Origin of the sequence: Cytobacillus oceanisediminis, from assembly GCF_022811925.1 — a bacterium.
Lineage (GTDB): Bacteria > Bacillota > Bacilli > Bacillales > Cytobacillaceae > Cytobacillus > Cytobacillus oceanisediminis_D.
Window position 1 is genome coordinate 2,640,417 of record NZ_CP065511.1, and the last position, 57,671, is coordinate 2,698,087.

Genomic DNA, 57,671 nt, shown 5'->3' on the forward strand with positions numbered 1-57,671 from the left:
ATTGTCAGGATTACTTCCACAGCAATATGCGGCTCTGATTTGCATCTGTATCAGGGGAATATGCCGCTGCCGGAAGGATATATTATTGGACATGAACCAATGGGGATTGTTGAGGAAGTCGGGCCTGAAGTAACCAAAGTAAAAAAAGGCGACAGAGTGGTCATTCCCTTTAATGTTTCCTGCGGAGAGTGTGTATACTGCAAGCAGGACCAAACAAGTCAATGTGACAATTCGAATCCGCATTATGATTCAGGAGGCTATTTTGGGTATACTGAAAAATTTGGGAATCATCCAGGAGGCCAGGCGGAATATTTAAGAGTCCCCTTTGGCAATTTCACTCCATTTCTTGTACCCGAATCATGCGAGCTTGAAGATGAATCACTGCTGTTTTTATCTGATGTCCTCCCTACTGCTTATTGGAGCGTCGTGAACGCAGGGGTTAAAAAAGGCGATACAGTCATTGTTCTGGGCTGCGGTCCTGTTGGATTAATGGCACAGAAATTTGCCTGGATGGAAGGTGCAGAACGTGTCATTGCCGTGGATTATCTTGATTATCGGATGAATCATGCCAAGGCATCAAATAAGGTCGAGGTATTTGAATTCACAAAGTATCCTGATATGGGAGAGCATTTAAAGGAAATCACCCATGGAGGCGCTGACGTTGTTATTGACTGTGTAGGAATGGATGGCAAAAAGTCACCTCTGGAATTCATTGAACAAAAGCTAAAGCTTCAAGGCGGTACGCTCGGGCCAATACAGATTGCAGCTAAAGCGGTCGGAAAAACAGGAACGGTTCAGCTTACAGGTGTTTATGGGGCTAACTATAACATGTTCCCGCTGGGTGCCTTCTTCGCCAGAAACATCAATTTGAAAATGGGACAGGCTCCTGTCATTCCATTCATGCCCATGCTGTATGAAAAAATTGTCAATGAAGAATTTGATCCGAAAGACATCATTACCCATAAAATTAATCTTGAAGACGCAAGTCATGGCTATAGAATTTTCAATAGCCATGAAGACAATTGCATAAAAGTAGTTTTAAAGCCCTAATACGTAAAAGCCTGCTGTCTTGCCAGCAGGCTTTTTTAATGAGCATGAGGGTATTACCTTCTGTAGTAATGGTACCTTCTTCTTGAACGTGAAGAATGACATTCATCACAGATTTGATATTCGTGTTCCCAGGGCAGTTTTTTGCCACATTTTCTGCATTTTCTTGAGAGCTCTTTAATATCGGTTTTCAGTCTTTCGTGAACATGGTCGCTGATTTCTTCCCTTAATCTTTCCCAGTATAACGCTTCTGTTCTCTGCTCAAGACGATACAGGAACAGCAAATGCAGGCCTATTGCTTTATAAGTCAACTCCAGCTCTTCCAGATTCCGGTTCTTGATTCGGGGCTCTGGAAGCTCCTCCCCATCAATAATGGCATACATGGTTTCTTCCCATTGCCGAACAAGATCATGTTCTTTTTTAGAGAATGGCAGATGGAGAAATCCATACAGGTCCATTAGGCCAAGCTTGGCTTCAATTTCTGTGCCCCGTATCCTTTCATAAAGGTCTCTCTCCTCTGTTAATGCCGCTTTTTTGGTTCCTCTGGGGCTCTCAAACTTATCCCAAAACTCAAAGAATGATCCGAGATCGCGGTAATACCTTTGGAATCTTTCAAATACTGTATTTGTTGGGGCTATGGCAAAGCTGTGGACCGGGGCATCCTCCATTTCAAGCAAGGCCTTCATTCTTTTGATATCTTTTGTAAAAGCAACTTTCCCAATGTTGTAAAGCCCTTTTCGCCCTGCCCTTCCTGCAATTTGCTTAACTTCCTGTGAAGTAAGGGTTCTCCTTTTCGTTCCGTCAAACTTATCATTTTCCAAAAAAACAATTCTCCGGATAGGCAGGTTGAGTCCCATCCCAATGGCATCAGTGGATACGATGACGGAAGTTTCACCTTTTATAAAACGCTGGACTTGTTTTTTTCTGGTTTCAGGTGGCATCGCTCCATAAATCATGCTTACTGAGTGCCCTTCCTGCTGAAGTCTTGAGGCTGTTTCAAGTACTCTCTTCCTTGAAAAACAGATGAGTGCATCGCCTTTTCGTACATGACCGAATTTGAATTCCTTTGCTTCGACTTCAAGAGGAATATCCCGGCTGTATTCATTCAGTTCAATATCTGCTTCGCCAAGAAGCTGGAGCATCATGCTTTTAGCGCTGCGGCTGCCAATGATATGGACTTCATTGGCATTTGCCTTGGTAATTGCTTTATACCAGGAGAAGCCTCTGTCTTTATCCGTGATCATTTGGGCTTCATCAATAACAATGACGTCATAATAGTCCTTTTCGTAGAACATTTCTACGGTGCTTGAAAGATGCTCAGAACCGGCAACTGCCTTCTCCTCTTCACCGGTTTTCAAAGAACAGGGTATACCTTCGCGGTTCAGTTTATCATATACTTCGAGAGCCAAAAGCCTTAAAGGTGCCAGATACATGCCGCTTTTGGCTGATTTCATTCCTTCAAGTGCATGATGTGTTTTCCCTGTATTGGTTTCACCAATATGAAGTACATACCTTTTGGCCCGTTCCACTGAGGGACTGTATTCCTGCCCGAATATATATTCGAGCATGCGTTCCTCTTCTTCTTTCTTCCGCTGCTGCTCAGCCAATTCTTCTGCTATTTTTCTCTCCCTGTCAGCAATGTCCTTCTCGAGCAGATCTTTATGGACTTCAGGGTCAAAGGGGATATCCGCAAGCCTCAGCAGATCTTCAATATATTCCTCCTGAATGCTTTCAAAAAAGCTTTCATCAAGATCCTGAAGAGTATGGGCAATTAACTTCTTCACCGACTTACCGGTCAGCGGTTTCTGATAAGCGTCTTCATATTCCTCGAATAAATGATGCGGAAGGTTCTGCAGGACTAGCGATTGCAGAGAATCGGACAGAAATCCCGATATATTGTTCTTATAGACATAGTAATAGGCTTCATATTCAAAATAGCCCTTGCCCCCATACAATGCTTTATGAATATTTCCTGTCAGCTCCTCAAAGAATTCACCCATTACAGTATAATCACCTGCATCAAAGCTTCCTGTCTCCTCAAGCTTTTCCTCAAGAGCAAAGGTATCCACTTTTTGATATCTTATCTTGTTTCTAAAATCGGAAACCAGCTGCTTTGAAGCCATATGTCTGACATGAAGATATAGAAGGCTATAATCTTTTTCAATAATTTCATCCATTTTCTTTTCAATATCTTCGCGGACTCGATACTTCTTTCGCTGAAGCCGCTCCTCTTCTGCTTTCTGCAGATAATGAGCCCGTGCATTCTCATAGCGCTCAGCCCAAGCTTCATTATTGCTTTCAAATATGTCATTAAGCCAGTCCAAACTGTTAAAAGGCTGATAATCCCTCATTTCAGTCCGGAATAGGTGATTGATTATTTTCCTGTCAACATTTTCTGTGTCGTACCCTTTTTCACTTAAATATTTCTTTTTTTCATGCTTGGATATTTTGGCAGTGATTTTATTCAGCCACACATTTACCCAGATTTGATCAATATAATGAAATCTTTCAGAAAGATATTCCTTATAGGAGGGCATCGATTCTTTGCTGCCCAGATAGCGGTCGGCATCCTCCAGGATTTTTATTTTTGTATGCTCAGCAGCATTATTGTAAATCTGTTCAAGCTGATTCATGGTCCGTTCCCCTTTAAACATCACCAAACCGTGATGTAATCATTATGACTTAGGTTATGTATGATATTGATAATTTAAGTAGTCTTCATTTTACCATCTTTTGAAAAAATATCATTGACATAAAACTTAAACCGACATATAATTTATCTAGAATTAAAATATCTTGAATTCAAAACAAATGAATTCGAACTATTGGAGGAGAAAAATATGGCTAATACAAAATGGGCAGTTGATCCTGCGCACAGCAGTGTGGATTTTTCTATCAAGCATATGATGATCGCAAACGTGAGAGGCAGCTTTAATAGCTTTGATGCAGAACTATCTGCAGATCCTGCAGATTTAACAACTGCTGATATTACATTCAATGTTTCACTTTCAAGTGTTGATACACGCAATGAAGATCGTGACAACCACCTGCGTTCTGCGGACTTCTTTGATGTTGAGAACCATCCTAAAATGACCTTTAAATCAACAAACATTGTAAGCAAGGGTGATGATGAATATGATGTTACCGGCGAACTTACTATTCATGGTGCAACAAAAACAGAAACCTTTACTGTGACATATGAAGGATCAGGTAAAGATCCATGGGGCAATGAAAAAGTCGGCTTTACTGCTGCTGGAGCAATCAAGCGAAGCGACTATGGCTTAACTTGGAATTCAGCCCTTGAAACAGGCGGAGTCCTTGTTGGAGATAAAGTGAAAATTGACCTGCAGATACAGGCAGCAAAAGCAGAATAAGGCCGAAAAAGGGCAGGTATACCGGCGAAACGGTATCCTGCCCTTTTCTTAATAGATAAGAATGTATAAATTCTGAAGTTAGATAACTGTCTAGCTCTAGGCGCCATCGGCTCTCGGGTCTAAGCATGTCTAGTTTCGGCTCCTAGTGACTTGAGGTTATAAGCCGATAAGCGGGCGCCTTCCGCTTTTCTATTCAGTTTATTGATCGGCTAATAACGTGGCAATTTTGTCTTCAATAACCTTACCTTGACCGCCATCAGTTAAGTTATTCAGAATAATAGAAAAGATAAGCTCTTCCCCGCTGGACGTCTTAACATATCCTGATAATGAACTGACTGTTGAGATGGAACCTGTTTTTGCTTTGACATTCCCGGCGGCATTGGAGTTTTTCATGCGATTTCTAAGAGTTCCTCCCACCATCCGGTCTGTATTGGCGGCAATCGGCAATGAGTTCAAATAGGAGCTGAACCATTCTTCGTCCTGGACTTCGAAAAGAAGTTTCGAGATTTCATTTGCCGGAATTAAGTTTACATGTGAGATTCCGGAACCGTCCCGGATCACGAGAGTTTCCTGATTCATTCCAAAAGCTTCTACTTGTTCTTCTAATACCTCAAGCCCTTTTTCCCAGCTGCCTTCTCCTTTGGAAACTTTGCCCATTTCCTTGATTAATGTTTCTGCGTGGCCATTATTGCTTAATTTCATAAATGGTATAAGCAAATCTTTGATAGGCATGGATTTATGCTCAGCAAATAGTTTTGCGCCTTCTGGGGCAGTGCCTGCTTCTGTTTTCCCTTTGATTTTAATGCCTTGTTCAGCGAGAGAACGCTTCAATAGATCCAATGCGTAGCCAGTAGGCTCCCATACAGCGATCCATTCCCTTGAACGGCTGCCTTCAACTGGAATTTCTCCTTCAATTGTAACTGTGTTCGTTCCGTGATCTCTTTCAATATGGATATCCTTCTTTTCGTCTTTAGAGACGGTTTTAGCCTTATTGACGATTTTTATGTAATCTGTTTCCGGCACCATTTTTACAATCGGTTCCTGCCCGGCTTTTTCTCCGGGATAAACCTCTACAATTACTGTGCCCGCGTCATAGTCCTCATTTGGGGAGGCAGTAAGTGCCGAGACTTGTCCGCCATAATACCATGATTCATCACTCCATGATAGATCGGTTGAATAGCGTACATCATCATACCACGTGTCGTCACCGATCAGGCTGCCATGAATAACATTGATGCCTGCTTCTTTTACTTTAACGGCAAATGAATCAAAATCCTTCTTTAAAAGGGTTGGGTCTCCTTTTCCCTTCAAGATCAAGTCACCTTGAAGTGTCTTTCCCTTTATTGAACCTGTGTGAAGAAGTTCTGTTGTGAACTGATAATTTTCTCCCAAAGTTTCAAGAGCCGCAGCTGCTGTTAGGAGCTTCATATTAGAAGCCGGTCTTAAACGTATATCCCCGATATGGTCGTATACAAGATCGCCTGTTTCTGCATTGCGGATACTGACTCCTGCAAGTCCTCCCTGAAGAATTGGGTCATTATTAAGCATTTGGTTTAACTGCTGTACAAGTTCACTGCCTTCTTCCGTTGCCTGGACATGAGGCGATTCGGGCTGAGCAAAAGGAACAAGTGCCAGCATAAATACCAGCAATAAACTGATATTTATTTTTACACTCTTTTTCATATGTATTAAGCCACCTTCCATTTTTGTTTCTTAACCTTTTCTTCTTAGAAAGGTGTGTTCCCTTTATTTCCATAATGAGGAAAAAGAATCAATTTTTAATTTACTTAACTATTTTATTCTCGGCTATAAAAGTTATGAGGACTGGCTATTATTTCCTATTTTTCTCTAAAATAAATATTATGCAAGTAAGAATATTTATTCTTAAAATGCTATTAGAAAATGGTATGATAAAAACAGGTGAATTTTATAAGGGGTGGAAAGAATGAGTGTACATAAAGCAATATCAGAACATGTAGGAAAGCAGAATAAGATTATAACGAAATTTGCTGCATTGGAACAGCAGCGAGAATACTATATTGAGCAAGCATTGGATCTATGCAGGCGAGGACTTCCATTTTCTGCGGATAAGATAAATGAAGTAACTGCTGAAATCAATGAACTTTCTAAACAGGGAATTATACCTGCAAGAAAGTATGTAACAATTGAGATGATTGAGGAATATGCATCAAAGACAAAATAGGTACTTATGATTATAAAGAAGCGTGCCTTCCAATTGAATGCACGCTTCTTTATATTTGCTGTGATGATTCATGGGCAAATTCCTGTAAATCAAGTCTTTTATTTATATTAAAGTGAATCCCCTCATTTTCTAATAGTTCTCTCTGCATGTCATGCAAATCTCCGTCTTTAAACCCAATTTCCCCTTTCCCATTCACAACCCGATGCCACGGAAGCTGATGCTTTTCACTTTGGGTGTGAAGAATCCGGACCACCTGTCTTGCTCCTCGGGGGCTCCCGGCCAGCCTTGCGATTTGTCCGTATGTCATGACTTTTCCTCTTGGGATGCTTTTAATGATTTTTATAACTTTTTCTGTAAATGGCTGCACATGATTGCTCCTTTTTTATCTTATATTATAAAACAAACCCGCCTGAGTTTCAGGCGGGCTCTCTTATTATCCTAACATTTCCTTTGCACGTTCCGGAAAATCAATGAATGGGTTGCGGTTTCCCTGGAGTTCTTGAATGGCAGCATTCCTATGCTTCTCATATACAGTCACGGGATATTCTGCTTGCCATCTCAGCAAAATCTGCATATCCATCTTTTCTTCGATTTTAATTCCTTTTTTATATCTGACTGCAAAATAGAATACGGCTCTTGCGGCTATTCCCTTTCCATATTCAGGTTCAAACTTTTCCTGTTCAGCCATCCCGCATCCGTTCCTGACACTCTCTGTCTCGAATTCCGGAACATATGCTTCAAAATCATAGTAGGGGAAGTTGCTTCTCATACTGTTGCATGCAGGTTCACAGGCAAAAAGATGATGAAGATCCCCTCTCATTGGCTGTCTTTCTTCAAACCAGGATTGCGGAATGACATGCTCTGTATTAAAAATAACTCTTTTATTGCTGCTGAAGCCGCCTTCCTGAATCGACTGCAGAAGCTTGAGATCCTGGTCAATGGCTTTAAGCGGGTCGATCCCTTTCCCGGAATATAAACTTTTTAGCTTAAGGTTTTCCTGCAGATCCACCCATGGATATACATATTGGTGGGGTGAGTAATCCAATTGCCTGTTATGGGTACTAACCAGCAGAGTATGGATTTGTTCTGGGATGTCTCCTTTTTCAAAATCAAGGGTGCTGTAATAATCCTCCAGATTGATGTTATCCTTCTGAGCGTCGTAATAGGGTTCATTCTGAACACTTTCAATATACTTTGACTGAGCCTCTGCCCATGCCGCTGAAATATTGTTCACTTTAATCATATAGCATTATGAACCATGGATTTAAATTTTTGGTCAAAGATCCCGGCTAAATGCTCAGGTACGGTTAAATAAACAAGCCCGTTTCCTTCCAGTTTAGGCGAATTGCCTAACGGAACGGTCCTTCTGATTAATTGTGCATAAAGTTCTGGTTCTGAAAGCTTTCTTTCAAATTGCTTGTTTGCTAAATCTTTAATTAGGGCCAGCGCACCTGAAACGTGTGGTGCTGACATTGAAGTGCCGCTCAAGGTTGCGTATTTCCCGTTCAAAAAGGTAGATAATATCTCTTCACCAGGAGCCACCAAATCTATTTCATTATGTGAGTTTGTAAATTCGGAAGAATCCCTCTCAAGGTTTATAGCACCCACACTAATCACCTCATTGTAGCAGCCGGGATATGCAAACTCGTCGGTAGAATCGTCCCCATCCCCTTCATTTCCTGCTGCGCAGACCACAAGGATATTCTTTTTAACAGCAGCTTTTATCGCATCATGCAGTTCAGGTACATCAGCTGGTCCGCCAAGTGACATGGAGATGATATCAGCATTTTGTTCGATGGCATAATGAATGCCATTGATGATCCATTCGTATTGGCCGGAACCATCCTTGTTTAAGACCTTCACAATAAGGAGATCAGCTTCAGGAGCTACCCCAATGACACCAGCATCATTTTCATGCGCAGCGATAGTCCCTGCAACATGTGTGCCGTGGCCATTATAGTCTTTGAAAATATTTGGATCGCTGTTATCGTCGTCTGTAAAATTCCGTCCTCCTGTTATTCGATCCTTCAGATCAGGATGGCTTAGGTCGCATCCGGTGTCCAAAACAGCAATTTTAATTCCTTTTCCTTTTGTTTCGTTCCAAATATTTGGCGCCTGAATCAATTCCACGCCTTTTGGAACTTCCATAACTTCCTCTTCCTGGCGAATCACCTTAAAAGGAATAACACGAACATATTGCTCCATTTCTTTCCCTCCTTAAGAGATTAAATTGAAGCTGGTTCTTGCTGTTGAATCCATTTTAACAATTCTGAATATTAATTAACAGTACCTTTGGTAGCGGAAATTACTAGAATAGTATTTGTGAAAAAGGAAGAATTTGTGCTATTTGCCCTATGAAATGGGATTATGCTAACCAGGCGGCAAACCATTCAAGAAACTGGTTTTATGTGAGAGTTTTTAATAGCTTCGGAATCTCCGCATAGATTTGAATGATTTCATCCAATTTCATTCGGACCAGCCCAGAAGACGAAGGAGCAACAAAATCAATCGTTCCGGGAACCACAGATTCCTCCTGCACTCCCCATGGCAGCTTCTTTTTGCGGCTGTATTCCTGATATACTCCTTTTCCAACAAAGCAAATGACCTGGGGTTTAAGTTCACTTACTTTTTTAATCAGTTCTTCTCTGCCTTCTTTATATTCTTCCTTTGTTATTTCATCCGCTGCTTTTGTTGGCCTGGAAACAATATTTGTCATCCCATATCCCAGATCCAATAATTTATAGTCCTCCGCTGCGCTGTATCTTCTGGGAGTTAACCCTGATTCATGGAGAATTTTCCAAAACCGGTTATTAGGATTTGCAAAATGATGACCTGTCTCTCCTGAACGAATGCTCGGATTGAAGCCAACAAAAAGCAAATCAAGATTTTCTTTTAAATGATCTTTAATAGGCTCCATATAATCATCCTTTCATGATTGGCGAGGTACTGTTTATTTTATATAAAATCAGCTGGGGAAAAAACAAAAAAGAGCCATTTCGGCTCTTTTTGCTGAACTATTTATCCTTCAAGAATTTCAACTTTCTCCATAACATCGCCATTTCTCATCGCTTTGACTGCTTCAATGCCTGAAGTAACTTTTCCAAAAACAGTGTGAACACCGTTTAGGTGAGGCTGAGGCTCATGAACGATAAAGAACTGGCTTCCGCCTGTATCACGGCCCGCGTGTGCCATAGATAGAGAACCTTCTTCATGCTTATGAGGGTTGCCTTCTGTTTCACATTTGATTGTATACCCAGGTCCGCCAGTTCCTGTTCCATTCGGGCAGCCCCCTTGGCTTACAAACCCAGGGATTACACGATGGAAAGACAAACCATTATAAAAGCCTTCGTTCGCCAGCTTTTTGAAATTTTCAACTGTCCCTGGTGCCGCTTCAGGATATAGTTCAAATTCAACCTTTTCACCGTTTTTCATTAATATGTATCCTTTTTCTGCCATACTAATCATCTCCTTATGTAAAAATCAAATTAATAATACCATTAATCTCTCCAGGAATAAAATTAAAAGACGTTATTTCACTGATTGAACATAAAAAACAAAGGGTAAAGTTAAGATAGCATAGCAGTATAAAAACAGAAATGTCTTATTGGAGGTTTATAGAATGAAAAAATGGGCTTTTGTCTCAGATTTTGACGGAACAATTTCAAAAAGAGACTTTTATCTGATTATGATGGATAAATATTTTCCGGAGGGGCGCATTCTGATGCCCAAATGGAAGGCTGGAGAGATAAAAGATATCGACTTTTTGAATAAAGTCTTCACTTCCATCAATCAGGATGAAGAACAAATTATCAGCGATATTCATTCAATAGAAATAGATGAATATGTACCTGATTTTATCGAAAAGATTCAGCAGAACGGCGGAGATTTTTATATTTTGAGTGCCGGCACAGACTATTATATTTATCACCTATTAAAGAAACATAGAGTAGAACATGTTAAGGTTTATTCGAATGAAGGGCATTATCATGAGAAGAATGTGCACATGAATATAGATAAGAATCATCAGCATTACTCTGAAAGATATGGCATTGATAAATCGAAAGTCATTCAGGACTTAAAGAAGGAATATGAAACCGTGTTTTTTATTGGGGACAGTGAACCGGATTCCCACCCGGCGGAGTATGCTGACATCACTTTTGCCAAAAACGGACTTCAGGATCTTCTTCGGAAAAAAGACATATCTTTTGTGCCAGTAGAAGAATTTAGAGAAGTGGAAGCTTATTTAAAGGACAAAGGCATATTGCCAAAAGAATAATGTCCACTCCAGGGCAAAACCGCTTTTTTTGCCCTGGAATGTTTATATGTACTTTAACCAAATAACTCCAAAAATAAAATTAGGATAAATATGATAACTGCATAAAATGAGAGATGCAGAAATACAGTTGTTAATTTAAATTTGATTTCTTCCACATTAAATGACTGTTGTCTTCGAGTCCTTGCCCTCACTGCCGCAACACCATCCCTGCACATAATAATATTGATAATCGGATCATTTCCATGAATTATATTTCTTCGTGAAACAGGCGCTTCCCTTCAAAGAATAGCAGTTTATAAGTAACGGATTTCCTGGGGAAGCGCATAACATGACAGAAATTTAGGTTATTCTTCTTTTTTCTTAAGATAATTATCAATCTTATTATCGAGAATTTCTAGGCTTTTCATAGCCCGCTCAAAATCGAGTTCACGATAATGATGCGCTCCTCCGGGTTCTTCATCTTTTTCATCTGCCAATTTAACTATGGATTGCAGCGGAGTTCTTACAACCTCACCGCCAGGCAGAAATGAATCCGTGTGAAAAAGGATGGCTAAGGCAATTTCTTTTGCTTTAATCGGGTTTTCACCAAGTCTGATCAGGAGTTTATGTGCCCGCTCAGCACCTTTAATGGCATGAATGTCATTCTGCCGGTAAAGGTCGTAATCCCACTTTCCATTTTTGTACCAGGTATAATGGCCGATGTCATGCATGAAACCTGCTTTAGCCGCGGAATCAACATCCTCTCCGAATTCTTTTGCGAGCTGGAAAGCATGATAGGCAACTGCAATAGCATGAGCGATGCCGGAGCGTGTAATATATTTCTGTGCGATCCGATGCTGATATATATCGGTTAGTTTTACATCTCTCATGTAATCCCCCTCCAATCAGGATTAAAATTTCTTATTGAGCTTTTTTTGCTTATTCATTACTTCATATGATTTTTCAATAATATCGGTTAAAACGTCGCCTTTATAAATCCTGCCGAGTTTCGTGTTTTCCTGATAATAATCAACAATTTCATCGAGCATATTTGAAGTCTCTTTTGTTATGCGGACATTAAGCTGAATACGGGTTTCTCCACTCATTTGAATCCTCCTAGCTATTAATATCTGTAAGCTAGCAATTCGCTAGCGAATGCTGTCGTTTTGTTAGTGGGTGCTATAACTACTTAGATTACACTATTTTGCTGAATTATTCCAGTATAAAGCTATACTTAGGCAAAAAAAGAGAATGGCTATTTTGGCCATTCTCTCTTTCCTATTAATTGCTGAATTGATCCCATTTGTCTTTCAGGAATCTGCCGAATGCCTCGAGTTCCTGCTTGCCTTCTCTCAATTTTTCCTTCCAGATTGGAAGATCTTCTCTTATTTTGCCTTCAAATTTTTCAGCCTGTTCTTTAATGGTTTGTCCAATTTCTTCTGTTAATTCTTTTTTTTCCAGCTTTTCGTTTACCGATTTAGTAGTAAATTCCCCTTCCTGCATATATGGCAGGCTAGATTCCATAATCGCCCTAAAAACAGGTACAGCTGTTTCAGAGCTGCTTTTTGAAAGATAATGTTCCCTGTCTGTCTGGTCATACCCCAGCCAAACGGCGCCAACCAAATTCGGTGTATAACCTACAAACCATTGGTCTTTCGTTCCGTTAATGTCTTTATAAGGAAGCTGGGTTGATCCCGTTTTTCCGGCGATTTGAACTCCTTCGATCTTCGTTGCGCTGCCTGTGCCCGTTTCAACCACATTTAACAGCATGGATGTCATTTGATTCGATACCGTTTTCGTCGTAACTTTAACTGTTTCCTTATCGCGTTCGGCAATGATGCTGCCTGTTGGGCCAACTATTTTCGTAATTAAATGGGCATCTTGCCTCTTTCCGCCATTTGGAAATGCCGCATATGCTTCTGCCAGCTTTAAGGGTGAGACCCCTTTTCTCATTCCGCCTAAGGCAATCCCTAAATATTCATCTTCTTTTTCCAGCGGTATGCCGAACCTGTCAAGCGCATCCAGCCCTTTATCAAGTCCTATTTCATTAAGGAGCCAAACGGCTGGGACATTGATAGAATCTTCCACAGCTTTATACATGGACACTTCGCCCGCATATTGTCCGGAAGCATTAGCTGGAGTGTAATCTCCATATGTTACTTGTTCATCTTTTAGCATGGATGTTGGTGAGTAGCCTTCTTCAAGTGCAGGTGTGTAGACCGCTAATGGCTTGAGTGTTGATCCAGGCTGGGCTTTGATGTGTGTGGCCCTGTTGAATCCTCTGAACACATGTTCACCTCTGCCGCCGACAAGCCCTCTGACACCTCCTGAAGCAGGATCAAGAAGGACAGCACCACTCTGGACGATTTCTCCATTCATGCCTGGAGGGAAGATTGAATCCTTTTCATAAACATTTTCCAGGCTTGATTGCAGATTCTGATCCATTTCCGTATAAATTTTGTACCCTCTTGTAAAAATCTCTTCCTGGGTTAATCCGTACTTATTTATAGCTTCATCTAGGACGGCATCAACATAGTAAGGGTATTTTCTTTCTTGCTTGCTTCGTGTCCCTTCCTTTAATTGGATCTTTTCATTTACAGCGTTCTCATACTCTTCAGCTGAAATCATCTTGTGCTCTTTCATCTTTCCAAGGACAACATTCCTTCTTTTCATTGCCCGTTCGTAGTGATTGTAAGGATCGAGTGCAGAAGGCGATTGGAGCAATCCTGCAAGCAGTGCACTCTCGCTTATGCTCAGTTCCTTTGGGGTTTTGCTGAAATACTTATTGGATGCCTGTTCGATTCCCCATGAACCGCTTCCGAAATATACCTGATTTAAATACATTTGCAGGATTTCATTTTTTTTATAATTTTTTTCGATTTCTACGGCCAGAAACAGTTCTTCAGCTTTTCGCTTGTAAGTCTGTTCAGGGGAAAGCAAAGCATTTTTGGCCAGCTGCTGAGTAATGGTACTTCCTCCGCCGGTAATGCCGCCTGCAAATAAATTGCCAAAAAAGGCTCTGGCAATGCCTTTGATATCGAAACCGTTATGCTTATAAAAGCGTTCATCTTCAATTGCAATAACGGCATTGCCAACATGATCCGGCAATTCTTCAATATTTGCACCCTCTGCCCTATTTTCCGCAAGACTTGCAGCAGTATCACCGTCTTTATCGTAAATAACAGTTGACTGCCTTAAACCTTCTTTTAAGGTCTCCACGTTTGCTGTTGCTGCCAGAAACGCAAAAAATAGAATGGTTAAAAGTATTATTGTTAGTGTTAAAAGAAGCAGAATTTGTGTCAGGTGCTTTTTGCGCCAAAACCCTGCAAAAGCTTCTTTGAAACGCTGAAATTTTTCCATGGTGACTCCTTCTCTAATTCTCTAAGTTTCATTATTATATCCCCTTATTATATATTAAACGAATAAACTCTATAAAAAGTTTCAACTTCAAAAGTAAGGAACGAACACTTCTGTTCATCCCCTTACACTATTTTTATTAATTTTTGGTATCCAGAGGTTTTATTCTTGCCTCGATTTCCTCCCGCCTGTTTTCAATATATGGAGGAAGTGCAAGCATTTCTCCCAATTGGTCAAAAGGTTCATCTGCTTCGAATCCAGGTCCATCTGTTGCCAGCTCGAAAAGAATACCGTTCGGTTCCCGGAAATATAAAGATTTGAAATAATACCTCTCTACAAAACCAGAGCTGGCAATCCGCAATTCTTTCAGTTTTCGTACCCAGTTTCTTAATTCATCTTCATTTTCTACCCGAAAAGCAACATGATGGACACTTCCCCTGCCTGGGCGCTGCTGTGGCAAGTCATGGCGTTCTTTAATATGGATTTCTGCTCCGTTTCCTCCTTCACCGGTTTCAAATACGACTACAGTGTCGTCATCCAAAGAATATTCTCCTATTCTCCGATATTCCATTACTTCTGTAAGCAGGTTTGCGGTGGGTGCGAGCTCAGAGACGGTGAGCATTACGGGTCCGAGCCCGATTATTCCATGGTTTGGAGGAACGGCAGCTCTATCCCATGGCCTCCCACCTTTTACTCCTTTATTATTTTGATCGGAAATCAGGGCCAAACGCTGGCCTTCGAAATCTTCAAAGAACAGCATCTTCTTTCCGTTTACTTCTCTTATTTCTTCATGTAAAACATCTTGTTCTGACAGTCTCTTTTTCCAATAAATAAGCGATTCATCAGATGACACTCGCAGAAATGTACAAGTTATACTGTCCGTCCCCCTGTAAGTGCGGCCAGCATTTTTGATTTCAAAAAATGTTAAGTCAGTGCCAGGGTTACCCCTTTCATCTGCATAAAATAAATGATACATCGTGGTATCGTCCTGGTTTACTGTCTTCTTAACAAGCCGCATTCCAAGGATTCTGGTGTAAAATTCATAGTTCTTCTGAGCATTGGCTGTTATAGCAGAGACATGATGCTGACCTTTTAATGGTTTCATATTCATATGATCACAACCCTAATCAATGTATTTTAGGTATATTTTGATTGAACAATGAAAGGAATGCAACGGAAGAACACAAAAAACTCTTGTTTCTTTTATAGAATAATGCTATATTAGTAAAGCGATGAGCTAATTGCATAAGACGACAGACAAGCCTAACTGGCAATGCACTATGTGGAGTGCAGTCGGGTCGCCGCAATACGTATAAAAAGACGCCTCTCTGGGGCGTCTTTTTTAATGGATAAGAATGTATAAATTCTGGAGTTAGATAACTGTCTAGCGCAAGCAGCCTACCCCCTCGAGGAGGCCCCCAGGATGGGGGTCATGCAGACGTTGCCACAGGACGTGGCGTTCTTAGTCTGCGATCCTTTAGTGGGCTGCTTGCGCTTTTCTTATTTTAATTGAGATGTAAGATACGAGCCTGCAGCAGCTGACTGAAGCCTTGCAGCTACATATGGGGGCCGTGCGTTTTTATGGGTCTCAGCCGGCATCCCAAGCCACAAAATATGTCCGTCAATTATTATGCAGGGAAATGGAAAGCCTTTTGGCAATATCTCATCAGGAGTAACGGAAGGGATAGAATGCTCGGCAAGGATGGTAAGCTTCGTTTGCGAAGGCCTCCCGGAAAGTGCCTGCCCCCACTCATTCCCCAGTTTCTGTCCCTCAGGCAGGGAAATAATAATCTCCTTTTTAGCTTTAGAAATATCCTCAAACACTTTTTCCAGCTTTCTTGCATGCATCCATTGGAGGCGAGGATGCTGATTTTTGATCCATCTGCCAATCTGATCAGGATATATGGCCTGTCCATTGTGCAGCTGGTGGTCTGCCAGCTTCCGCCATGTTTTGTTTTTAAATGCGTTGTTGTGTATAAATTCCAAATCGCAAATATGAATAAATTTCCCTTTGGTTCTCGTTATGGCAACATTCATTAGTCTTTCGCTTTCTTTCCCGATTAATAGCATTCCAGCTCTGTCATGGGGCGGAGCATCGACAGAGTCAAAAATCATGACATCCCGTTCACTTCCCTGAAAACGGTGAACCGTTGCAGCAATAATATCAGCAGCAGATCTTTCTTCTCCATAAAGCTCAGCCAGAAGCTGTTCCATTAATAATGCCTGTGCCCGATACGGGGTGACATAACCTATGGACCTGCTTCCTCCTGTATAAGCTTCATGTATTAGCTGAAATCCCAGCAAAAGATCCCATAAATTGATTCTTGAATTTGAGCTGCCATCTTTTATGCCATATTCACCTGATCCGGCTGTATTGAGCAGGATCGAAGCTTTGCCGGGAAAAGGCGTACAGGCAGCGATATTAGATCTCGCAGCCAGAACATCCGGATGGTCACCAACAAGTGAATGATAGATATGTTTATTCGAAAATGCTGAAATGTCCGGGTGCATACGGCGCTGCTCTTTTAATAGAAAAAGGTGCGGGTGCAAGTGCCCATCCTTGACTGCGTCTGACACACCAGAGTGATGAAAGATATCTTCTCTTAGCCATTTTTCCGACAATTTATGTCTTGAGGCAGCAATAGGAGGAAGCTGTTTAAAATCCCCGCAAATGATGACTCTTTTGCCAAGTGAAGCTGCAAAGGCAGCCTGTGGAACATAAGCCATGCTGGCTTCATCGATGATGACTAAATCAAAATTTTTCTCGTAAATTGACGGATCACTTGCAGCTTTTGCCAGTGTTGTTCCAATAATAGAAGCATTTTTTACAAACTCTATTTCTTTTTGCCTGATCTTTTCAAGTACTCCAGATAGCTTCTTTTCTATTTCAATAAGATGATCGGAATCTCTCTTGCTGAAGGATCGGGATAAATCCTGTTTAAGCAAGCGGCGTTCCTCAAATAGAGCAGCTTTTTGCTCCGAGAGATTTGTATGCTGCTTATTTAAAAGATATTCGGCTGTTAATGAATGATGATCGAATAGTGCTGGACCGATTTGTGACCCGTAACGAAGCAGATCCCCATCAGGAATTTTTCGTTTGTATGATGCAAAGGATGAAATCTCTGCCATAAGGACATCTATTGCTTGATTTGAGTGGGCCAGAATGAGAACACTTTGTCCTTTAAAGTATTTGTTGGCGGCCACACGTGCCATGGTATAGGTTTTTCCTGTGCCTGGCGGTCCCCATACATAAGTGACTGGATTGTACTTAGAACGCAAAATCAATTCATGGGCACCAGTCTTTACCTTATCGGCAGGGTGTTGGGGTGGCATGGAAGGATCCATCAATTTCTTTATTCTATTTCTTTTTCTTTTGCTGTCTTTTATGTCCTCTAAGCGCTGAAAAAGCTGATCCAATAGCTCCCAGGGATCATGAAGCAAATATGCTTCCGATAGATCGATTCCAATATCCTCTTCTAATGCCACTATGACATTATTTCCTTCCGCAGAAAGGACTCTTCCTTCCACTCTCTTTCTTCCCCATTCGATTTTTATGGAGGATCCAGTTGGAATTTTAATGGCAGAAGGTGTATCAAAAAAATAGGTATATGCATCTGATTTTGAAAGCAGCTGTCCATTTAACATTAAGTAGCGGGAGCTCCCATATTTTTTTAAATGTAAGATCTCAGCCTGGATGGCTTTTTGCCACTCCCTTATAAAGCCAAGTGTTGATGTCATTTTGTATCTTCCTTTGTTCACTATGGTATTCAATTAGACTAATATATCATTTACTTGCCGATATGCAAAAAAATAATGGAACCTGAATAATTCCATAAACATCAATAGGGTTAATTCCGCAGAAGTATGAGATAATGTGTTAATAACACTTTATATGTGTATAGAAAAGAGGGATCAGTGTGAAGCGCAGAAATAAGTTTGAGCATAATGATATTGTTATTCTGATTGACACGGGAGAGAAAGTTACGATCAACAAAACCTGTTATGTGGCGAAAATGAAGAAATACACATATACAATTAAAGAAAAACCAAAAATGTTTTATTTTGAAGAAGAAATGAAGGAGCTTCTTTAAAAAAGGGCTATAGAATAGAAAAATTTTTATCCGCAAATGCCCAGTTCTGCGGAAAACGCAAGCTTAATTGCCAGTATGTCATCCCTAAAAGATTATACTGGTCAATTAATTTATATTTTTCTGTAATGCTGCGGATATCCTCAAACCAGACCACATGTTCTTCTTCTCCGTTCCAATATCGGAACCATGGGGATGCTGCATAAGCATCGAATTGAATAACTGCTCCTCTGCTTAAAGCTAAATTCTGAATGGCTTGCATGGAAAATGAGCGGGTTAGATTATCCGCTGTTCTCCAGTCATATCCATATAAAGGCAAAGCTATTTGCAGTTTTTTCGGGTCAATCTGGGTGATCGAATATTTAATGACCTCTTCAACCCACCATAGTGGAGCGACGGGATTAGGAGGACCAGTGGGATAACCATAGTCCATGGTCATGACTGCAACAATATCGGCCCCCTCCCCAATTGCTTTATAATCATATGCCCCTATTATCCGGTTTGCCGGGAGATCTTCTGTCTTAGCATGTACATTGACATGAAGAACTTTTGGCCCTAAGGCATTCTTTAATTCTTTAATGAATGAATTGAAATCCTGGCGCCTTGGCGGCGGGATAAATTCAAAATCCAGACTGATGCCTCCATATCCTTTTTGAGTGACAAAATTCATCAGGCTTAAGATTAAGTTCCTCCTATTTGCCGGACTTTCAAGCACCCCGCCAATCAGTTCAGCATTAAACTCACCTTGTGCAAGATTTCTGATCATCAGCAGCGGAATGACATTCAGCAGTCGGCTTTCTGCCAATATAGCTGTATCGTCCAGTTCAATATATGCGTAACCTTCTCTTGTTAAAGAATAGGCAGAAATGGCGATGTAGGTTAAGTACTTTGCTGTTTCCCTGAAAGCGGGTAAAAAAGTATCAGGAGAATACGGGACTATGAACCCCAATGTCTCCATGACTAATTTACTTGGTGATGGAATATTTATCTTCTGTCCGATGTATAGCCATTCCTGCCTAATCCCTGGGTTTGCTGACAGTATGGCATTAATTGTAGTTAGATAACGCTGTGAAATGCTCCATAATGTATCTCCCGGCTTTACCAGATAAGACCTGATAACTGGTCCGCTTTGCGGAATGTATAGAGCTAAACCAGGGATGATACCAGGTCCATTCTCAAGCCCATTAGCCGTTCTTATGTCCTGGATCGGAACATTATACTTTTGAGAAATGGTCCAAAGGCTATCGCCTGCCTGAACGATATGAATCCCCATAATGCACCTCTTTTCACTTGCTTTTAATCAGTTTATGGGGGAGTCAAGCCTGAATAGTACCAACAGAGAAATCCAGTCCAAAGTAAAATTTTAAAAAGATTGTTATTAGGGGAGTGATTCGGTGCTGTTTGATGGGTGAACGAGTTATTTCTTTTGAAGCACACAAAAACAAGTGGCTTCAAGAATTCTTGATAGCCACTTTCTCATTTCGCTTTAAATTATTACTGATAATCAGCTTCATGCCCGCTCAGGGAATCCATGTGGCTGGCAATCATTGCAATGATGGTGCTTGCCTCTTCTTTGCTGAAGATAAAGTGATCTTCGTCTTTGATCATTTCTTCGTCATCTGTCCAAATGCGATTAACCCTGCGAAGGACTCCATCACCGGTTTCCTGGACCACTCCAAACTGATAGGATACCTCCACTTCGTTTTCCTTGAAAAAGGCAGTTACTTCTGGAGTTTCCCACTCTACATCTACTTCTTCAAAGATATCATCTTCGCCGTCAAAATCATATTCGTCGGCAATGTCGAAATCTTCCTCTTCTGAAACATATATTTCTTCATCATCTTCAAATTCAAAATGATCCTCATCTTCGCCATTCATGTAATCGTGAAGGCTTTCGTGGACTGTATCGATGATGTCTTCAATATCAAAAAGCATTGTTTTAGAAGTATGCCCCAGCTCAAAATCAAAGTCTTCTACATAGAATTCTTCATTATGCGGATCAAAGAAAAGAGTGCAAAAATACTCTCGATCATTATCATTGGTTTCAATAAAAAACTCCATTCTGGGATGCTTGGCACCCCGGTCAATCGACATATGGCCAATCTGATCATATTTACTGCAAATCGATTCAAGATGGTCCTGCAACTCACCGCTTACCCTGTCAAACCATTCAAGTGACATACTGCATCCCTTCCTCCCAAGGTTTTTCTCACACCTATTTTACCCATTCGCAATTTTTTAAGTATGGGATTAATACCCAATAGCATTGGCTGAAGGTTCTCACTTGACAAACAAAATAGGCACCCAAACCATTTGGGTGCCATGAAGAAAAATTAAACCTGCAGTCCATAGTTGCGGCAAAGGGCTGCCAAACCGCCTGAGAAGCCGCTGCCAATGGCATTGAACTTCCAGTCATTCCCATGGCGGTATAATTCACAGAAAACCACTGCTGTTTCAATTGAAAAATCTTCTCCAAGATCAAAACGCAGCAGCTCCTGATTATTGGATTCATCCACTAATCTTACGAATGCATTGGAAACCTGGCCGAAATTTTGCTGCCTTAATTCTGCATCATGAATAGTAACAGTTATGCCAATACGATGAACATGTGAAGGTATTTTGGTAAAGTCGACAACAAGCTGCTCATCGTCGCCGTCTCCTTCACCTGTACGGTTGTCTCCTGTATGTATAACTGCTCCGCTTGGATGCTGCAGATTATTATAGAAAATAAAATCATGATCATTTACACATTTACTAGTTTCATCTGCAAGAAATGCTGATGCGTCAAGGTCGAAATCATGTCCGCCGCTATATCTGTTCGTGTCCCAGCCCAGCCCGATAATGGCTTTAGTCAGGCCAGGATTTGTTTTAGTCAAGTCGATTCTTTGACCTTTTGATAATTGAATACCCAAGATAATCACTCCTTCATAACACAAATCCTTTTTTTCACGGCAGATCATCAATATGAGGGGAATACACTCTAAAGAGAAAGTCAGGAAAAGCGGCTGCTCTGCCTGGCAATATGGAACTTAACCTACCTGCAAACCGAAGTCAGTCGCAATACGGGCAAGTCCTCCCTGATAGCCTGAACCCACTGCAGAGAATTTCCATTCGCCATTATGACGGTATAATTCGCCTACAACAATGGCAGTTTCAATGGAGAAATCTTCTCCTAGATCATAACGGATTAATTCTTCATTTGTTTCTTCATTAATGATTCTTGCAAATGCATTTGAAACCTGGCCAAAGTTTTGACCGCGCCCTTCGCCATCATGGATCGTAATGACAAAAGAAATCTTCTCAATGGAGGCAGGAACAGCACTAAGGTTAACTTTGACCTGCTCATCATCGCCATCTCCCTCACCTGTTCTGTTATCTCCTGTATGCAGAACTGAGCCATTGCCGCCTTCAAGCTGGTTGTAGAAAATAAAATCTTTATCAGATGCACATTTGCCGTTTGCATCTAATAAAAATACACTGGCATCGAGGTCGAAATCCAATCCTCCATCATATTTATTCGTATCCCAGCCGAGTCCTACTATTACATTAGATAACCCAGGATTAGTTTTTGTTAAATCAATTTTTTGCCCTTTCGATAAAGAAATACCCAACGTTCATCCATCCTTTCAAGTTCAATAATTTTACAAGAAGTATCGCTATCATATTTGCGACTGAAAACTATGTACCCTTTAAGTGTAAACGTTTCAAAAGAAATCGTAAACCGATTTGCCATTGGGCTGGGAAAAAAGTTTCATTCCTGCATTAAATATCTTGATGGATAATTCTGTTCCTTCCTTTTTTGCCCGTCATTCTTTATAATATCTTGTTGGATATTAGAAAGGGGGGAAGGCGTATGACCGAGCTAAAACAGCTAATTTTCTTTGATTTTGAAATGCTATGCAGCAAAAATGGTATGCTTTTTGAAGATATGGAGGCCATTCGCCTTGGTGCTGTAAAAGTTGAACTTGAAACAGGTAAGGTTACTGGATTTGACAGGTTCATTCGTCCACAGCAGGACTCACCATTAAGCTCATTCTGCAAAGAATTGACGGGGATATCCGACTCTGATCTAAAAACAGCGGATGACTTTTCAGAGGTATTTAAAGATTTTCTCTTTTGGGTCGGCGGAGTTAAAAAAGCAAGATTCTATTCCTGGTCGACCAGTGACATCTTAAGATTGAAAGCTGATGCACTCAGGCATAATCTTCCCCAAGCTACGATTGATAAAATTACCAAAAGATATGTCGACTTTCAGGCTGTTTTTACAAAAAGAGCTTCCCGGACTGCAGCTTCCGTGGAAAAAGCATTGTCTTTCTATGACCTTTCTTTTATCGGCGAACCGCATCATCCCATGTATGACGCCTATAATACTTTACGGATATATCAATCATTTGAAGAACAGAATGTAAAGAATGATTTAATTATGCTGCAGCAGTTTATATTTCAGGAAGATGAACTCCCTCCTATTGAAAGGCTCAGCCAGGAACTTAAGAATATTTTCCAAAAAGACTTGATAGAATTCTACTCCCATTTAAATGATGCTTTTCGTATGAAAGATGCTTGGAAATTGATAAAGAAAACTAAAAAGCTTGTTGAAAAATATGAGAATATCCTTCTCAGCCGTACAGGCATTTTTGATGAAGAATTGATTTCCAACGTTGAGGAATTAATCACTTTTTATCAGGAACTTCAAACAGCTTATAAAGAGCATTGTTCATACACGTCAAAAATTATGATTCTGCATGAACAAATGGTTGAACCGCTGCAGAAAATATGCGGATAAAAATGAGGTGACAAAACAGTTGCCTCTTCTTTTTATGCCGCCAATATTATATGATCCAGCACCCTTTGCAATGCTGAAGAACGTTTAGCTTGGTATTCTTTGCATTTTCAGAGATAATAACAATGCAAAAAAAATTGGGAGATGATACGTTTGGATAGAGTGCAGATGGCAGAGGATCTGTCGTTTTCAAGAATCGTACATGGTCTATGGAGACTGGCTGACTGGAAATTTTCAGATGAAGAATTAATCACCTTAATAGAAAGGTGTTTTGAGCTGGGAATAACGACATTTGATCATGCCGATATATATGGCAGCTATACATGTGAAAGTCTGTTTGGAAGGGCTCTTGAGAAAAAGCCGGAACTCCGCGAAAAAATGGAAATTGTAACGAAATGCGGGATTGTACTCCAGTCAACAAACCGCCCTGAGCATAAATCCCATCATTATAATACCGGAAAAAACCATATTATTGCTTCGGTTGAGAAGTCTTTGCAAAATCTGAAAACAGATTACATAGATACCTTGCTCATTCATCGTCCTGATCCTTTTATGGATCCTGAAGAAGTTTCTGAGGCATTTTCAGCTTTAAAGGCTGCCGGCAAGGTAAGGCATTTTGGAGTATCCAATTTTAAAAGCCATCAGTTTACGATGCTTCAGTCATACCTTGATATGGATCTGATTACAAATCAAATTGAACTTTCTGCCTATCATCTGGAGAACTATGAGGATGGCACATTAAATCTGTGCATGGAAAAAAGAATCGCCCCGATGGCCTGGTCCCCTTTGGCCGGCGGCAAAATTTTTAGCGGTACTGAAGAAAAACCTGCACGCCTTAAAGCTGCATTACATAAAGTCGCAGAGGAAATCGGGGCAAGTGATCTTGATGAAGTTTTATTTGCCTGGCTCTTAAATCATCCTGCCCGAATCATGCCAATTGTCGGGTCCGGCAAGATTGAAAGAATTGAACGTGCAGCCGGTTCATTAACTTACAAACTTAACAGGGACCAGTGGTTTGAGATTCTTCAAAGTTCAATGGGGCATGATGTGCCTTAATATATACAAACAGCCCTATTCCAAATAGAATAGGGCTGTTTGCTGCGCATTTATTGGAAAACGCTGTTGAAAGCAGGAGCAGATAGTTCCACTTCTTCAAAAACTTTAGTCATTGAATTGATATATTCCTCTTTAAATGGCTCTGCTTCCGCCATATCCTCGGATCCTGCTTTTACAAGCTCAGCTTTTTTAGCATAGTATTGAGAAAGGCTATCAACCGCTGCCTCAATATCCTTAGTGTAGTCTGTTAATTCTTCTGGTACAGACACGGCTTTCGCTTCCTTTTCAAAAGCTGCAGCTGCTTCAGCTGGATCCTGACCTTCAGCGGTCAAGTTTGCATCTGTGTTTCGAATTACTTTTGTCACTTCTCCCTGATAGCTTAGCAGAGCCGAGCGCACTTCTTTTCCTTCATCAGCGGCCTCAGTCGTCTCAGCTGCGGACTCTTCCTTTTCTTCCCCTTTAGAAGCCTCTTCGTTTGAGCATGCTCCAAGCATTAGTGTCAGTACAGCTGCTGAAAGCAAGAAAGATAATTTCTTCATGTAATGGTCCTCTCCTTCTTTTTGTTTTAGAGGTAGTTTTGGTTGACTCCCTATGTAGTCAGATCCATGACATTGTCTGCCAATTTACTGACAATTAATAATTTACCTATTTTTTCAATTTTTTGCAACACTTTTTATTGCGATTCACGAAATTTCGGGGATGCAGAGCATCATGCTCACTATGCTTTCAGTATCAAATTAGAAATGTATAGGCTTTTATAGGATAGTGCCCATCCCTCTCAAAAAGGGCTGGCATAGGCTATTATAAAAAGTGAAAACTGAGGAGTGTTCCTATGGCCAAACAATCAAATGAGGATGGAAACCCTAAGCTTTATCTAAGCCATTCAGACACTGTTTCAAATCAGGGTACTTATCGTCTGAACTTTCTCCAGGAAGTATTGAAAGAACAGCAAACTGTTAATACCCGTTTATCTGAAACATATGAAAATATGAAAAATCAGCTCGATGATTCCTTTTCTGACATGAGTAAACTTGTAAAAAGAGCAGCTGGTAAACAAAATAATCATATTGAGCATTTGACATCTAAGCTTGATAAGCAGGATGCTTTTTTATCGAGTTTTCTGGAAATGATGAACCAGCGCGAAAAGGAAAATGATACTCTGAATAAAAGGCTGGATGCCCTGGAGGAAATAAATAAAGAAATAAAGGAAACCCTTGAAAATGAAGAGCCGGTAAACCAGAAGATACTTGAACAATTATCCTGTCAGGAAGCGGAAACTCAGGCACTTTCCCGAAAGTTTGATAAATTTGACGCTTTTACTGAGGAAGCTGTTTCAAATTTCAAAGCACAGGAAGAAATGAAAGCAGAATTAAGCAAAAAGCTTGATGTACAGGAATTATTTCATAATACCGTAATGGAACGTTTAGAGCAGCAGTTTACAGCATTTTCAGAGGAAGCTGAGAAAAAGTTAAAAACACAGGAGCAAATGAAAGAAGAATTAAACAAGAAGCTTGGTCTACAGGAACAGGCAAGCAAGTCGATAATGGAACGCTTAAACCGCCAGGAAGCAATCACAGAAAAAATCAGCAGGCAATTAGACAATCTTAAATCGGTTGTCTACGAGAGGGCCTCCCACCTTTCTGAACGCTTTGAAAAAAGCTTTAAGCTGCTGGCAAAACCAGTCCACAGTTTCTTTGTAAATCAGGAGGAAAAAGCAAGAGAAAGTAGTGATAAAGAGTAAAAAAAAGAAGGCACCCGGAAAGGTGCCTTCTTTTCTAGTATTAATCTAGAATCGTAACTTTAACTGTTTTTCTGCCGAAATTGATTGCGTCTTCCTGAGAAGGCATGAAGATATCGATCTTGTTGCCTTTAATGGCTCCGCCAGTATCACCTGCGACAGCATTACCATAACCTTCAACATGGACTTTAGTTCCCAGTGGTATCACATTAGGATCCACAGAAATTACTTTTTGATCCGGATTCTCTTTTAAATTGATTCCTGTAGCAGTGATTCCTGAGCATCCTTCACAATCGGCTGTATAGGCTGTTGCTTCCATACTAAGCACATTTTGAGCTGTTTCTTTATTTGCAGATTCCGCGGGTGCTTCTGCTTCAGCCTCGGCAGCAGGCTTGGATTCCGCTTCAGGCTTGGCAGGCTCAGGTGCAGGCTTTGCTTCCGCAGCAGGTTTTGCTGGCTCTGGTTCTTGATTTGACTCTGCTGCTTGCTTTGCTTCTGGAGCCGGCTGAGATTTTTCAACTGGCTGCGTTTGTTTTGCTGCAGGCTGTTCAGACTTTTGCACAGGAGCTGAAACTGTCTCTGCAGGTTTTTCTGATTTTGCTGGAGCCTTAACTGCAGCAACTGCAGCATTAACAGCTTTAGCATTCGGATAAAGGATTAATTCATTGTCCGGCAGAATTAAATCAGAGCTTAAGTTGTTCCATTCTTTGATTGCCTCTGCTGTGACGTTATGTTCTCTTGCTATATCCCAAAGAGTATCGCCTTTTGATACTATGTATTTCTTTTCCAGATATACATTAAGTACATCATCTGGATGGATGATATGTGAAGACAACCCATTCCATTCTTTTATCATGTCAACTGGTGTATTATATGTTTGGGAAAAATCCCAAAGAGTATCGCCTTTTTTTACTGTCACTTCTTCTGCTTGTACATTAGCACCTGCTGTTCCGGTAATTGCCGCAGCAGCTACAAAAGATAAAATTGATTTTTTCATGTTGTTAAAACCTCCCGTATAGCTCGTTTTTAGCTAACGGGGTTAATAATAACATGGAATCTTTACTAAAAAAGAACAAATAGATAATAATCCCGTTACGCATATAACAGAACGATAACAAACACATTTCAGAGAAAAGGGACCTATAAAACGAAATTAATGTTTTTCCTTGATATCATGGGAATCTCTCCAATGTTATGATATTTTTCCTATATATTGGAAAATCAATTATTAAACAGGACAGGAATTAATTTCTAACAAAAAAGCCAATCCTTTTAGGATTGACTATGCAGATTTCGCAGGCAGAACAATATTGAATGTTGTACCTTTATTTAATTCACTCTCGATAAATACTTTTCCGTTATGGCTTTCGATAATTTTAAAACTGACCATCAGGCCTAAGCCGTTCCCATTTTTTTTGGTTGTAAAAAAAGGTTCTCCGATATTTTTCAGTTTATCATGCGGGATTCCTACACCTGTATCCTGTATTGCAATTTGAACCTGGTTATTGATGATTCTAGCTCTAACGGTGATGTCCCCTCCATCAGGCATCGCTTCAATTCCATTTTTAATAAAATTAAGGAAGACTTGTTTTAGCCGATTTTCGTCACATTCAATTTGAATGATATCCTGTTCATATTCGAAACCAATTTTTACGTCCCTTTTTCGGGCTTCAAATTCCAAAAAAGAAACGACATTTTTAATAATGGGTATGATATCTCTTTCTTCCAGTTCTGCGGCTTTCGGCTTAGCGAGAACCATAAAATCTTCTACTATATTATTTACCCGGTCAATCTCATCTAAAATGATGCTTAAGTACTCCTGCCTCTCTCCATCTGTCTCATCCAGCTGCAGGAATTCTGTATATCCTTTCATGGTTGTGAGCGGATTGCGGATTTCATGGGCAACCCCTGCAGCAAGCTGGCCCACTGCTGCCAGTTTATCCTGCCGATGCAAAACTTCTTCAGTTTTTTTCCTCTCTGTTATATCGTTTCTTATTGCTAAGTATTGATAAGGTTTTCCGTTTGTGTTCAGGAACGGCACAATCGTAGTATGAACCCAGTAATAAGATCCGTCTTTTGCTTTATTGCGTATTTCCCCTTTCCACACTTCACCCTGGCCAATTGTTTTCCATAGGTTCTTAAAGAATTCTTTTGAATGAAGTCCTGAATTTAAGATGGAGTGATTCTGTCCTATCAGTTCTTCCCTGCTGTACTGGGAGATTTCACAAAACTTCTCATTTACATTGGTTATTGTTCCTTTTTCATCTGTAAAGGCAATAATGGATGACTGATCAAGCGCAAATTTAATATCGTTTACCTCTTTCAGAGAATTTTTAAGGCTGGCTTCAGCAGATTTCAATGCCGATATATCTGTCCGGATGGAAACATACTGATAGGGTTTATTCTTTTTATTGAGAAAAGGGACAATAGTAGTTTCAACCCAATAAAAGCTTCCGTCTTTTGCTTTATTGCGGATTTCACCCTTCCATATTTCCCCTGATCCAATTGTTTTCCATAAATTTTGAAAAAATTCCGGCGGATGAAAACCCGAATTTAAGATATTGTGATTTTTGCCAAGCAGTTCATGTTCTTCATATTTAGATATCTCAACAAATTTATCATTCACATAAGTGATAATGCCCTTTGGATCTGTAATAGCCACTATAGATGATTCATCAAGCGCAGCCTGAATATCATGTAAATGGGTGTCGCTTGCTTCCAGCCGCTTGCTAATTAAAGTGCTTGAAGCAATGAGTCCGCTCAGGATAAGAATCCCTGCAAAAAATACAAGATAAATCAGAAAAGTTTCCGGCGAGCCTCCTCCCCTGCTAATTTCCCCATTTGAATAGAATGTTGACGATCGGATCAGCAGAAAATAACCCTCCACAATGGCTCCGGTGAAAATGAGTGCACTTAAGGGCTTAATCCAGATAGGTCTGGAGTACGAAAGACTCTTCGAATAAAAGAGCATCCATAGTGAAAATAAAAAAGAAACAAAAATGATCAGTGCGGAAATAAGAAATATGATAGGGCCAAACTGCACATTCATCCCCACAGCAAACATTCCTGTTACATGGATAGATAGGACTGCCATTGTTAAAAAGAAGCTTCCCGCAAATAGATTGACTGTTTTCAGCTGCCGGTCGATTACTGTATTAAAAGCCATACCGGTAAATGAAATGCCAAAAACCATGGACAATAAGGTTAGCGGTATATTATAACTTCCTGAAGCATTTATGTTGATGGCCACCATGCCAATAAAGTTCATAATCCATATCCCGATCCCAAGTGAAAAAGTTCCGCCTAAGAACAGAAACTTCTGGTTTCTATCAGATGATTTAATCAATGTAAATAAATCTAATGCTGTATAGGAAGCCATAATGGTCAGTATAACAGCTACAAATATTAATATTGGATTAAAAGATACAATTATCTCAGTCATCGCAGGCTTTTAGCCCCCTCATTATTACTTTATTAAATATGATTGTAATGGAATCAGTACAGCCATGGAAGGGGCTGGACGAAATAAAGTCAGAAGTTCATTAGAACAGATAGCCCTTTTGCCGTATAGCTAGAAATCATTAGATGATTTTACCGCATTTCTTCGGACTCGTTCCTCTGGATATCCCCTTCTCCTGTCCGAATGCGAACCAAATTCGGACTCGTTCCTCCGAATTTCCGCTTTTTCTGTCCGAATAGGGACCGACTTCGGACTCTCTCCTACGGTTTTCCCCTTCTACTTTCCGAATGCGAACCAACTCTTATTTTGCACCAATGAAATGTAATAGATAAAATTTTTAAAAAATTTAATCAAACCACTTCACATTTAATTTTGTTTGGTATATACTGTACTACAACAGATGAAAACAAGATAAACTGTATTATAAAAAGGAGGAAAAATCATGATCAAAAGTCCAGTTGAATTTTTTAGAACTCTTCCCAAAAAGGTATGCCCGGAGTGCGGCCAAACAGTCAAGGAACAGGCTGAATCTTATCTAATGGAATGTGATCGCTGTCTTTCAAAAAAAATGGAATAACACAATCAGCGGAAGGCTTCAGGTCCTTCCGCTTTTTTATTTACTGCTATGTACCACCATTTCCACTATCAAGGAAACTCCAGCTGTTACAGTACAGTTATACATGAAATGTTTGAAAAGTCTATAAATTTATCGGTCCTTCCTGTATAATTATCCCATAATCTCTATATTTAGAGAATCGAAATAGGAGGGATCGGTACATGGTTCAAACAGCAGTAACCCGTTTAAAGCGTGTTGAGGTACCGGAAGAACGTACATGGAAAGTGGAGGATTTATTTGCTTTGGAGGAAGATTGGCATAAAGAAATGAGAAGTATTGATGAAGATCTTGCTGTTTTTGAGCAGTTCAAGGGAAAGCTCCATGAAGGCCCGCAAATTTTACTGGGCTGCCTTTCCGCTCAGGAAAAGCTCTCCATCCGTTTGGTTCAAGCTGGAACGTATGCTAGCTTGCGTCAGTCGGAGGATGGAACAAATCCAGACAATCAGGCAAATTCATCCATATTTGCATCTTTAAGAGCAAAAGCAGCCTCCGCTCTTTCGTTTATTGACTCTGAATTAATGTCCTTGCCTGAAGGCACGATTGAAAAATACATAGACGATGAAAGCGGCCTTGAGCCTTTCAGAAAACAGCTGACAGATCTTCTTGAATCAAAGACGCATAGGCTTTCTCCAGAGACGGAAGAAGCGCTGGCAGCATTGGGTGAAGTACTTGGAGCTCCGTATAATGTGTATCAGGCTGCAAAACTTGCTGACATGCCATTTTCCTCTTTTAAAGACAGTAAAGGAAACGAATTGCCAAACTCTTTTGCTCTTTATGAAGATCGTTACGAGCTCTCTTCAGATACTGCTATTAGAAGGAATGCCTATGTCTCATTTACAGATTCACTTGAAAACTATAAGAATACATTTGCCTCTGCCTATTCTGCCGAGGTGAAAAAGCAGGTAGCACTTTCAAAGCTGAGAAAATACAGTTCAGTCACACAAATGCTCCTGGATTCCCAGCATGTTACAGAGGAAATGTACAACAATCAGCTGAATATTATCCAAAAAGAGCTTGCCCCCCATATGCGCAGATATGCTCAGTTAAAGAGAAAAGTTCTGGGATTGGATAAGATGCTTTTTTGTGACCTGAAGGCTCCTCTTGATCCGGAGTTCAATCCAGAAACAACATTTGAAGAAGCATCAAAAGTCATATTAGAGGCACTCAAAGTTATGGGACCAGAGTATACAGATATAATGAAGAAAGGCTTGGCTGAACGCTGGGTTGATTTGGCTGACAATGTGGGCAAATCTACAGGTGCATTTTGTTCAAGTCCCTATGGATCGCATCCATTCATCCTGATTACATGGACAGACACCATGCGCGGTGCTTTCGTTCTCGCTCATGAGCTTGGGCATGCGGGTCATTTCTATTTGGCCAATAAATATCAGCGTATTATGAATACCCGCCCTTCAACCTATTTTGTAGAAGCTCCCTCAACACTTAACGAATTGCTGCTTGGACAGCATTTAATGGCAGGCACTGAAGATAAGAGAATGAAGCGCTGGGTAATTCTTCAGCTGCTTGGAACTTATTATCACAACTTTGTCACACACCTTCTTGAGGGAGAATATCAGCGAAGAATCTATACTCTTGCTGATCAAGGGGTTCCGTTAACGGCAAAAACACTTTCAGATCAAAAAATGGAAACACTTGCTGAATTCTGGGGTGATGCGGTTGAACTGGATGATAAGGCGGCTTTAACCTGGATGAGACAGCCTCATTATTACATGGGACTCTATCCATATACTTATTCAGCTGGTTTGACTGCTTCCACTGCTATGGCACAGAGCATTCAAGAGGAAGGCCAGCCTGCCATTGAACGATGGCTTGGTGTTTTAAAAGCTGGTGGAACGAAAAAGCCGCTCGATCTGCTAATGAGCGCAGGCATTGATATGTCCAAGCCAGATCCAATCCGCAAAGCCGTAAGCTATGTGGGAACATTGGTGGATGAATTGGAAAAAAGCTACGAATAAGGTGGAGCCCCTTCTGTTTCAGAGGGGGCTTTACATATATATCAGTAATTATTCTTCAGGATTTACACGTAACATTCACCTTGTAAAAGGATTTATATGGCTGAATATTAGAGCAATGCTGAGTGAAAACTTAAAGAAAAGCCACCTTAATTTAACTGAAGGAGTATTATGCATGAAAGAGAAAGAAGAAAAGTACCTGACACAAGCACCGAAAGAAGAGACCGTGACAATCGAAACGAATGGCCAATTTCCTAATTTAAAAAATATTGCCGGAGATTCAATAGATGAACATGAACAGCTGGAAGCTGCAAATGCCATAATTGGCGCAAAAGAAATTGGCCAGCAAAATGAAAACCTATAATAAATGGGAGTGAACATCCATGGAAACGATTGATCCGAAAGAAGTAAAGACAGGTGATGAGGTGTATGTAATTTATCATAATCCTCATACTCCCAGTGTAGCAAACGTAAGACCAGCTGAAATTGTTCCACATCCAAAAAACCCTGACGCAGTTGCCCTATTTCTTAATGAGTCATTCCATTTAATAGAAGAAGATGATGCCTTATTTTCTTCAGAAAAGGACGCAGAACAGGCCTTTCAGGAATTATATGGAGATTATTGAATCTAATAAAGAAAGACTGTTTTTTAATGGACAACAGTCTTTCTTTAAAACTTGATTATAGAATTTGAGGCAATTCCCTCATTTCGGCAGTTGTTTCATCACCGCATAATGGGCATTTTAAATCTGAAGAGGCAAAATCTTTTCTCATCCAGCCATTGCAGCTATTGCAGGAATACACCTCTGTGTCCAGCATTACAACTTCTGGCTTGTCATCTTGGCCTTTTTTATTGAAAAAAATTGGAAACGCCCCCTTTTTTTCTTAGTATGGCCAAGAAAAGAGAAAATTATTGAAAATGTTTTGAACAAAATTTGAATAGGAGGTGATCCAATGGACCGCCGAGATAAAAAGAGAAACCTTACTATAGCAGGAACTGATATTGATGAAGTGAAAAGGCTGAATAGCCAATCAGGGCTATCATACAATGAAGCAAAAAAACTGCTTGCAGAAATTTACTTTAAGAGATAAGGTATTGGATGCATTAATTAGATCAATCTTTAGTTATGGTGAAGCAACCTTTATTAAAGGCCAGAAATAAGCATGTTTTTCCGGAGAGTAGTGTACTATCGGTTCGCCTTTAAAGTACTTGCGGGGCAAAAATGAAGCTAAAGTGTTTTGATGTATCGTGCAGGAAGCTTCATGCAGCTGCCATTTTGTATGATGGATATCCCCGCGAAAAACCTTTTCACCTTTTGTTACCCATAAGCAATACCTTTCAGTCAGCCATTCATCAAGTGTTCCTGGTTTTGAATTGAAGGGGCTTGATATTGGCTTATAATCGGCTTTGAATTGGCCGCTCTCTGAATGGCTGTGTGTTCGCCTGCTTTCATAATTAATTAGTCCTTCACACTTGCTAACTTGCATTTCGGCATTCATATATGGAAGGAAATACAATATTCTGGCCCCTGTTACGGCTAAAAAGTTGTCTGCATCCAGGCTAAAAAAATATACGCCTTTCATGCCCTCATATTCCACATAAGTCCTTACATTCAATTCATTCATTGATTTCATAATTGGCAATGGCGGCAAGCCGCGCACCCTAATTTTACTGATCCAGAAAGGTACAATTCCAACCCATGCTGTACCGTTGTATGTATCTAATGTTAACTGTGAAGGGATGTGTTCTTCCATTATTTCTGCAGGTACTGGCCAATGAGCAAATAAAACATCAGTCCATATTTGTTCCATAACCCAGGGTTTATCAGGCAGCGGAAAAGGCCTGTGTCCTGTTATCTTCAATTCTTCCTTCATTCCCTTACCGCCCTTCAACATGTTATATAAATGATTATTCCTCATAATGCCGGTATTAAACTTAGCTGGCATAAATGAAGTGTTGATTGTCTATAGTTCTAACCTTGGGCATTGCATTGTATTTATGAATGGAGGTGATGGTTCATGAATAGTCAGTTTTCAGCACCTTATCTGAAAACACTAAGTCTGTCTCCTGAAAATCAGGAGTCTCCCATTCATTTTCTGGAGCGTTGGAAAACACCGCAGGATTATTTTTATTTAAGAAACCATTTTTCCTACCCGATAATTAACCCTCAGAATTTATTCTTGTCCATTAGCGGGAACGTGAATAAAGCGATGGAAATATCTTTAAGTGAACTTTCCCGCTTTCCATCCAAAACCATTCTGGTCCCTCTGGAATGCGCTGGCAATAACAGAGCGAAATTTAGACCAAAGGTTTTTGGTGAGCAATGGGAAGAAGGAGCAGTCAGTCAGGGGAAATGGAAGGGAGTGCCTTTAAAGGAACTGCTGGATAAAGCCGGACTATTGGATGGAAGTAAAGAAGCTGTGTTTGCAGGAATGGATTTTGGTGAGCGCAAAGATTTGAAAGAATCCTTTTACTTTGCCAGAAGCCTGCCAATTGAAAAGGCACTCAGTGAAGATACCATTGTAGCTTATGAGTATAACGGCAAGCCCATACCTTATAAGCATGGGTATCCATTCAGGCTGATCGTGCCTCAATGGTATGCAATGGCCTCCGTCAAGTGGCTTAGGAATATTTTTATTATTCAGCATGAATTTAATGGTCCTTTTCAATCAAAAGCTTATGTTTATTATCCTTATAAAGACAGCGATTTGGATAAAAAGCCTGTTACGGCCATGAATGTTAATAGCACAATCCAGCAGCCATTGAATTATTCCATTATTAAAGAAGGATTTCATGCTATAAAAGGAATTGCCTGGACTGGCACTGGAACAATTAATGAGGTGGCATTAAGCATAGATCATGGGGATACTTGGAGAAAGGCCTCGCTTATATACAGGGAAAACGAAAAATTTTCCTGGGTAAAGTGGCATCTTGATTGGGAGGCATATAAGGGTGAGCATACCATTCTTGTGAGGGCCAGCGATTCAGAGGGCGTTTTACAGCCAATAAAGCCTTACTGGAACAGAAAAGGATATGGATATAATGCTGTGCAAAAGATAAAAATTCAAGTGGAATAATCCTGCTTACAGGTGCAATATCCCAAATGTCCAAATATAGTCATAAACAAAAGAGAAGATGTTCTACCATCCTCTCTTTCTGATATCCATTTTATCACGGCTGCAATCTCAATCAGCTATCCATGAGGAACAGATTTTAATTTTCTTCATCTGTTCTCTTACCTGCTTCAGGTTCACCAGGTGTCTGGTTGCCTGTTGTAGCCTGGTATCCCACCCGATAGGAGGATGTTCTCTTTTTCCTGAGAACTTCTGGCATTTTGTACTGACTTAGATCATCTTGAGCATCTTTTGGTGCCATTGAATTGCCTCCTTACTATGAATTATTCATCATACCCTTTGCGCGGAATGGAAATATCCACCCCGACAACGTCTTCAATTACGGCATCCGCCTGTCCTTCCATGTATGCGTCACTCACTTGTTCATGGGTTGTCGCCAGGCCTGATGAAAGCTGATCATTCCTGTTATAATCTTCAGTCTCATAAGATCTGCCTGCAATATTCGTGCCATCATTTTTGTCTTTTTTGTTCATGCTGAATCCCTCCTTCTAGATTAACAACTATCCTTATTTTGGACATTAAACCGATAATCATACTGATTCATTTCAAACAGGAAGGCTGAAAAAAAAATCTGCCCAAGCACGGGCAGATTTTTTGCGCTGTAAATTTATTTGATATTAATAGAAGCCTCCACCAACGAAAGCAGCACCAACAATGATTAGAAGTATAAACAGGACAACGATTAAAGCAAAACCGCCGCCACATCCTGCACCTGCACCCATTCTAACACCTCCTGACATCTAGTGACAGTGTATGAAAATGATGTTTGTCCCGAATGGGCAATTATAATGGAGGAATGAAAATAAAATCGAAGATATGTTTTTTAAGCTATGAAGGATTTTACAGTTATTGGCCCATTTAAAGAGACTGGAAACATTGAAAATGTGAACAAAATAGGAGATTAATCAACAATTTTAACCTGGCAAGAAAAAAACTCTTTACTGCAAGCGGATTCATGTTAAAATGGACATGTAATCAAGTTAGATGTCTGACGTCTATTCACAAACCTCTTAAATAAGAGGTCTATATTTTTGGCGTTTCGTAAAAACGTTTTCATTATTCTAAATTCAACAAATGAGGTGTCAACATGAATTTTATCTGGGGTTTATTAGGGGTTGCTTCTGTATTGGGGATTGCTTTTCTCCTTTCTTCAAATCGGAAAGCGATCAATCTTCGTACAATTCTTGGCGGACTGGCCATACAGTTTGCGTTTGCATTTGCTGTACTCAAATGGGATCTTGGTAAAAAAGCATTAGAAAAACTAACTTTTGCAGTAAATGATATTGTCGGTTATGCAAATGAAGGCATTAATTTTCTATTCGGAGGATTATTCCAGGAAGGATCTGGAGTTGGATTTGTCTTTGCCTTTCAGGTGCTGACTACAGTAATCTTCTTCTCTTCCCTAATATCTGTGCTTTATTATACTGGGGTTATGCAAGTGATTATAAAGGTCATTGGCGGAGGTTTGTCCAAACTGCTTGGAACAAGCAAGGCAGAATCCATGTCTGCAGCAGCCAATATTTTTGTCGGACAAACGGAAGCTCCATTAATTGTCCGCCCTTTCCTGAACAAAATGACGAAATCAGAACTGTTTGCTGTTATGACCGGAGGCCTTGCATCAGTTGCCGGTTCAGTTCTTATAGGATACTCCCTTCTTGGGGTACCATTGGAATACTTGCTTGCCGCAAGCTTCATGGCTGCACCTGCCGGCCTTGTCCTGGCTAAAATTATGATTCCTGAAACAGAAGTTTCAGAGACAACAGACGACATAACTATTGAAAAAGATACTGATTCAGTAAATGTGGTAGACGCTGCCGCACGCGGTGCAAGTGTCGGACTTCAGCTTGCATTAAACATCGGTGCTATGCTTCTTGCTTTTATCGCTTTGGTTGCTCTTATCAATGGAATTATCGGATTTGCAGGCGGACTTTTCGGATTTGAAAATCTTACACTGGAAACCATTCTTGGATTTGTTTTTGCACCGCTCGCATTTGCAGTAGGAGTTCCATGGGCTGAAGCTGTACAGGCTGGCGGGTATATCGGCCAAAAGCTTGTTTTAAATGAATTTGTTGCTTATTCAGCTTTCGCTCCGGAAATCAGCAGCCTGTCTCCTAAGACTGTTGCAGTAGTGAGTTTCGCGCTTTGCGGATTTGCCAACATTTCCTCTATGGCCATTCTCCTCGGCGGACTGGGCAACCTTGCTCCTGACCGCAGGAACGATATAGCCAAGCTTGGAATTCGTGCTGTAATAGCTGGAGCACTTGCTTCACTATTAAGTGCAGCAATTGCAGGAATGTTAATTTAATAGTTTTATAGCATACTGGATTAATCCGGTATGCTTTTTTATTGAAGTGAATTTGGAAGGGCGAGAATTGTCGAACGTTATCTGAAAATTATTTTAATTCAGAGTTGATTTTATATTTTTGTTAATGTTAAAGTATGATTGTAAGCGTTACCATAAGTATTCTTCTAAAAGTTTTGCACCATGGAAATACATAGACTACTATTTTAAGGAGGAATTATATGAGTCAGCTAACTGCAGGTTTAAAAGAAAAGGTAGAAAAGTTTTTAAGCGGAAAGAAGAAATTATATATCAATGGTGAATTTGTTGAAAGCAAATCACAGAAAACGTTTGATACGTATAATCCGGCTACAGGAGAAGTTCTTGCTTCTGTTTTCGAAGCCGGCGCAGAAGATATTGATCTGGCAGTAAAAGCAGCCCGAAAGGCTTTTGATGAGGGCAAATGGTCAAAAATGAGCGCCTCTAAGCGCAGCCGTCTGATGTACAAGCTTGCTGATCTTATGGAAGAAAACAGTGAAGAATTAGCACAGCTTGAAACATTGGATAATGGTAAGCCGATCCGTGAAACAACTAATGCCGATATTCCTCTGGCTATTGAACATATGCGCTACTATGCAGGCTGGTCTACGAAGATTGTCGGCCAGACTATTCCTGTCAGCGGGCCATTCTTCAACTATACTCGCCATGAGGCAGTTGGTGTGGTTGGGCAAATCATTCCTTGGAACTTCCCTCTCCTTATGGCAATGTGGAAGCTGGGTGCAGCCCTTGCAACAGGATGTACGGTTGTTCTTAAGCCAGCAGAGCAAACACCTCTTTCTGCTTTATATCTTGCTGAGCTGATGGATGAAGCCGGCTTCCCTCCAGGGGTTGTGAATATTGTTCCAGGTTTCGGAGAAACAGCTGGCCAGCCGCTTGTCGATCATCCATTAGTAGATAAAATTGCGTTTACTGGTTCTACTGAAGTAGGCAAACTGATTATGTCCAATGCTTCCAAGACTTTAAAGCGCGTTACGCTTGAGCTTGGCGGTAAGTCTCCAAATATCATTCTGCCAGACGCTGATTTATCAAAGGCTATTCCAGGAGCTCTGAACGGTGTTATGTTTAACCAGGGTCAGGTGTGCTGTGCCGGCTCCCGTGTTTTCATACAAAAAAAGCAGTTTGATAATGTTGTTGCTGACATGGCTTCACATGCCAAAAAAATTAAACAAGGTGCCGGTATTCATGCTGACACAGAAATTGGCCCGCTTGTTTCTGCTGAGCAGCAAAACCGCGTTCTCGGGTACATTGAAAAAGGCCTAAGCGAAGGTGCTCAGCTTGTAGCAGGAGGCGACAAGCCGCAAGAGCAAGGTTACTTCGTCTCCCCTACTATTTTTGCTGATGTTCGTGACGAAATGACGATTGCGAAAGAAGAAATATTCGGACCAGTTATTTCGGCCATGCCTTATGATGACATAGACGAATTAATTAACCGGGCTAATAACAGTGAATATGGTTTAGCTGCAGGCGTTTGGACTCGTGATGTGGCAAATGCACACTATGTGGCCAACAAACTCCGCGCAGGTACAGTTTGGGTGAACTGCTACAACGCATTTGACGCTGCATCTCCATTTGGCGGCTATAAGCAATCCGGTATCGGCCGTGAAATGGGATCATACGCTCTGGATAACTATACAGAAGTTAAGAGTGTTTGGATTTCAATGAAGTAATAGACGAATCAAAAAAGGAACCTTGCGGGGTTCCTTTTTTATTGCTTTCCTTCCCCTTCAATATTTCTCTGTTTGCAGAATAAGTTCACAGATTATCCATAGGATTTTTGATGGATATTATTTATCCTTATATTGGGAGGGGAAATAATGAAAAAAGTATATATTATATCCGCTATTATTGTAATATTAGGCATAGCAGCCGGCATTTCTTTTTTTATCATTCGTGATATGACAGCCAAAATACCTGATCATATTACACTTTTAACCGATGATGAGAAGGTATATGACTTTGCAGAATCAGATAAAAAACTGAAGCTTGTTGAATTTATTTATACGCACTGTCCGGATATTTGTCCGACTACTACACAAAGGATGAATCTGCTGAAAGGCGATCTTAGCAAAGAGGGTGTCTTTGGGGAGAAGGTGCAATTCATTACTGTAACGATCGACCCCTATAGAGACACCACAGAGGTTCTTCGAAAATATAGAAATACCTTTGAAATCGAAAATGATGGGAATTGGATCTTTCTTACTGCAGAGCCTGATAAACTGAAAAAAGATCAGTCAGAAATTCAGGAGCTCGCTAACACGTTTCAATTTCAATACCGTGATCCCGGTGATGGTTTCTACGTTCATAGCACATTTGTTTATTTGCTTGACGAGAATAATAAGTTTATTAAGAAGTTCCCAATGGGAGAAGATTTTGATAAGAATGATGTTTTCAATAAGATCATGAAGCAAATATAATAAAAAAGTGGCGGATTCTGGATCCGCCACTTTTTTTAACCTAATTCGCAGAAGAAGATAAATTTTTGTTTTGGTTAATGAGTATTAAAGTTTTGGATCTTGGCTTTGAAAAGCTTACTTTAATACCGGATTTCTTTAATCTGTTTACCAAATCAACCAGCTGCTTTTTAGCCATTTGAAAAACTCCTTTTTCCCTGCCTGTATGATTAATATTGTACATGAAAAATATGAAAAAACTATGAACAAAAAGAAACATTTTATGATTTTTAGGAAGCTTTTTCAAGGTTTTAATAAGAGTGTATGCTTGGTCTTCTCTTCATTGAGAGTTGTCTTATGATAGATCCCTTCTGCCCAGCCGTTCATCTGGTCATGATACCACGGGCTTAGAGGATGTCCTGATTGTCCCGGTCCCACAAGATGATAGGCAGTATTCATGTTTTGCGTGTCCATCACAAATCTCCACGAGCCTCCATGATTTACTGTGCCATCTTCTTTATTGGCTGCCGCCTGGACAGTGACTGAACTTCCGCCAACAGGAATCCGCCCTTCTCTATTAAACAAGAAGTTTAAAGGTTTTACACTTGAAAGTGGATGGGAAAAGGCTAATTGGTGATAGTCTCCCCATTTCCACTCTGACAGGTTATTTCCTTGAAGATCTGCAGCTTTCTTCACTGCTGAACTCAATGATCGCGAAAGGACTTCCTCCAGTCCTCCCTTTTCTTCTATCCAGCGGCTTTCCCTGCCATTTGCTGCATTTCTCAATAATTCATCCACCGCCTGCTTTTGCCCTTTAAAGAGCTTCCTCATTTCTGGTGATATCTGATCCTCAAAAAGAACATCGGATATGCTTTTCATCCAAAGATTGAAAATGAGAGGGGCTGCATCATCTTTGCTGTCGTTATAATCCCATTTACTCAGTACGGATAAAGCTTCTTTTTCAAGATTGGAAGATCGTTCTCTAATTTCAGACAGGAAAATGGGTATAAATTCCTTTGCCTGCAGGTTTTTCTGATCCATCTGCAGAGACATCATATCATCTGCTGTAAGATCATCCTGGCTATTCAGGAATTCCTGTATTCGCCTTTGCCTATAAGGCTGTGCCCAATCATGACTTATATGGTATGGATAGCTGTCATCCATAACCTTATTGTTTGCAGTTGAGATATAACCTTCTCTTGGATTAATCGCTTTTGGCAGCTGATCATAAGGTATAAAGCCTTCCCAGCCGTATTCATCCGACCAGCCAGGCACTGGCAGCAGTCCGTCTCCTTTCTTTCTAATGGGGATTTTACCGTTTGCTTTATAAGCTATTGTTCCATCAGGCGAGGCAAATACAAAGTTCTGTGCTGGTGTATGAAATAATTCCAATGCTTGTTCAAATTGATTCCAGTCCGATGATTTATTCATTTTTAGAATGGCTTCCAGTTCTTTTGAAGGTTCAAGGGCAGTCCATTGCAAAGAAAGAACGGTATCTTTACCGCTATCTGCAGCAAATTCCGAAATCACAGGTCCGTGGCGTGTAATCGTTACTTGAAAGCTAATTGGATCTTTGTCTTTTACCTTAATTGGTTCTTCAATTACTTCTGCCTTTTCCCATTTTTCATTGAATAGAAACTCATTTTTATTGGCAGGATTCCTTTTTTCAATATACAAATCCTGGACATCTGGTCCTGTATTGGTTACTCCCCATGCAATGTTTTCATTGTGACCGAGTATAATGCCCGGAATGCCGGCAAAAATGACTCCGCTGACGTTCATTTCCGGGGATTGCAAATGCATCTGATACCAGATGGAAGGTGTGCTGAGTGATAAATGCGGATCATCTGCAAGAATTGGCTTCCCGGATGCCGTTTTGCTGCCGGCTGCAACCCAGTTATTGCTTCCGTTGAATTCAGGCGGAGTGATTGCATTTGCAAAGCTTTCTTCAATATTTAAGTTGTGTTTTCCTATTATGTAAGGGGCTTCTTCCGGATATGAGGGGAATAATTCATACGCTTTATCTTCCGGAAAATGCTGAAGGAGATAATAGCGGAATGCCTGGCTTTCCCAGTGTCCTCCAAGATCATATGCCATATATTTGCCTATAGTAAGTGAATCTACTGGAGCCCATTCTTCAGGCTTATAGCCAAGTATGGAAAATTCAGGGGGCCATTTTCCGTTTTCTTTAACCTCTTTAATATAAAGATTTACTCCTTCTGCAAACCAGCCTAAAATCTGTTTTGCTTCCGTGGAATATGCTTCATAGGATGCTTCTGCGGCCCTTCTCAGTCCAAGTGTCCTAAAATATTTATCATTTTCAACCGCCACTTCCCCAACTACTTCACTTAATCTGCCAGATGCCTGCCGCCTGCTTAAATCCATTTGAAACAGGCGATCCTGAGCCTGCACATATCCCTGTGCAATAAAAAGGTCCCTTTCATTGTCTGCAAGTATGTGAGGAACGCCATCGCCGTCACGATTAACCCTAACTTCTGCAGAAATGGATCCAATTTTGATCTCTCCTTCTGTTTTAGGGATCGAGCGTGATAAATAACCAAACATAACAAAAAATGCCGCAGCCAATAACACTAATATGATTGCAAAGGTCCAAAGTGAGTATTTCTTCCACTTGGATTTTGGCTTCAGCTGGACCCCAATATTGCCTTCCATAGAAATCCTTCCTTTATATTATATTTTTATTTCGAACTGACCGGAAAGCTTTAGCTCACCAGCTTCATTTTTAACTGATACTTCTCCTGTCAGTCTCTTCTCCTCCTCTTCTATTATTTCCCCTGTCACTCTTCCTTCTATTGTCAGTTTCTCGCCAGGACGCGTCATTTTGCTGAAGCGCACTTTGAACTTTCTCAGATCTTTTCTCGGAAACCAATCAGCCAGTGCTTCGCCTGCCATTCCCATAATGAGCATCCCATGGGCAATCACACCGTCCAATCCCGCTTTTTCCCCAATCGGTACTACTGTATGAATTGGATTAAAATCTCCGGATGCTCCTGCATACTTGACCAGCTGTGTATGTGTAATCTCGGGTTTATGAATCGCTGTTAATTCGCTCATTAATCTGTTCCCCTTCTTTCGATTATGGTAGATTCCGAATATAGAACCTCGAATCCTTCCTTGTTTTTGTAATGAATTCCTATAGTGATAAAACGGAGATTCCTCTTTTCAAATGCTGATATTAACTGAGGAGCGGCAGTTATTGTATCGCCAGCACATACTTCCCCCATATAGCGATATTCCTGTCCTCCGTGAAGAACCTTAAGCGGGTCAAGGCCGAATAGGCTGATTAGGGTTTCGAAATCCAATCCTCCCCACATCTCTATGGCTGTCGGAAATGTGGGCGGAATGGGGATGTCTCTGTACCCCTCTTTTCTCGCGATGTCCGCATCATAATAAATAGGATTCCTGTCTCCAATTGCCATAGCAAATTCCCTGATTTTTCCCCTCTCGATTGTGAAGCGGAAAGGTTTTATTTTTACATCTTCCTTTAAAAGAGATTCCATTACTAAAAGCACTTCCTCTCATTATGTTTATAATCTTTATGTATTCGACTTTTACCTGCTGCTTCCTTTTAATTTTCTGAACTTTTATGAAACCGATAGATTGCATTAAGAAGAATTCGCGATTACGCGCTGAAAGTGGTATACTTTTAAGGATTATGTATTTGGAGGAATAAAAATAATATGATAACTGTCAGTAATGTAGGTCTTCGATACGGCGACCGCAAACTATTCGAAGATGTTAATATTAAATTCACACCTGGCAATTGCTATGGTTTGATTGGAGCAAATGGTGCCGGAAAATCAACTTTTCTTAAAATTTTATCAGGTGAGATTGAGGCACAATCAGGAAGTGTTCACTTAGGTCCCGGCGAGCGCCTTGCTGTCCTGAAACAGAATCATTTTGAATACGAAGAGTTTGAAGCATTAAAAGTAGTCATCATGGGACATGCACGCCTTTATGAAGTGATGCAGGAAAAAGATGCGATTTATATGAAGGCCGATTTCACTGATGAAGATGGCATGAAGGCTGCGGAACTTGAAGGTGAATTTGCAGAGCTGAACGGATGGGAAGCAGAATCTGAAGCAGCTATTTTGCTGAAAGGGCTCGGCATCGAAGAAGAGCTTCACGACAAAAAAATGGCTGACCTTTCCGGTTCGGAAAAAGTAAAAGTTTTGCTTGCGCAGGCCCTTTTCGGCAAGCCGGATGTTCTTTTGCTGGATGAGCCGACAAACCACTTGGATATCAAAGCAATCCAATGGCTTGAAGAATTTCTGATCAACTTTGAGAATACTGTTATTGTCGTATCCCATGACCGTCATTTCTTAAACAAAGTATGTACGCATATTGCCGATCTTGACTTTGGAAAGATCCAGATTTACGTTGGGAACTATGACTTCTGGTATGAGTCAAGCCAGCTTGCACAAAGGATGGCTCAGGATGCCAATAAGAAAAAGGAAGAAAAAATCAAGGAACTGCAAAGCTTTATTGCCCGCTTTAGTGCAAACGCATCAAAATCCAAGCAGGCAACTTCGCGTAAAAAGCTTCTTGATAAGATTTCTTTGGATGACATTAGACCATCCTCAAGAAAATATCCGTATGTCGGATTTTCACCTGACCGTGAAATCGGAAATGATCTGCTTCGGGTAGACGGCCTCAGCAAAACAATTGATGGTGTTAAAGTTCTGAACAATGTTAGCTTCATCATGAACAAAGATGATAAAATTGCGTTAGTTGGCACGAACGAATTGGCGAAAACTACCCTATTTAAAATATTGACTGGTGAAATGGAGCCGGATGAAGGAACGTATAAGTGGGGTGTTACAACCTCTCAGTCCTATTTCCCTAATGATAACTCTGAGTTCTTCGAGAATTCTGATTTGAACCTTGTAGACTGGCTGCGTCAATTCTCACCAGCAGATGACAGTGAAAGCTTCCTGAGAGGTTTCCTTGGAAGAATGCTGTTCTCTGGTGAGGAGGTTCTAAAGAAAGCAAGCGTTCTTTCCGGTGGAGAAAAAGTCCGCTGCATGCTTTCCAAAATGATGCTTAGCGGTGCAAATGTACTAATGCTGGATGAGCCGACCAATCACCTTGATTTGGAATCCATTACGGCATTGAATAATGGTCTGATTAATTTCAAAGGGTCTTTGATTTTTGCATCACATGACCATCAGTTCATTCAAACTATTGCCAACCGCATTATTGAAATCACACCGGCTGGCATTGTCGATAAGCAAATGACTTATGATGAGTATTTAGAAGATTCATCCATTCAAAAACAAGTTGCTGAAATGTATCAGTAAACAGTAAAAGCAGGAGGAATAGCCTCCTGCTTTTAGTTTTGTTAAAGGTCTTGTTTTTTCTTTTTATGTCGTGCAGAAGAAGCCGTTCTGCTGCCCGTTTCCATATTGGTTGTACCTTGCCCTTCGATGTTTGGGGAACTTAGTCCAGCCTTTGAAGGGTCTTTTTTGCGTTTGCTCATATTAAACACCTCCTTTCTTACTGTTTCGTGTTAAGGCTTTTTTTATCCATGGAATAAAATTGGAGCACAAAAGCCAATCTAACAAACGGAGGAGGTGTTAACATTGACGAAAAGAGTAGCGGTTGAACAATCCTTAACAAATGTTTCTGAAGCGCTTCGCCAAAAAGGATATGAAGTGGTTGATATGAAGTCGGCGCATGATGCTGAGAACTGCTCCTGCTGTGTAGTGAGCGGTGTTGATTCAAATGTGATGGGTATGCAGGATGTTTCTACAAAGGCTTCTGTCATTGAAGCAAGCGGCCTATCGGCGGATGAGGTATGCCGTCAGGTGGAGCAAAGAATGCAATAAAAGAATGTCCACAGACTAAAGAGAAATTCTTTAGTCTTTTTTCAGAAGAACATGCAATAAAAAAGACGGGCATTAAACCCGTCTTCCAGACTGTCGACAAACTCGATGAAAATCGTGCTTGTCTTCAGTCTTTTTTATTTTAAAATAGAAGTAATACAATGCTTGAGGTGAGTAAAATGCTTTCAAAACATAATCCAATTCAACGGGATCAAATTGAAATGATTGCTTTAGACGAACTTGTACCAGCGGACCATTTGGTTCGCAAAATTGAGGCTGCGATTGATTTCTCATTCATCTATGACTTGGTAAAAGATATGTATTCAGAGGTAGGGCGCCCAAGTATTGACCCTGTAATATTAATTAAACTCTCATTTATTCAATATACCTTCGGTATTCGCTCCATGCGTCAAACAATTGAAGAATTGAAAACGAATATGGCTTATCGATGGTTTTAGGCTATGGTTTCCACGATAAAGTTCCTCACTTCTCAACTTTCGGTAAAAACTATGAGCGCCGATTTAAAAACACCGATCTCTTTGAACAGATATTTTACCGAATCTTAAAAACTGCAACTGAAAAGAATTTAATTAGTGCTGAACACGTTTTTGTAGATTCTACGCATGTAAAAGCGAGTGCAAATAAGCGCAAATTTGAAAAGAAAGTTGTTCGAAAAGAAACACGTGCCTATCAAGAACGCCTTCAAGAGGAGATTAACCAAGACCGTGAGGATCATGGAAAAAAGCCGTTTCCACCAGATAAGTTTGATAAGGAAGAATACAAAGAAATTAAGGAGAGTACAACGGACCCAGAGAGTGGCTACTATGTAAAAGATGAGCGTACAAAACAGTTCGCCTATTCTTTCCATGCGGCCGCAGACCGCAACGGCTTCGTGCTAGGCACAATTGTAACCCCGGGTAACACGCATGATAGTCATATTTTAGAGCCATTGGTTGAACAAGTCATCGAGAAAGTTAGTAAACCAGAAGCTGTTGCGGCAGACGCAGCTTATAAAACACCTGCCATCACGAGCTACTTATTGAAAAACGATATCACACCTGCTTTACCTTACACACGACCTCGCACAAAAGAGGGTTACTTCAGAAAACATGAGTATGTTTATGACGAGCATTTTGACTGTTACATTTGCCCAGCTGGTGAGATATTAAAATATACAACGACTACAAAGGAAGGGTATCGTCAATATAAATCAGATCCGCGAATTTGTGCTGGATGCCCTTTCTTGTCTCAATGCACACAGAGTCAAGCACATCAAAAACTGATTCAACGACATGTGTGGGAGGAACACGTGGAAGAAGCAGATCACCTTCGTCACCATCAAGACGTCAAACCGATCTATGAGAAACGCAAAGAAACAATTGAACGTGTATTCGCAGATGCAAAAGAAAAGCATGGCATGCGTTGGACAACCCTAAGGGGACTTAAAAAATTGTCGATGCAGGCGATGCTTACTTTCGCTGCCATGAATTTGAAGAAGATGGCCAACTGGACTTGGCAAAGTCCAGAAATGGCCTAAATGATGACCTCGGAGAGGTCTAGAATTCTCTAAAATCCCTTCAAATCCAATAAAAAATCAAAAAAGGGGTTCGGAATGAGACTATTCCGAACCCCTTTTGTCTACAAACTGAAAGACGGGCATTAAACCCGTCTTCTTCTTCTGGCTTTTGCTTTAAGATTTTTCCTTAATAATAGAATAAAGATCCCAAATAAAAATATCGTTAACCCGACTCTGCCATAGTACCCAGTTGTCTCTTTCTCAGGCTCTTTATCTGTTTTCAGCTGGCTTGAAGCCACTTCATCTTGTTTGTCTTCCAGAAGCTTTACAGATTGAATGATCCTTCCGTCATCACCCTTAATCTGCAGCTTTCCTTTTGCTGTAATTTTTTCTTCGTAGTTTCCTTTTGGCAAAGTTATGGCTACATTTTCACCGCCAGTTGTATAGGTTTTTCCATCAGAAGGAAAAACGTCAGTGCTGCTCAGTGTCGCAGTTTCAAAGTTGCCGAATCCATAGTTCAAAAGTTTTTTTGTATCATTATAAATATCCCGCTTGAAATCAGCCTTTAACACAATGGCCGTTAACTTTATTGAATCATTCTCTGCAGAAGTGGCGAGGGTCTGTTTAGCTTCATCTACGAAACCGGTTTTTCCCCCTGTTACTCCTTCGAATGGAACCTCACCTTTAAGCATCCTGTGATGAGTATAGATGGTGGTGTCCCATGACTTTCCTGTCCACTTCAGTTCCTTTGTTCCATAGATTTCTCTAAAGGTCTCATTTTTCAGGGCGTAATTAGTTAATTTTGCAAGGTCCCCTGCCGTTGTATAGTGGTTTTCATCATACAGACCGTGAGGGTTAACAAAGTGAGTATTTTTTAATCCTGCACTCTCTTCAAGATAGCGATTAAGATTCTCTGAGAATGCTTTCATATTGCCGTCCAGATGCTCAGCAATGCTCCAGGCAGCATCATTTCCTGAATTAATCAGCATTCCCTGAACGAGCTTTTTTAAAGGCACTTTTTCTCCTTCTTCCAAATAAACTCGTGTTCCTTCAACCTCTGCTGCTTTCTTGCTTATAGTTGCCATGTCATTTAAGTCTCCATTTTCAATGGCATATATGGCTGTTGCTATTTTCGTCAAGCTGGCCGGGTACATCTTTTTATCCTCATTTTTTGCATACAGAACAGTACCTGATTCAGAATCTGTTACGATTGCGGCTTCACTGATAATTTCAGGGTCTTTTGTTTCCTCAGCTGCTGTATATGCAGTCGGAAAACTGAATAATAGCAGGATGAAAGCAAGCAATTTCTTCATGAATACACATCCAATTCAAACCGATAATCAATACTGATTGTACCAGACAATTCATGCATACTTATATCAAATTTATAAATTGTTACATAATTGAAAATTTAATGCCGTAATTTGAGAAGATTGATAATGAAAGGAAATTACCTGCTTTTATCTTTTCCAAAACAACAAGAGCCTAAAATTTTGAAAAACAAAAAAGCAATCCAATTGGACTGCTTTTTAGCTTGAACATCCGCCGCCACAGCTCGAACAGCTGGAGCCGCCTGAATCATGTCCTCCTCCTGAATCATGATCACCATGGCTGCTGCATGAGAAGCCGGAGCAGTAAACCATTCCAGCAGCACTGTCTTTTGCGAGTTCCGGGGGGAGAAGTTCGTTCATATTGTCCTCGAACCCATCTGGTTCATAAACCGAAAAATACACGGCTGGAAACAACAGATAGGAATACTGGCTGACAGAGCCGGGCTTAGTAAATTCCAGCGGCTTTTTCCCAAGCTTCACTGATTCTGCTTCAGAAATTTCATCCTTCAGTTTTTCTATAATTTTCTTTTTCAATTCAAGCCAATCGTTTCCTGCCTTGAAATACTTATTTAACAGTTCAGTCTCATTCATCCTTCCAAAATCGTCAAGTATTTCCTTTTTTATTGGATTTTGCAAAAAGCTTCCCCAAATTCTTCTGCTATTATGGCCTGCTTCAAAAAGGGTTAAGTACACCCAGTCAAAAAAAGCCCTTTCACCGGGAATTGGGGTGCTATCCATATTTGGGGAATGGTGCAGGTATTCACCGAAGAAGTTTTTTGAAAACTGATCATATTCACGAGTAAACATTAGCATTTCATGCCATATTTCGTCCGCTTTACTGCTGAACATAGGCACTGTTTTCAATATAGCATTCATCACAAAATATCTTTTTAACTCGAAAAATGCCCAATTATATGCGTAGTCTTTCCATTTTGGGTGCACTCTCAGCACACGATTTTTTATATTCTCCCTGTACCCTTCAGGCAACGATTTTTCTAATCGTTGAATCATTGGCAGATAGTCGTCTGACTGAATTCCCAGATGTTCAGGAAATGGCTCATCTTTAATAAAGGGATCTCCTTTCGAACCAGTCACCAGAACTTTAATGACTATGGCAGCGAAAATCACACCAAAAGTAAACAAAAATATCTCCATAGAACCTCCCCCAATTTATATATATGTTTCAATTATATATGAAATTTACAATATTTAGCAGGGGTGGTTTTTTTAAAAAAATAAATCGCCGAATAAGGCGGCATTGCTAATTTTTTGTCTTCATATAAAAACGCTTTAAAAATTCTACATAAATATCATCATGAACAAGCCATGCCTGGTATTTTCTTTTAATAAAATTTTCTGCCTGCTGAAAGTTCTGATAGGATTCGCGGACTGGCTTTCCGTTCATTTCCAGGATCCAATTGTCCTCGCCTGCAGCAAAAATAAAAAATTTGTCTCCTTTCTTATTTTCGTAAAGTGATCCCTGCATAGAACTTTTATTATTGTATTTGTTCCTGAATGCATCCTGCCTCATGGGATCCAGAGGAAAAATATCCTGAACGAATAGTTTATAAGCATCTTTTGCCATCGAACATCCTGATGCTTTTGCATGTCCGCCCCCTCCAAACTTTCCGGCGACGGCAGATACATCAACGTGGTCATGAATTGTCCTGAAACTGATTTTTTTGCCCCCCAGATTTAAGATAGCGATATAATCCAAATGGGGGAAGTCTTTGCCAAGTTCGTTTCCTAATTCAGAATGATATGATTCAGCATGGACGATGCCTGCACAATATTCACCAATGAAAGTTTGGACAATTTCCCGCTTCTTCCGTCTAACATAACGCTCAATCTTTTCCTCTTCCATTTCCAGCAATTTTTGTTCAAAATCATCAAATTCGAAATGGTCTGAGTTTATGATTCTTCCCGTCATTTTTTCTTCGAATTCTTCAATGGAAACCATAAAGAATAAATCGTTCAGATTCTTTGCTTTAATATTCTCATTTTGATCCCATTCCCAAGTATCATACTGGCGGACAAGTTCAACGAATTCGTCCAGAGCCTGGGATGATTTAATCAGTTCATGTTCCAAGAGATACTCATACAGCAAGGAGGTTGCAGCGGTGAGCCTGCCATCATCATATTGAACCTTCACTCTGCCCCAGCTGTAATCATTAAAGTGCAGGGCTGTTTTGTGATGGTCAATTAATCTGACTTTGCCGCCGCCTTTTTCCAGATCATCAAGCCTTATCAAGTTTTCATCATTAACAGATAAATCCGTGATAATTAAAAAGTCATCCTTCAAATTCTTTTCATTTTCAAACAATTTTTCAATCTGATGATCAAGTCCCATTACAGAGTTATAGCGTACCTCGACATCTTTTCCAAAAGCAATCTTGGCCACGATGCCGCATCCGACACCATCAAGGTCATTATGTGTATACAGCCTGTACAATATCAATCACCTGCTATTCTTAGACTCATTCCTCTACTAGTTTGGTTGTGCAGGAAAATTCTATGCGGAAAATCCCCGCTGCAATGAACGGGGATTTTCCGGTTAAAGCAATATATAGGCCAGAGGCGCAGCAATCAGTATCGTTAAAATTGTTCTTTCTGCCCAGATGACAAGCAGCTGCGGAATGGTGATCGGGATCTCTGTTGATAAAATACACGGGACAAGTGCAGAAAAGAAAATGATAGCTGATACTGAAACGACTCCGATAACAAATTTAGTGGCCAGTGCTGCCTCTGCTGCAAGCAATGCCGGCAAAAACATTTCAGCAATCCCCACTGCACTTGCTTTTGCTGCCAATAATGGCTCAGGCAGCTGCACTAGAGCCGTAAAAGGATAAAAGATATATCCAAGCCAGTCAAAAATAGGGGTGAATTCTGCAAGAACCAAGCCTAATAAACCAACTGACATAATGGATGGCAAAATGGACATCGTCATGACAAACCCATCTTTTAAATTATCTCTGATGTTTTTCCATAATCCCGGGGACTGAGCGGCTGTATCCATCGCTTCTTTCCAGGCTGCCTGCAGACGGGTCCCTGAAAGGGTTTCCATTGGAGGCTGCTGTCCATTGTAATATTCTTCGCTCATTGATCTAAGAGGCCAAATTCTTACTGTAATAGCCGTTACGATGAAGGTTACAGCAAAGGTCGTCCAAAAATATGTGTTCCAGATTTCCATCAATCCAAGTGTTTTGGCAACAACAATCATGAACGTTGCGGAGACGGTTGAGAATCCGGTGGCTATAATGGCGGCTTCCTTAATACTGTATTTTCCTTCTTTGAATACCCGGTTTGTAATGAGCAGCCCGATTGAATAGCTTCCTACAAAAGATGCCACCGCATCGATTGCAGATTTCCCTGGTGTCTTCCAGATTGGCTTCATAATCGGCTGCATTATGACACCGAAAAATTCAAGGAGACCATATCCAACCAGCAGTGCCAGAAAAACGGAGCCGATTGGAACGAGCAGCCCGACAGGCACGACAAGTTTGTCAAACAAAAACGGTCCCATACTCGGGTCGAATAGCCAGTCAGGGCCATATCCGGAGACGATCATTATGGCGACAAATAACCCAATCACTTTAAAAATGGAGAATACAATGTTTACTTTGTTCTTGTTCCAGGATTTTGTATAGAAAGGATAAATGGCGCCAAGCAGGATGACGAGTAAGGCATAATAAGGGACTGCTGCAGGTATGGAAGTCTGAATGGCTGTGACAATATGGTCAAGCATGATGGAGGATTTCTCATTAACGGTGACGGGAACAAAAAACATAAATAGGCCAATTGCGCTGAAAAGAAAAAATTTAACCTTATTTTTCAAAGCTGCATTTGGATTCTTGAGCTCAGGCTGGTGAGATTGATTCACTGCAGTTTCTTTTTCCATTCTCATTCCCCCTAGTAATTTAGAGGTAAGGAGCATAGTCAGCCCCTTACCTTCTGTTCATTAATGCTGTCAAAAAGGTCAGAAAAGTGTACGTACCTGCTTTCACCGTTGGCTGTGCCTGGTGATCTCTTGTTGGATCGAGGCAAACTATATCCATGGCTGCCGTTTTGGGAGAAAGTCCTGCAGCATATACCGCACTGAATAATTCTTCGGTGCTCATGCCGCCTGGTGTGGATGCGGGAACCCCAGGAGCAAAGCCGATATCAAGAACGTCCATGTCAATCGTGACATAAATTTTATCCACTTTTGACTCCAGCTGCAAAAGTGCTTCTTTAACCGTTTCTTCAATTCCCCGTCTTCTGGCTTCTTTCAGCGTAATATAATTGAGTTTGTGCTCTTTTGCATACTTGATAAGTGACTGGCTGTTAAAAAAGCCATGAAGTCCAATATTATAGACATTTTCCCCTTTAATCATGCTGTTCTGAATCAGGTTGCGGATGGGTGTCCCATTTGTCGGCCCATGGTCTTCAAGGCTCCTGAGATCAAGGTGAGTATCCAGCTGGAGAATGCCGATTTCTTTTTCAGGCTCCAGTTCTTTCAGGCCGCTAACAAGCATGGCTGTAATGGAGTGATCTCCTCCAATCGCAATTGGAAATGAATCAGGAAATTGTTTACTTATTTCTTTTATTGTCTGTTTTATATTGGAATGGCATTGCGGAATATCCGTGAAATGCATTTTTACGTCGCCAAGATCTGCAACTTTAAGTTCTTGAAGATCACATTCAAAATCCAGATTGTACGTGGAAAAGCCTTTCCAGGATCTCCTGAATGATTCAGGGAATTCAGATGCTCCTGATACGCTTATGGATGAGCGGGAAAGAGGGACACCGAAAAGCACGACATCCCATTTTTCTTTTTTTAACTCCTCTTCCCTCTGGATTTGGCGAATCCATTCATTCACCTTTACATCAGTTCCTAATTCGGCTTGCGGCCAAAAGAACCCGGGAGGATTTATTGTTGGCAGCATAAGCTTCCTCCTTTAACGACCACTTTTCCATTTTTAATCACTGTGTCTGTATGGTTCATTCCGTAGTGATATTGCATTTGCATGTAGTTCGGTACATTGAGCAGAAGCAGATCAGCCTTTTTCCCGGCTTCAATGCTTCCCACTTCTTTAGCCCGATTGATGGCATGTGCTGCATTAATTGTAGCGGCTGTAATGGCTTCTGCCGGCGTTAAACCCATGTGCATGCAAGCAAGATTCATCATAAAAGGCATGGAGCAGGTTGGCGAAGAGCCGGGGTTGCAATCCGTTGATAATGCAACTGGCACACCTTTATCGATCATCCGGCGGCCCCTGGCGGCTTCAGTCATCAAGAAGAAAGCTGTGCCTGGAAGAAGCACACCGATTACTCCCTTTTCAGCCATCATTTCCATGCCTTTATCAGATGCTCTAAGCAAATGATCTGCAGAGATGGCACCGACTTCAGCGGCAAGTTCCGCCCCCTCATATGGTTCGATTTCATCAGCATGGATTTTAGCTATCAGTCCAAGCTTCTTCCCTGCTTCGAGCAGCTTTCTGGACTGTTCTGGAGTGAATACGCCCCTTTCACAGAAAATATCGTTGAATTCGGCAAGCTTTTCTTCTGCTACTTTTGGAAGCATTTCTTCAATGACCAAATCAACAAAAGCGTCTGGATTCTCTTTGTATTCTGCAGGAACGGCATGTGCACCCATAAAGGTGCGGACAACATCCACCGGATGCAGTTCGTCCGCTTTCCGGGCTGCATTCAGCTGCTTGCGCTCCGTTTCCCAATCCAGACCATATCCGCTTTTTGCCTCTATTGTGGTTACTCCGTGTTTAAGAAAACGATCAAGACGGACAAGGCTCGCTTCTACCAATTCCTCTTCAGATGCTTTTCTGGTCATTGAAGTGGTGGCGTGAATTCCGCCGCCATTGTTCAAAATTTCCATATATGTCGCCCCGTTCAGACGCATATTGAACTCCTCTTCCCTGCTGCCTGCATAAACTAGATGTGTATGCGGATCAACAAGTCCTGGAAGGAGAATTTTCCCTGAGGCATCAATGATTTCAGCATCCTGAAGCCGGCTTTGATAGTCAGCTTCAAGTTCCGCTGTTGTACCTGCTGATTTGATAATGTCTTCTTCAATCCATACCGCCCCGTCTTCAATGATGTGAAGTTCGCTCATTTTTTCTCTTGTCAGGGGCTGCCCGGAGCTGCCCTTTAATGTGATCATTTGATTTGCATGTTTTATAAAAATAGGTTTTGAGTGCATAATGTGCTCCTCCTTAAAAAATGGAAGTTCCAATCCGCAAGAATCACGGATTGGAGTGCTTCCTATTAGAAAATATAAATGTTATTTGCCAGTTTAAGAGTTTTCTTTGCTGAATTGACTGTCTTATTTGCAAATTTGAATGGTTTATTTGCTGATTCGGTTTTTTCTTTGCTGGTTTTCCGCTATTATTTGCTAAGTTCATAAAATACAATAGAAGATCTTTATTTCATCATCGGAATGTTTACGCCTTTTTCTTTTGCTGTTTTGATAGCAAGATCATAGCCTGCATCAACATGGCGCACAATTCCCATGCCTGGATCAGATGTAAGTACCCGTTCAAGGCGCTGTTCTGCTTCCTTTGTTCCGTCTGCCACGATGACCATTCCTGCATGAAGTGAGTAGCCCATTCCTACCCCGCCTCCATGGTGGACGGATACCCAGCTCGCACCGCCGACCGCATTGATCAGTGCATTCAGAATTGGCCAGTCTGCCACTGCATCACTGCCGTCCTTCATGCCTTCTGTCTCACGGTTTGGAGATGCAACGGAACCAGAATCGAGATGGTCGCGCCCGATAACGATCGGTGCTTTCAATTCTCCTTTTGCCACCATATCATTAATTATTTTTCCAAATTTGGCGCGCTCCCCATATCCAAGCCAGCAAATTCTTGATGGCAGGCCCTGGAATTGGATTTTCTCCTGTGCCATCTTGATCCATTTGCAAAGATGTTCGTTATCTGCAAATTCGCGCAGGATTACTTCATCTGTTTTATAGATATCTTCAGGATCTCCTGATAATGCTACCCAGCGGAAAGGCCCTTTTCCTTCACAGAATAACGGTCGGATGTAGGCAGGCACGAATCCAGGAAAATCAAAGGCTTTCTCGACACCCTCATCTTTTGCCACCTGGCGGATATTGTTTCCGTAATCAAATGTGACTGCACCTTTCTTCTGCATGTCCAGCATAGCCTGAACATGGACAGCCATGCTTGCTTTTGATTTCTGAACATATTCAGCAGCATTTTCCTTTCGCAGAACAGCTGCTTCTTCTAAAGAATAACCGATCGGAACATAACCATTTAAAGGATCATGTGCAGAAGTCTGGTCAGTCAGGACATCCGGGATGAAGTTCATTTCAAGCATTTTTGGCAGAATTTCAGCTGCATTGCCTAATAGACCGATAGAAAGCGGGCGGCCTTCATGTTTTGCCTCTGATGCCAGTTTAATAGCCTCTTCAATTGAATATACTTTTGTATCCAGATATTTGGTTTCAAGCCTGCGGTCAATGCGGTGTTCATCCACATCAATTGCAATGCAGACACCCTCATTCATTGTTACTGCAAGCGGCTGAGCGCCACCCATTCCGCCAAGGCCTGCAGTTAAAGTAATGGTCTGTTTCAGTGAGCCGGAGAAGTGCTGTCTGCCAAGCTCGGCAAATGTTTCATAGGTTCCTTGTACGATTCCCTGGCTTCCGATGTAAATCCAGCTTCCGGCTGTCATTTGGCCATACATCATCAGGCCTTTCTTATCTAGCTCATGGAATGTATCCCAGTTTGCCCAGGCAGGCACTAGATTCGAGTTGGCGATCAACACTTTTGGTGCATCTTTATGTGATTTAAATACCGCAACCGGTTTTCCAGATTGGACAAGGAGTGTTTCATCGTCTTCTAATTCATGCAATGTTTTTACAATCGCGTCATAGCAATCCCAATTTCGCGCTGCTTTCCCAATGCCGCCGTAGACAACCAGTTCTTCTGGAATCTCTGCAACTTCTTTGTCTAAGTTATTCATAAGCATGCGGAGTGCTGCTTCCTGAATCCAGCCCTTAGCATGAAGCTCACTGCCTTGATAATTTTTAATTTCTCTTTTTGTTTCCGCTTTCATTGTTATCCCTCCAATATTAACTCATATTTAGATTTTATAATGAGAACTATCTGAAAAGTATAATAATTAAATTTGATTTTTTATAATTTTGTTAGATTTTTATAGTGTTTTTTTACAAATTTTATATAAATATTAGTATTTTTATAATTAGAACAAAAAATAAACCCCCGTTTACACGGAGGTTTTATGCATGCTCTTTCTAAAATGATTTGGCGGCATTCCTTTAATCTTACTGAAAACTTTATTGAAATATTGCTGATTGCGGAAACCGCACACAGACGCGATTTCCTTAATGCTTATTTCTGATTCAAGCAGCAGCTTGGCTGATTGCCTTATCCGGGTTTCATTAAGCAGCTCCCGGAACGACTTGCCGCATTTTTTTGCAAGCATGGAGCTGATATAATTCGGGTTTCGATCTGCATATTCAGCTGCCCTTTCAAGCGTAACCTTAGGGTCCCAGTAATTCGTCTCTATAAAGAATAGGACTCTGTCAGTAAGTTCCAGCTTCAGCTTTTTATCAGAGCGTATGGTTTCAAAAATATAGGAAATGAAGCTAATCATTTCGTTAATGACCCGGTAGATCAAGGGCGAATATAGAATAGTCTGAAATAAACGAAGATACTCTTCCTCCATTTTCCCGTCTGCCAGCCGGAACGTCTTCATATGCCTGCGAATTTGCGCAAGAATACTGGTCAGCCGAATTCTGATGAGTCCTGGTTCCGGATAAGGGTCTGCCAAAATGAGAAACTCCTCGTAAAACCATGACTTTAGCGCTTCTAAATCAGACTGATTCAGGAAATCAATCCATCTGCTTTGTTCCTCGGGAGTTAAGAATGGATCAATCGAAAGCCACTTAGGCAATGAGTTCTCCTCAATTACCTGATTAAATCCCCTGTAAAAAGTTAACTCCATCAGTTTCCTGTTCGCAAGATAGTGGCTTCTGACGGTTCCGCCGTCCTCCTGACCAGTATAAATGCTGATGGCAATTTGTTCTGCTGATGTTTCCTGCCAATCTCTCATAAATCTGAGGCTCTCCTCTTTCCAGGCCACATCAGATTTTTCAGCAATAATCAAAATCATATCACT

General features: G+C 40.8%; 56 protein-coding genes and 1 pseudogene (2 of these 57 cut by a window edge). 20 read left to right on the forward strand and 37 right to left on the reverse strand.

Features of this window, described 5'->3' with window-relative positions:
- Positions 1-1,050, forward strand: partial view of a zinc-dependent alcohol dehydrogenase gene (locus tag IRB79_RS13395; protein WP_243509064.1) — the 3' portion only. Its footprint begins 84 nt before the window's first position; the window shows 1,050 of its 1,134 coding nt (coding positions 85-1,134); its start codon lies off the left edge, out of view; the stop codon is at positions 1,048-1,050.
- Positions 1,051-1,103: 53 nt separating this feature from the next.
- Here the strand turns inward: IRB79_RS13395 and IRB79_RS13400 are convergent, their stop codons facing one another.
- Complete coding sequence (locus tag IRB79_RS13400; RefSeq protein WP_243509067.1) at positions 1,104-3,680, reverse strand: DEAD/DEAH box helicase; 2,577 nt, start codon at positions 3,678-3,680, stop codon at positions 1,104-1,106.
- Positions 3,681-3,887: 207 nt separating this feature from the next.
- On the opposite strand from IRB79_RS13400, the gene IRB79_RS13405 reads away from it, so the two are divergent.
- Positions 3,888-4,421 carry a YceI family protein gene (locus IRB79_RS13405; protein WP_243509071.1) on the forward strand — a complete coding sequence of 178 codons (534 nt, stop codon included), beginning with the start codon at positions 3,888-3,890 and terminating at the stop codon, positions 4,419-4,421.
- 198 nt (positions 4,422-4,619) lie between these two features.
- On the opposite strand, the gene dacB is transcribed toward IRB79_RS13405, so the two are convergent.
- Positions 4,620-6,104 carry a D-alanyl-D-alanine carboxypeptidase/D-alanyl-D-alanine endopeptidase gene (gene dacB, locus IRB79_RS13410; RefSeq protein ID WP_243509074.1) on the reverse strand — a complete coding sequence of 495 codons (1,485 nt, stop codon included), beginning with the start codon at positions 6,102-6,104 and terminating at the stop codon, positions 4,620-4,622.
- A gap of 262 nt (positions 6,105-6,366) precedes the next feature.
- Here dacB and IRB79_RS13415 point away from each other — a divergent pair, with 262 nt between their 5' ends.
- Positions 6,367-6,624 (forward strand): YpbS family protein, encoded by a 258-nt coding sequence (locus tag IRB79_RS13415; RefSeq protein ID WP_009334613.1) that lies wholly within the window; start codon positions 6,367-6,369, stop codon positions 6,622-6,624.
- Positions 6,625-6,673: 49 nt separating this feature from the next.
- Here IRB79_RS13415 and IRB79_RS13420 read toward each other — a convergent pair whose 3' ends face one another.
- The 5 genes from IRB79_RS13420 to IRB79_RS13440 form a co-directional block, all read right to left on the reverse strand.
- Complete coding sequence (locus IRB79_RS13420) at positions 6,674-6,991, reverse strand: MGMT family protein (protein WP_243509077.1); 318 nt, start codon at positions 6,989-6,991, stop codon at positions 6,674-6,676.
- Between the two features lie 66 nt (positions 6,992-7,057).
- Positions 7,058-7,867: an endonuclease I family protein gene (locus IRB79_RS13425; protein ID WP_243509082.1), complete on the reverse strand. Its 810-nt coding sequence runs from the start codon at positions 7,865-7,867 to the stop codon at positions 7,058-7,060.
- A complete protein-coding gene (locus IRB79_RS13430) occupies positions 7,864-8,829 on the reverse strand; it encodes a S8 family peptidase (protein ID WP_243509086.1) in 966 nt (321 codons plus the stop codon). The genes IRB79_RS13425 and IRB79_RS13430 overlap by 4 nt, the downstream gene beginning before the upstream one ends.
- Before the next feature lie 199 nt (positions 8,830-9,028).
- Positions 9,029-9,541: a mismatch-specific DNA-glycosylase gene (locus IRB79_RS13435; RefSeq protein ID WP_243509089.1), complete on the reverse strand. Its 513-nt coding sequence runs from the start codon at positions 9,539-9,541 to the stop codon at positions 9,029-9,031.
- A gap of 101 nt (positions 9,542-9,642) precedes the next feature.
- The gene (locus IRB79_RS13440) at positions 9,643-10,080 is read right to left on the reverse strand and encodes a peptidylprolyl isomerase (protein WP_009334608.1); all 438 of its coding nucleotides are present in this window, start codon (positions 10,078-10,080) and stop codon (positions 9,643-9,645) included.
- 163 nt (positions 10,081-10,243) lie between these two features.
- Between IRB79_RS13440 and IRB79_RS13445 the strand changes: the two genes are divergently transcribed.
- A complete protein-coding gene (locus IRB79_RS13445; protein ID WP_243509092.1) occupies positions 10,244-10,900 on the forward strand; it encodes an MtnX-like HAD-IB family phosphatase in 657 nt (218 codons plus the stop codon).
- A 344-nt stretch (positions 10,901-11,244) separates the two neighbouring features.
- On the opposite strand, the gene IRB79_RS13450 is transcribed toward IRB79_RS13445, so the two are convergent.
- The 5 genes from IRB79_RS13450 to IRB79_RS13470 form a co-directional block, all read right to left on the reverse strand.
- Complete coding sequence (locus IRB79_RS13450) at positions 11,245-11,769, reverse strand: HD domain-containing protein (protein WP_243509095.1); 525 nt, start codon at positions 11,767-11,769, stop codon at positions 11,245-11,247.
- Between the two features lie 21 nt (positions 11,770-11,790).
- Complete coding sequence (locus IRB79_RS13455) at positions 11,791-11,985, reverse strand: hypothetical protein (RefSeq protein ID WP_113880888.1); 195 nt, start codon at positions 11,983-11,985, stop codon at positions 11,791-11,793.
- 175 nt (positions 11,986-12,160) lie between these two features.
- Positions 12,161-14,239 (reverse strand): transglycosylase domain-containing protein, encoded by a 2,079-nt coding sequence (locus IRB79_RS13460; protein ID WP_243509098.1) that lies wholly within the window; start codon positions 14,237-14,239, stop codon positions 12,161-12,163.
- A 136-nt stretch (positions 14,240-14,375) separates the two neighbouring features.
- Positions 14,376-15,347: a ring-cleaving dioxygenase gene (locus IRB79_RS13465; RefSeq protein WP_243509101.1), complete on the reverse strand. Its 972-nt coding sequence runs from the start codon at positions 15,345-15,347 to the stop codon at positions 14,376-14,378.
- 389 nt (positions 15,348-15,736) lie between these two features.
- Positions 15,737-17,974, reverse strand: a complete 2,238-nt coding sequence (locus tag IRB79_RS13470; RefSeq protein WP_243509104.1) for an AAA domain-containing protein — start codon at positions 17,972-17,974, stop codon at positions 15,737-15,739.
- Between the two features lie 179 nt (positions 17,975-18,153).
- Between IRB79_RS13470 and IRB79_RS13475 the strand changes: the two genes are divergently transcribed.
- Positions 18,154-18,327, forward strand: coding sequence for a hypothetical protein (locus IRB79_RS13475; RefSeq protein WP_019379882.1), 174 nt, complete (start codon positions 18,154-18,156; stop codon positions 18,325-18,327).
- Between the two features lie 7 nt (positions 18,328-18,334).
- Here the strand turns inward: IRB79_RS13475 and IRB79_RS13480 are convergent, their stop codons facing one another.
- From IRB79_RS13480 to IRB79_RS13495, 4 genes are all read right to left on the reverse strand, one after another.
- Entirely contained in the window at positions 18,335-19,597 is a 1,263-nt protein-coding gene (locus tag IRB79_RS13480; protein ID WP_243509107.1) for a glycoside hydrolase family 18 protein, read from the reverse strand.
- A 221-nt stretch (positions 19,598-19,818) separates the two neighbouring features.
- The gene (locus IRB79_RS13485; protein ID WP_243509110.1) at positions 19,819-20,505 is read right to left on the reverse strand and encodes a hypothetical protein; all 687 of its coding nucleotides are present in this window, start codon (positions 20,503-20,505) and stop codon (positions 19,819-19,821) included.
- A 152-nt stretch (positions 20,506-20,657) separates the two neighbouring features.
- The gene (locus IRB79_RS13490; protein ID WP_243509113.1) at positions 20,658-21,236 is read right to left on the reverse strand and encodes a TerD family protein; all 579 of its coding nucleotides are present in this window, start codon (positions 21,234-21,236) and stop codon (positions 20,658-20,660) included.
- Between the two features lie 117 nt (positions 21,237-21,353).
- Positions 21,354-21,935, reverse strand: a complete 582-nt coding sequence (locus IRB79_RS13495) for a TerD family protein (protein WP_243509116.1) — start codon at positions 21,933-21,935, stop codon at positions 21,354-21,356.
- 242 nt (positions 21,936-22,177) lie between these two features.
- On the opposite strand from IRB79_RS13495, the gene IRB79_RS13500 reads away from it, so the two are divergent.
- Both IRB79_RS13500 and IRB79_RS13505 read left to right on the forward strand, forming a co-directional pair.
- Positions 22,178-23,107, forward strand: a complete 930-nt coding sequence (locus IRB79_RS13500; protein ID WP_243509119.1) for a 3'-5' exonuclease — start codon at positions 22,178-22,180, stop codon at positions 23,105-23,107.
- Between the two features lie 150 nt (positions 23,108-23,257).
- Positions 23,258-24,160, forward strand: a complete 903-nt coding sequence (locus tag IRB79_RS13505; RefSeq protein WP_243509122.1) for an aldo/keto reductase — start codon at positions 23,258-23,260, stop codon at positions 24,158-24,160.
- 50 nt (positions 24,161-24,210) lie between these two features.
- Here the strand turns inward: IRB79_RS13505 and IRB79_RS13510 are convergent, their stop codons facing one another.
- Positions 24,211-24,699: a hypothetical protein gene (locus IRB79_RS13510; RefSeq protein WP_243509124.1), complete on the reverse strand. Its 489-nt coding sequence runs from the start codon at positions 24,697-24,699 to the stop codon at positions 24,211-24,213.
- A gap of 293 nt (positions 24,700-24,992) precedes the next feature.
- Here IRB79_RS13510 and IRB79_RS13515 point away from each other — a divergent pair, with 293 nt between their 5' ends.
- Positions 24,993-25,901, forward strand: coding sequence for a coiled-coil domain-containing protein (locus IRB79_RS13515; protein ID WP_243509127.1), 909 nt, complete (start codon positions 24,993-24,995; stop codon positions 25,899-25,901).
- Positions 25,902-25,941: 40 nt separating this feature from the next.
- On the opposite strand, the gene IRB79_RS13520 is transcribed toward IRB79_RS13515, so the two are convergent.
- Both IRB79_RS13520 and IRB79_RS13525 read right to left on the reverse strand, forming a co-directional pair.
- The gene (locus tag IRB79_RS13520; protein WP_243509130.1) at positions 25,942-26,895 is read right to left on the reverse strand and encodes a 3D domain-containing protein; all 954 of its coding nucleotides are present in this window, start codon (positions 26,893-26,895) and stop codon (positions 25,942-25,944) included.
- Between the two features lie 285 nt (positions 26,896-27,180).
- On the reverse strand, positions 27,181-29,340 hold the full coding sequence (locus IRB79_RS13525) for a PAS domain S-box protein (protein ID WP_243509133.1): 2,160 nt from the start codon (positions 29,338-29,340) through the stop codon (positions 27,181-27,183).
- A gap of 460 nt (positions 29,341-29,800) precedes the next feature.
- Here IRB79_RS13525 and yhfH point away from each other — a divergent pair, with 460 nt between their 5' ends.
- From yhfH to IRB79_RS13545, 4 genes are all read left to right on the forward strand, one after another.
- Positions 29,801-29,935 (forward strand): protein YhfH, encoded by a 135-nt coding sequence (yhfH, locus tag IRB79_RS13530; RefSeq protein WP_009334590.1) that lies wholly within the window; start codon positions 29,801-29,803, stop codon positions 29,933-29,935.
- Between the two features lie 200 nt (positions 29,936-30,135).
- The gene (gene pepF, locus IRB79_RS13535; RefSeq protein WP_243503003.1) at positions 30,136-31,950 is read left to right on the forward strand and encodes an oligoendopeptidase F; all 1,815 of its coding nucleotides are present in this window, start codon (positions 30,136-30,138) and stop codon (positions 31,948-31,950) included.
- Positions 31,951-32,122: 172 nt separating this feature from the next.
- Complete coding sequence (locus IRB79_RS13540; protein WP_243503004.1) at positions 32,123-32,311, forward strand: hypothetical protein; 189 nt, start codon at positions 32,123-32,125, stop codon at positions 32,309-32,311.
- A gap of 19 nt (positions 32,312-32,330) precedes the next feature.
- Entirely contained in the window at positions 32,331-32,573 is a 243-nt protein-coding gene (locus tag IRB79_RS13545; protein WP_243503005.1) for a transcriptional regulator SplA domain-containing protein, read from the forward strand.
- 55 nt (positions 32,574-32,628) lie between these two features.
- Here the strand turns inward: IRB79_RS13545 and IRB79_RS13550 are convergent, their stop codons facing one another.
- Complete coding sequence (locus IRB79_RS13550) at positions 32,629-32,766, reverse strand: cold-inducible protein YdjO-related protein (RefSeq protein ID WP_019379870.1); 138 nt, start codon at positions 32,764-32,766, stop codon at positions 32,629-32,631.
- A gap of 135 nt (positions 32,767-32,901) precedes the next feature.
- Here IRB79_RS13550 and IRB79_RS13555 point away from each other — a divergent pair, with 135 nt between their 5' ends.
- A complete protein-coding gene (locus IRB79_RS13555) occupies positions 32,902-33,039 on the forward strand; it encodes a hypothetical protein (RefSeq protein WP_243503006.1) in 138 nt (45 codons plus the stop codon).
- Positions 33,040-33,072: 33 nt separating this feature from the next.
- Here IRB79_RS13555 and IRB79_RS13560 read toward each other — a convergent pair whose 3' ends face one another.
- Positions 33,073-33,822 carry a YqjF family protein gene (locus IRB79_RS13560; protein ID WP_243503007.1) on the reverse strand — a complete coding sequence of 250 codons (750 nt, stop codon included), beginning with the start codon at positions 33,820-33,822 and terminating at the stop codon, positions 33,073-33,075.
- Positions 33,823-33,966: 144 nt separating this feature from the next.
- Here IRB79_RS13560 and IRB79_RS13565 point away from each other — a divergent pair, with 144 nt between their 5' ends.
- The gene (locus IRB79_RS13565) at positions 33,967-35,025 is read left to right on the forward strand and encodes a sulfite oxidase (protein ID WP_243503008.1); all 1,059 of its coding nucleotides are present in this window, start codon (positions 33,967-33,969) and stop codon (positions 35,023-35,025) included.
- A 136-nt stretch (positions 35,026-35,161) separates the two neighbouring features.
- On the opposite strand, the gene IRB79_RS13570 is transcribed toward IRB79_RS13565, so the two are convergent.
- The 3 genes from IRB79_RS13570 to IRB79_RS13580 all read right to left on the reverse strand — a co-directional run bounded on the left by IRB79_RS13570 (position 35,162) and on the right by IRB79_RS13580 (position 35,804).
- Complete coding sequence (locus IRB79_RS13570; protein ID WP_243503009.1) at positions 35,162-35,323, reverse strand: hypothetical protein; 162 nt, start codon at positions 35,321-35,323, stop codon at positions 35,162-35,164.
- A gap of 22 nt (positions 35,324-35,345) precedes the next feature.
- Positions 35,346-35,555: a YozQ family protein gene (locus IRB79_RS13575; protein ID WP_243503010.1), complete on the reverse strand. Its 210-nt coding sequence runs from the start codon at positions 35,553-35,555 to the stop codon at positions 35,346-35,348.
- A gap of 144 nt (positions 35,556-35,699) precedes the next feature.
- The gene (locus IRB79_RS13580) at positions 35,700-35,804 is read right to left on the reverse strand and encodes a YjcZ family sporulation protein (RefSeq protein ID WP_243503011.1); all 105 of its coding nucleotides are present in this window, start codon (positions 35,802-35,804) and stop codon (positions 35,700-35,702) included.
- 365 nt (positions 35,805-36,169) lie between these two features.
- On the opposite strand from IRB79_RS13580, the gene IRB79_RS13585 reads away from it, so the two are divergent.
- The 3 genes from IRB79_RS13585 (at position 36,170) to IRB79_RS13595 (ending at position 39,837) form a co-directional block, all read left to right on the forward strand.
- Positions 36,170-37,387, forward strand: a complete 1,218-nt coding sequence (locus IRB79_RS13585; RefSeq protein ID WP_243503012.1) for a NupC/NupG family nucleoside CNT transporter — start codon at positions 36,170-36,172, stop codon at positions 37,385-37,387.
- Positions 37,388-37,605: 218 nt separating this feature from the next.
- A complete protein-coding gene (locus tag IRB79_RS13590; protein WP_243503013.1) occupies positions 37,606-39,090 on the forward strand; it encodes an aldehyde dehydrogenase family protein in 1,485 nt (494 codons plus the stop codon).
- A 147-nt stretch (positions 39,091-39,237) separates the two neighbouring features.
- Positions 39,238-39,837 carry an SCO family protein gene (locus IRB79_RS13595; protein WP_243503014.1) on the forward strand — a complete coding sequence of 200 codons (600 nt, stop codon included), beginning with the start codon at positions 39,238-39,240 and terminating at the stop codon, positions 39,835-39,837.
- Positions 39,838-39,877: 40 nt separating this feature from the next.
- On the opposite strand, the gene IRB79_RS28040 is transcribed toward IRB79_RS13595, so the two are convergent.
- From IRB79_RS28040 to IRB79_RS13610, 4 genes are all read right to left on the reverse strand, one after another.
- Positions 39,878-40,012, reverse strand: a complete 135-nt coding sequence (locus tag IRB79_RS28040) for a hypothetical protein (protein ID WP_256816508.1) — start codon at positions 40,010-40,012, stop codon at positions 39,878-39,880.
- Positions 40,013-40,116: 104 nt separating this feature from the next.
- Complete coding sequence (locus IRB79_RS13600) at positions 40,117-42,474, reverse strand: penicillin acylase family protein (RefSeq protein ID WP_243509406.1); 2,358 nt, start codon at positions 42,472-42,474, stop codon at positions 40,117-40,119.
- 30 nt (positions 42,475-42,504) lie between these two features.
- Positions 42,505-42,888 carry a MaoC/PaaZ C-terminal domain-containing protein gene (locus IRB79_RS13605; RefSeq protein ID WP_243503015.1) on the reverse strand — a complete coding sequence of 128 codons (384 nt, stop codon included), beginning with the start codon at positions 42,886-42,888 and terminating at the stop codon, positions 42,505-42,507.
- Entirely contained in the window at positions 42,888-43,334 is a 447-nt protein-coding gene (locus tag IRB79_RS13610) for an FAS1-like dehydratase domain-containing protein (RefSeq protein ID WP_243503016.1), read from the reverse strand. The genes IRB79_RS13605 and IRB79_RS13610 overlap by 1 nt, the downstream gene beginning before the upstream one ends.
- Before the next feature lie 180 nt (positions 43,335-43,514).
- Between IRB79_RS13610 and IRB79_RS13615 the strand changes: the two genes are divergently transcribed.
- A complete protein-coding gene (locus IRB79_RS13615) occupies positions 43,515-45,134 on the forward strand; it encodes an ABC-F family ATP-binding cassette domain-containing protein (protein ID WP_243503017.1) in 1,620 nt (539 codons plus the stop codon).
- Positions 45,135-45,175: 41 nt separating this feature from the next.
- Here IRB79_RS13615 and IRB79_RS13620 read toward each other — a convergent pair whose 3' ends face one another.
- A complete protein-coding gene (locus IRB79_RS13620) occupies positions 45,176-45,313 on the reverse strand; it encodes a YuzL family protein (RefSeq protein ID WP_243503018.1) in 138 nt (45 codons plus the stop codon).
- 103 nt (positions 45,314-45,416) lie between these two features.
- On the opposite strand from IRB79_RS13620, the gene IRB79_RS13625 reads away from it, so the two are divergent.
- Positions 45,417-45,662 (forward strand): YkuS family protein, encoded by a 246-nt coding sequence (locus IRB79_RS13625; protein ID WP_048011629.1) that lies wholly within the window; start codon positions 45,417-45,419, stop codon positions 45,660-45,662.
- A 176-nt stretch (positions 45,663-45,838) separates the two neighbouring features.
- A pseudogene (locus IRB79_RS13630) lies at positions 45,839-47,196 on the forward strand (IS1182 family transposase).
- 122 nt (positions 47,197-47,318) lie between these two features.
- Here the strand turns inward: IRB79_RS13630 and IRB79_RS13635 are convergent.
- The 8 genes from IRB79_RS13635 to IRB79_RS13670 all read right to left on the reverse strand — a co-directional run.
- Positions 47,319-48,488 carry a D-alanyl-D-alanine carboxypeptidase family protein gene (locus IRB79_RS13635; protein ID WP_243503019.1) on the reverse strand — a complete coding sequence of 390 codons (1,170 nt, stop codon included), beginning with the start codon at positions 48,486-48,488 and terminating at the stop codon, positions 47,319-47,321.
- A 216-nt stretch (positions 48,489-48,704) separates the two neighbouring features.
- A complete protein-coding gene (locus IRB79_RS13640; protein WP_243503020.1) occupies positions 48,705-49,661 on the reverse strand; it encodes a glycine-rich domain-containing protein in 957 nt (318 codons plus the stop codon).
- Positions 49,662-49,767: 106 nt separating this feature from the next.
- Positions 49,768-50,958, reverse strand: coding sequence for a DHH family phosphoesterase (locus tag IRB79_RS13645; protein ID WP_243503021.1), 1,191 nt, complete (start codon positions 50,956-50,958; stop codon positions 49,768-49,770).
- A 102-nt stretch (positions 50,959-51,060) separates the two neighbouring features.
- On the reverse strand, positions 51,061-52,404 hold the full coding sequence (locus IRB79_RS13650; RefSeq protein WP_243503022.1) for a YjiH family protein: 1,344 nt from the start codon (positions 52,402-52,404) through the stop codon (positions 51,061-51,063).
- A 46-nt stretch (positions 52,405-52,450) separates the two neighbouring features.
- A complete protein-coding gene (locus IRB79_RS13655) occupies positions 52,451-53,431 on the reverse strand; it encodes an agmatinase family protein (RefSeq protein WP_243503023.1) in 981 nt (326 codons plus the stop codon).
- Positions 53,416-54,702, reverse strand: a complete 1,287-nt coding sequence (hutI, locus tag IRB79_RS13660; RefSeq protein ID WP_243503024.1) for an imidazolonepropionase — start codon at positions 54,700-54,702, stop codon at positions 53,416-53,418. Before hutI ends, IRB79_RS13655 begins: the two co-directional genes overlap by 16 nt.
- Before the next feature lie 221 nt (positions 54,703-54,923).
- Positions 54,924-56,585 (reverse strand): urocanate hydratase, encoded by a 1,662-nt coding sequence (gene hutU / locus IRB79_RS13665; RefSeq protein WP_243503025.1) that lies wholly within the window; start codon positions 56,583-56,585, stop codon positions 54,924-54,926.
- Between the two features lie 171 nt (positions 56,586-56,756).
- A protein-coding gene (locus IRB79_RS13670) for a response regulator transcription factor (protein WP_243503026.1) crosses the window boundary here: on the reverse strand, positions 56,757-57,671 show its 3' portion. The gene runs 570 nt beyond the window's last position; only the last 915 of its 1,485 coding nucleotides appear in the window; its start codon lies beyond the right edge, outside the window; its stop codon occupies positions 56,757-56,759.

What these genes read in the sequence shown, in the direction of transcription:
- IRB79_RS13595 (WP_243503014.1), top strand. Translation starts at nt 39,238, where the DNA reads ATGAAAAAAGTATATATTATATCCGCTATTATTGTAATATTAGGCATA.
- IRB79_RS13575 (WP_243503010.1), bottom strand. Translation starts at nt 35,555, where the DNA reads ATGAACAAAAAAGACAAAAATGATGGCACGAATATTGCAGGCAGATCT.
- IRB79_RS13415 (WP_009334613.1), top strand. Translation starts at nt 6,367, where the DNA reads ATGAGTGTACATAAAGCAATATCAGAACATGTAGGAAAGCAGAATAAG.
- IRB79_RS13635 (WP_243503019.1), bottom strand. Translation starts at nt 48,488, where the DNA reads ATGAAGAAATTGCTTGCTTTCATCCTGCTATTATTCAGTTTTCCGACT.
- IRB79_RS13590 (WP_243503013.1), top strand. Translation starts at nt 37,606, where the DNA reads ATGAGTCAGCTAACTGCAGGTTTAAAAGAAAAGGTAGAAAAGTTTTTA.
- dacB (WP_243509074.1), bottom strand. Translation starts at nt 6,104, where the DNA reads ATGAAAAAGAGTGTAAAAATAAATATCAGTTTATTGCTGGTATTTATG.
- IRB79_RS13615 (WP_243503017.1), top strand. Translation starts at nt 43,515, where the DNA reads ATGATAACTGTCAGTAATGTAGGTCTTCGATACGGCGACCGCAAACTA.
- IRB79_RS13470 (WP_243509104.1), bottom strand. Translation starts at nt 17,974, where the DNA reads ATGACATCAACACTTGGCTTTATAAGGGAGTGGCAAAAAGCCATCCAG.
- IRB79_RS13610 (WP_243503016.1), bottom strand. Translation starts at nt 43,334, where the DNA reads ATGGAATCTCTTTTAAAGGAAGATGTAAAAATAAAACCTTTCCGCTTC.
- IRB79_RS13455 (WP_113880888.1), bottom strand. Translation starts at nt 11,985, where the DNA reads ATGAGTGGAGAAACCCGTATTCAGCTTAATGTCCGCATAACAAAAGAG.
- IRB79_RS13655 (WP_243503023.1), bottom strand. Translation starts at nt 53,431, where the DNA reads ATGCTGCCAACAATAAATCCTCCCGGGTTCTTTTGGCCGCAAGCCGAA.
- IRB79_RS13580 (WP_243503011.1), bottom strand. Translation starts at nt 35,804, where the DNA reads ATGGGTGCAGGTGCAGGATGTGGCGGCGGTTTTGCTTTAATCGTTGTC.
- IRB79_RS13520 (WP_243509130.1), bottom strand. Translation starts at nt 26,895, where the DNA reads ATGAAAAAATCAATTTTATCTTTTGTAGCTGCTGCGGCAATTACCGGA.
- IRB79_RS13430 (WP_243509086.1), bottom strand. Translation starts at nt 8,829, where the DNA reads ATGGAGCAATATGTTCGTGTTATTCCTTTTAAGGTGATTCGCCAGGAA.
- IRB79_RS13510 (WP_243509124.1), bottom strand. Translation starts at nt 24,699, where the DNA reads ATGAAGAAATTATCTTTCTTGCTTTCAGCAGCTGTACTGACACTAATG.
- IRB79_RS13460 (WP_243509098.1), bottom strand. Translation starts at nt 14,239, where the DNA reads ATGGAAAAATTTCAGCGTTTCAAAGAAGCTTTTGCAGGGTTTTGGCGC.
- IRB79_RS13555 (WP_243503006.1), top strand. Translation starts at nt 32,902, where the DNA reads ATGGACCGCCGAGATAAAAAGAGAAACCTTACTATAGCAGGAACTGAT.
- hutU (WP_243503025.1), bottom strand. Translation starts at nt 56,585, where the DNA reads ATGAAAGCGGAAACAAAAAGAGAAATTAAAAATTATCAAGGCAGTGAG.
- hutI (WP_243503024.1), bottom strand. Translation starts at nt 54,702, where the DNA reads ATGCACTCAAAACCTATTTTTATAAAACATGCAAATCAAATGATCACA.
- IRB79_RS13425 (WP_243509082.1), bottom strand. Translation starts at nt 7,867, where the DNA reads ATGATTAAAGTGAACAATATTTCAGCGGCATGGGCAGAGGCTCAGTCA.
- IRB79_RS13465 (WP_243509101.1), bottom strand. Translation starts at nt 15,347, where the DNA reads ATGAATATGAAACCATTAAAAGGTCAGCATCATGTCTCTGCTATAACA.
- IRB79_RS13450 (WP_243509095.1), bottom strand. Translation starts at nt 11,769, where the DNA reads ATGAGAGATGTAAAACTAACCGATATATATCAGCATCGGATCGCACAG.
- IRB79_RS13585 (WP_243503012.1), top strand. Translation starts at nt 36,170, where the DNA reads ATGAATTTTATCTGGGGTTTATTAGGGGTTGCTTCTGTATTGGGGATT.
- IRB79_RS13405 (WP_243509071.1), top strand. Translation starts at nt 3,888, where the DNA reads ATGGCTAATACAAAATGGGCAGTTGATCCTGCGCACAGCAGTGTGGAT.
- IRB79_RS13435 (WP_243509089.1), bottom strand. Translation starts at nt 9,541, where the DNA reads ATGGAGCCTATTAAAGATCATTTAAAAGAAAATCTTGATTTGCTTTTT.
- pepF (WP_243503003.1), top strand. Translation starts at nt 30,136, where the DNA reads ATGGTTCAAACAGCAGTAACCCGTTTAAAGCGTGTTGAGGTACCGGAA.
- yhfH (WP_009334590.1), top strand. Translation starts at nt 29,801, where the DNA reads ATGATCAAAAGTCCAGTTGAATTTTTTAGAACTCTTCCCAAAAAGGTA.
- IRB79_RS13480 (WP_243509107.1), bottom strand. Translation starts at nt 19,597, where the DNA reads ATGGGGATTCATATCGTTCAGGCAGGCGATAGCCTTTGGACCATTTCT.
- IRB79_RS13400 (WP_243509067.1), bottom strand. Translation starts at nt 3,680, where the DNA reads ATGAATCAGCTTGAACAGATTTACAATAATGCTGCTGAGCATACAAAA.
- IRB79_RS13440 (WP_009334608.1), bottom strand. Translation starts at nt 10,080, where the DNA reads ATGGCAGAAAAAGGATACATATTAATGAAAAACGGTGAAAAGGTTGAA.
- IRB79_RS13650 (WP_243503022.1), bottom strand. Translation starts at nt 52,404, where the DNA reads ATGGAAAAAGAAACTGCAGTGAATCAATCTCACCAGCCTGAGCTCAAG.
- IRB79_RS13485 (WP_243509110.1), bottom strand. Translation starts at nt 20,505, where the DNA reads ATGTCACTTGAATGGTTTGACAGGGTAAGCGGTGAGTTGCAGGACCAT.
- IRB79_RS13525 (WP_243509133.1), bottom strand. Translation starts at nt 29,340, where the DNA reads ATGACTGAGATAATTGTATCTTTTAATCCAATATTAATATTTGTAGCT.
- IRB79_RS13605 (WP_243503015.1), bottom strand. Translation starts at nt 42,888, where the DNA reads ATGAGCGAATTAACAGCGATTCATAAACCCGAGATTACACATACACAG.
- IRB79_RS13515 (WP_243509127.1), top strand. Translation starts at nt 24,993, where the DNA reads ATGGCCAAACAATCAAATGAGGATGGAAACCCTAAGCTTTATCTAAGC.
- IRB79_RS13550 (WP_019379870.1), bottom strand. Translation starts at nt 32,766, where the DNA reads ATGCTGGACACAGAGGTGTATTCCTGCAATAGCTGCAATGGCTGGATG.
- IRB79_RS13500 (WP_243509119.1), top strand. Translation starts at nt 22,178, where the DNA reads ATGACCGAGCTAAAACAGCTAATTTTCTTTGATTTTGAAATGCTATGC.
- IRB79_RS13565 (WP_243503008.1), top strand. Translation starts at nt 33,967, where the DNA reads ATGAATAGTCAGTTTTCAGCACCTTATCTGAAAACACTAAGTCTGTCT.
- IRB79_RS13445 (WP_243509092.1), top strand. Translation starts at nt 10,244, where the DNA reads ATGAAAAAATGGGCTTTTGTCTCAGATTTTGACGGAACAATTTCAAAA.
- IRB79_RS13560 (WP_243503007.1), bottom strand. Translation starts at nt 33,822, where the DNA reads ATGAAGGAAGAATTGAAGATAACAGGACACAGGCCTTTTCCGCTGCCT.
- IRB79_RS13540 (WP_243503004.1), top strand. Translation starts at nt 32,123, where the DNA reads ATGAAAGAGAAAGAAGAAAAGTACCTGACACAAGCACCGAAAGAAGAG.
- IRB79_RS13570 (WP_243503009.1), bottom strand. Translation starts at nt 35,323, where the DNA reads ATGGCACCAAAAGATGCTCAAGATGATCTAAGTCAGTACAAAATGCCA.
- IRB79_RS28040 (WP_256816508.1), bottom strand. Translation starts at nt 40,012, where the DNA reads ATGGCTAAAAAGCAGCTGGTTGATTTGGTAAACAGATTAAAGAAATCC.
- IRB79_RS13545 (WP_243503005.1), top strand. Translation starts at nt 32,331, where the DNA reads ATGGAAACGATTGATCCGAAAGAAGTAAAGACAGGTGATGAGGTGTAT.
- IRB79_RS13620 (WP_243503018.1), bottom strand. Translation starts at nt 45,313, where the DNA reads ATGAGCAAACGCAAAAAAGACCCTTCAAAGGCTGGACTAAGTTCCCCA.
- IRB79_RS13640 (WP_243503020.1), bottom strand. Translation starts at nt 49,661, where the DNA reads ATGGAGATATTTTTGTTTACTTTTGGTGTGATTTTCGCTGCCATAGTC.